The sequence below is a fragment of the Pseudidiomarina aquimaris genome (genome assembly GCF_003987395.1).
Lineage (GTDB): Bacteria > Pseudomonadota > Gammaproteobacteria > Enterobacterales > Alteromonadaceae > Pseudidiomarina > Pseudidiomarina aquimaris.
The window spans coordinates 230,687-288,357 of record NZ_PIPT01000003.1; the positions used below are offsets into that span (position 1 = coordinate 230,687).

The 57,671-nt window shown below is 50.8% G+C and carries 52 protein-coding genes (2 of these 52 running past the window's edge); 26 read left to right on the plus strand and 26 right to left on the minus strand.

Annotated elements, in window-relative coordinates; all coding sequences use genetic code 11:
• Positions 1-937 carry the 3' portion of a diguanylate cyclase gene (locus CWE21_RS05525; RefSeq protein ID WP_126833447.1) on the plus strand. Its footprint begins 443 nt before the window's first position, so 937 of the gene's 1,380 nt are visible here — the last part of the coding sequence; its start codon lies beyond the left edge, outside the window; the stop codon is at positions 935-937.
• Here the strand turns inward: CWE21_RS05525 and CWE21_RS13455 are convergent.
• A complete protein-coding gene (locus CWE21_RS13455) occupies positions 927-1,067 on the minus strand; it encodes a hypothetical protein (RefSeq protein ID WP_241970227.1) in 141 nt (46 codons plus the stop codon). The two genes, CWE21_RS05525 and CWE21_RS13455, sit on opposite strands and share 11 nt — an antisense overlap.
• A gap of 262 nt (positions 1,068-1,329) precedes the next feature.
• Here CWE21_RS13455 and CWE21_RS05535 point away from each other — a divergent pair, with 262 nt between their 5' ends.
• From CWE21_RS05535 to CWE21_RS05545, 3 genes are all read left to right on the plus strand, one after another.
• Positions 1,330-1,551 (plus strand): type II toxin-antitoxin system Phd/YefM family antitoxin, encoded by a 222-nt coding sequence (locus CWE21_RS05535; RefSeq protein WP_126833448.1) that lies wholly within the window; start codon positions 1,330-1,332, stop codon positions 1,549-1,551.
• A complete protein-coding gene (locus tag CWE21_RS05540) occupies positions 1,544-1,885 on the plus strand; it encodes a type II toxin-antitoxin system RelE/ParE family toxin (RefSeq protein WP_126833449.1) in 342 nt (113 codons plus the stop codon). Before CWE21_RS05535 ends, CWE21_RS05540 begins: the two co-directional genes overlap by 8 nt.
• A gap of 399 nt (positions 1,886-2,284) precedes the next feature.
• Positions 2,285-2,491, plus strand: coding sequence for an amidohydrolase family protein (locus CWE21_RS05545; RefSeq protein ID WP_198675065.1), 207 nt, complete (start codon positions 2,285-2,287; stop codon positions 2,489-2,491).
• Here CWE21_RS05545 and CWE21_RS05550 read toward each other — a convergent pair.
• Positions 2,488-3,384, minus strand: coding sequence for a cation diffusion facilitator family transporter (locus CWE21_RS05550; RefSeq protein WP_126833451.1), 897 nt, complete (start codon positions 3,382-3,384; stop codon positions 2,488-2,490). The two genes, CWE21_RS05545 and CWE21_RS05550, sit on opposite strands and share 4 nt — an antisense overlap.
• Positions 3,385-3,500: 116 nt before the next feature.
• Between CWE21_RS05550 and CWE21_RS05555 the strand changes: the two genes are divergently transcribed.
• The 4 genes from CWE21_RS05555 to CWE21_RS05570 all read left to right on the plus strand — a co-directional run bounded on the left by CWE21_RS05555 (position 3,501) and on the right by CWE21_RS05570 (position 6,582).
• Positions 3,501-4,205, plus strand: a complete 705-nt coding sequence (locus tag CWE21_RS05555) for an OmpW/AlkL family protein (RefSeq protein ID WP_126833452.1) — start codon at positions 3,501-3,503, stop codon at positions 4,203-4,205.
• An 11-nt stretch (positions 4,206-4,216) separates the two neighbouring features.
• Positions 4,217-4,345, plus strand: a complete 129-nt coding sequence (locus CWE21_RS05560) for a DUF3149 domain-containing protein (protein WP_126833453.1) — start codon at positions 4,217-4,219, stop codon at positions 4,343-4,345.
• Positions 4,346-4,376: 31 nt separating this feature from the next.
• Positions 4,377-4,805 carry a thiol-disulfide oxidoreductase DCC family protein gene (locus tag CWE21_RS05565; RefSeq protein ID WP_338068207.1) on the plus strand — a complete coding sequence of 143 codons (429 nt, stop codon included), beginning with the start codon at positions 4,377-4,379 and terminating at the stop codon, positions 4,803-4,805.
• 85 nt (positions 4,806-4,890) lie between these two features.
• The gene (locus CWE21_RS05570; protein ID WP_126833454.1) at positions 4,891-6,582 is read left to right on the plus strand and encodes a diguanylate cyclase; all 1,692 of its coding nucleotides are present in this window, start codon (positions 4,891-4,893) and stop codon (positions 6,580-6,582) included.
• Here the strand turns inward: CWE21_RS05570 and CWE21_RS05575 are convergent.
• The 5 genes from CWE21_RS05575 to CWE21_RS05595 are packed head-to-tail and all read right to left on the minus strand — an operon-like array spanning position 6,565 to position 11,553.
• Entirely contained in the window at positions 6,565-7,023 is a 459-nt protein-coding gene (locus tag CWE21_RS05575; RefSeq protein ID WP_126833455.1) for an EVE domain-containing protein, read from the minus strand. The genes CWE21_RS05570 and CWE21_RS05575 overlap by 18 nt on opposite strands.
• Entirely contained in the window at positions 7,020-8,204 is a 1,185-nt protein-coding gene (locus CWE21_RS05580; RefSeq protein WP_126833456.1) for an efflux RND transporter periplasmic adaptor subunit, read from the minus strand. Before CWE21_RS05580 ends, CWE21_RS05575 begins: the two co-directional genes overlap by 4 nt.
• A 27-nt stretch (positions 8,205-8,231) precedes the next feature.
• Entirely contained in the window at positions 8,232-10,586 is a 2,355-nt protein-coding gene (locus CWE21_RS05585; RefSeq protein WP_126833457.1) for an ABC transporter permease, read from the minus strand.
• On the minus strand, positions 10,580-11,275 hold the full coding sequence (locus tag CWE21_RS05590; protein WP_126833458.1) for an ABC transporter ATP-binding protein: 696 nt from the start codon (positions 11,273-11,275) through the stop codon (positions 10,580-10,582). Before CWE21_RS05590 ends, CWE21_RS05585 begins: the two co-directional genes overlap by 7 nt.
• Positions 11,276-11,304: 29 nt before the next feature.
• Positions 11,305-11,553 carry a hypothetical protein gene (locus tag CWE21_RS05595; protein ID WP_126833459.1) on the minus strand — a complete coding sequence of 83 codons (249 nt, stop codon included), beginning with the start codon at positions 11,551-11,553 and terminating at the stop codon, positions 11,305-11,307.
• Between the two features lie 112 nt (positions 11,554-11,665).
• Here CWE21_RS05595 and CWE21_RS05600 point away from each other — a divergent pair, with 112 nt between their 5' ends.
• On the plus strand, positions 11,666-12,196 hold the full coding sequence (locus tag CWE21_RS05600; protein WP_126833460.1) for a SixA phosphatase family protein: 531 nt from the start codon (positions 11,666-11,668) through the stop codon (positions 12,194-12,196).
• Between the two features lie 9 nt (positions 12,197-12,205).
• Here CWE21_RS05600 and CWE21_RS05605 read toward each other — a convergent pair whose 3' ends face one another.
• A complete protein-coding gene (locus CWE21_RS05605; RefSeq protein ID WP_126833461.1) occupies positions 12,206-15,100 on the minus strand; it encodes a ligand-binding sensor domain-containing diguanylate cyclase in 2,895 nt (964 codons plus the stop codon).
• A 55-nt stretch (positions 15,101-15,155) separates the two neighbouring features.
• Between CWE21_RS05605 and CWE21_RS05610 the strand changes: the two genes are divergently transcribed.
• Positions 15,156-16,067 carry a GGDEF domain-containing protein gene (locus CWE21_RS05610; RefSeq protein ID WP_198675066.1) on the plus strand — a complete coding sequence of 304 codons (912 nt, stop codon included), beginning with the start codon at positions 15,156-15,158 and terminating at the stop codon, positions 16,065-16,067.
• Here CWE21_RS05610 and CWE21_RS05615 read toward each other — a convergent pair.
• The 4 genes from CWE21_RS05615 to CWE21_RS05630 form a co-directional block, all read right to left on the minus strand.
• Complete coding sequence (locus tag CWE21_RS05615) at positions 16,042-17,559, minus strand: putative bifunctional diguanylate cyclase/phosphodiesterase (RefSeq protein WP_126833463.1); 1,518 nt, start codon at positions 17,557-17,559, stop codon at positions 16,042-16,044. The two genes, CWE21_RS05610 and CWE21_RS05615, sit on opposite strands and share 26 nt — an antisense overlap.
• 85 nt (positions 17,560-17,644) lie before the next feature.
• The gene (fghA, locus tag CWE21_RS05620; protein ID WP_126833464.1) at positions 17,645-18,487 is read right to left on the minus strand and encodes an S-formylglutathione hydrolase; all 843 of its coding nucleotides are present in this window, start codon (positions 18,485-18,487) and stop codon (positions 17,645-17,647) included.
• Positions 18,488-18,497: 10 nt separating this feature from the next.
• Positions 18,498-19,622 carry an S-(hydroxymethyl)glutathione dehydrogenase/class III alcohol dehydrogenase gene (locus tag CWE21_RS05625; RefSeq protein WP_126833465.1) on the minus strand — a complete coding sequence of 375 codons (1,125 nt, stop codon included), beginning with the start codon at positions 19,620-19,622 and terminating at the stop codon, positions 18,498-18,500.
• 141 nt (positions 19,623-19,763) lie between these two features.
• Entirely contained in the window at positions 19,764-22,547 is a 2,784-nt protein-coding gene (locus CWE21_RS05630) for a M16 family metallopeptidase (RefSeq protein ID WP_126833466.1), read from the minus strand.
• 177 nt (positions 22,548-22,724) lie between these two features.
• Here CWE21_RS05630 and udk point away from each other — a divergent pair, with 177 nt between their 5' ends.
• Complete coding sequence (udk, locus tag CWE21_RS05635) at positions 22,725-23,357, plus strand: uridine kinase (RefSeq protein WP_126833467.1); 633 nt, start codon at positions 22,725-22,727, stop codon at positions 23,355-23,357.
• Positions 23,358-23,383: 26 nt separating this feature from the next.
• Complete coding sequence (locus CWE21_RS05640; RefSeq protein WP_126833468.1) at positions 23,384-24,628, plus strand: NupC/NupG family nucleoside CNT transporter; 1,245 nt, start codon at positions 23,384-23,386, stop codon at positions 24,626-24,628.
• A gap of 103 nt (positions 24,629-24,731) precedes the next feature.
• Here the strand turns inward: CWE21_RS05640 and tesB are convergent, their stop codons facing one another.
• The gene (tesB, locus tag CWE21_RS05645) at positions 24,732-25,595 is read right to left on the minus strand and encodes an acyl-CoA thioesterase II (protein ID WP_126833469.1); all 864 of its coding nucleotides are present in this window, start codon (positions 25,593-25,595) and stop codon (positions 24,732-24,734) included.
• Positions 25,596-25,656: 61 nt separating this feature from the next.
• The gene (locus CWE21_RS05650; protein WP_126833470.1) at positions 25,657-26,550 is read right to left on the minus strand and encodes a sensor domain-containing diguanylate cyclase; all 894 of its coding nucleotides are present in this window, start codon (positions 26,548-26,550) and stop codon (positions 25,657-25,659) included.
• Between the two features lie 232 nt (positions 26,551-26,782).
• On the opposite strand from CWE21_RS05650, the gene acnA reads away from it, so the two are divergent.
• A complete protein-coding gene (gene acnA, locus CWE21_RS05655; RefSeq protein ID WP_126833471.1) occupies positions 26,783-29,464 on the plus strand; it encodes an aconitate hydratase AcnA in 2,682 nt (893 codons plus the stop codon).
• A gap of 179 nt (positions 29,465-29,643) precedes the next feature.
• Here the strand turns inward: acnA and CWE21_RS05660 are convergent, their stop codons facing one another.
• Both CWE21_RS05660 and CWE21_RS05665 read right to left on the minus strand, forming a co-directional pair.
• Positions 29,644-30,357 (minus strand): SDR family NAD(P)-dependent oxidoreductase, encoded by a 714-nt coding sequence (locus tag CWE21_RS05660; RefSeq protein ID WP_126833472.1) that lies wholly within the window; start codon positions 30,355-30,357, stop codon positions 29,644-29,646.
• Positions 30,354-30,764: a 2-amino-4-hydroxy-6-hydroxymethyldihydropteridine diphosphokinase gene (locus CWE21_RS05665; protein WP_126833473.1), complete on the minus strand. Its 411-nt coding sequence runs from the start codon at positions 30,762-30,764 to the stop codon at positions 30,354-30,356. Before CWE21_RS05665 ends, CWE21_RS05660 begins: the two co-directional genes overlap by 4 nt.
• Before the next feature lie 129 nt (positions 30,765-30,893).
• Here CWE21_RS05665 and CWE21_RS05670 point away from each other — a divergent pair, with 129 nt between their 5' ends.
• The 4 genes from CWE21_RS05670 to asnB all read left to right on the plus strand — a co-directional run bounded on the left by CWE21_RS05670 (position 30,894) and on the right by asnB (position 36,045).
• Positions 30,894-31,379 (plus strand): hypothetical protein, encoded by a 486-nt coding sequence (locus CWE21_RS05670; RefSeq protein ID WP_126833474.1) that lies wholly within the window; start codon positions 30,894-30,896, stop codon positions 31,377-31,379.
• Complete coding sequence (locus CWE21_RS05675) at positions 31,376-32,815, plus strand: sodium:solute symporter family protein (RefSeq protein WP_126833475.1); 1,440 nt, start codon at positions 31,376-31,378, stop codon at positions 32,813-32,815. The genes CWE21_RS05670 and CWE21_RS05675 overlap by 4 nt, the downstream gene beginning before the upstream one ends.
• A 125-nt stretch (positions 32,816-32,940) precedes the next feature.
• A complete protein-coding gene (locus CWE21_RS05680) occupies positions 32,941-34,005 on the plus strand; it encodes an aspartate/ornithine carbamoyltransferase family protein (RefSeq protein ID WP_126833476.1) in 1,065 nt (354 codons plus the stop codon).
• A gap of 24 nt (positions 34,006-34,029) precedes the next feature.
• Positions 34,030-36,045 (plus strand): asparagine synthase (glutamine-hydrolyzing), encoded by a 2,016-nt coding sequence (asnB, locus tag CWE21_RS05685; protein ID WP_126833477.1) that lies wholly within the window; start codon positions 34,030-34,032, stop codon positions 36,043-36,045.
• 36 nt (positions 36,046-36,081) lie between these two features.
• On the opposite strand, the gene CWE21_RS05690 is transcribed toward asnB, so the two are convergent.
• Positions 36,082-37,455, minus strand: coding sequence for an alkaline phosphatase (locus CWE21_RS05690; protein WP_126833478.1), 1,374 nt, complete (start codon positions 37,453-37,455; stop codon positions 36,082-36,084).
• A 197-nt stretch (positions 37,456-37,652) separates the two neighbouring features.
• Between CWE21_RS05690 and CWE21_RS05695 the strand changes: the two genes are divergently transcribed.
• Positions 37,653-38,105 carry an Hsp20 family protein gene (locus tag CWE21_RS05695; protein ID WP_126833479.1) on the plus strand — a complete coding sequence of 151 codons (453 nt, stop codon included), beginning with the start codon at positions 37,653-37,655 and terminating at the stop codon, positions 38,103-38,105.
• 20 nt (positions 38,106-38,125) lie between these two features.
• Here CWE21_RS05695 and CWE21_RS05700 read toward each other — a convergent pair whose 3' ends face one another.
• The 7 genes from CWE21_RS05700 to mfd form a co-directional block, all read right to left on the minus strand.
• Positions 38,126-38,950, minus strand: a complete 825-nt coding sequence (locus CWE21_RS05700) for a PDZ domain-containing protein (protein WP_126833480.1) — start codon at positions 38,948-38,950, stop codon at positions 38,126-38,128.
• Positions 38,947-39,339, minus strand: coding sequence for a hypothetical protein (locus tag CWE21_RS05705; protein WP_126833481.1), 393 nt, complete (start codon positions 39,337-39,339; stop codon positions 38,947-38,949). The genes CWE21_RS05700 and CWE21_RS05705 overlap by 4 nt, the downstream gene beginning before the upstream one ends.
• Entirely contained in the window at positions 39,336-39,881 is a 546-nt protein-coding gene (locus CWE21_RS05710) for an RNA polymerase sigma factor (RefSeq protein ID WP_126833482.1), read from the minus strand. The genes CWE21_RS05705 and CWE21_RS05710 overlap by 4 nt, the downstream gene beginning before the upstream one ends.
• A gap of 80 nt (positions 39,882-39,961) precedes the next feature.
• Positions 39,962-41,740 (minus strand): ExeM/NucH family extracellular endonuclease, encoded by a 1,779-nt coding sequence (locus tag CWE21_RS05715; protein ID WP_126833483.1) that lies wholly within the window; start codon positions 41,738-41,740, stop codon positions 39,962-39,964.
• Positions 41,709-42,203 carry a MarR family winged helix-turn-helix transcriptional regulator gene (locus CWE21_RS05720; RefSeq protein WP_126833484.1) on the minus strand — a complete coding sequence of 165 codons (495 nt, stop codon included), beginning with the start codon at positions 42,201-42,203 and terminating at the stop codon, positions 41,709-41,711. The genes CWE21_RS05715 and CWE21_RS05720 overlap by 32 nt, the downstream gene beginning before the upstream one ends.
• Before the next feature lie 2 nt (positions 42,204-42,205).
• The gene (locus CWE21_RS05725) at positions 42,206-43,321 is read right to left on the minus strand and encodes a CsiV family protein (RefSeq protein ID WP_126833485.1); all 1,116 of its coding nucleotides are present in this window, start codon (positions 43,319-43,321) and stop codon (positions 42,206-42,208) included.
• Positions 43,314-46,793: a transcription-repair coupling factor gene (gene mfd / locus CWE21_RS05730; RefSeq protein WP_126833486.1), complete on the minus strand. Its 3,480-nt coding sequence runs from the start codon at positions 46,791-46,793 to the stop codon at positions 43,314-43,316. The genes CWE21_RS05725 and mfd overlap by 8 nt, the downstream gene beginning before the upstream one ends.
• Before the next feature lie 117 nt (positions 46,794-46,910).
• On the opposite strand from mfd, the gene CWE21_RS05735 reads away from it, so the two are divergent.
• The 3 genes from CWE21_RS05735 to CWE21_RS05745 are packed head-to-tail and all read left to right on the plus strand — an operon-like array spanning position 46,911 to position 50,068.
• Positions 46,911-48,143 carry a lipoprotein-releasing ABC transporter permease subunit gene (locus CWE21_RS05735; protein WP_157982735.1) on the plus strand — a complete coding sequence of 411 codons (1,233 nt, stop codon included), beginning with the start codon at positions 46,911-46,913 and terminating at the stop codon, positions 48,141-48,143.
• 6 nt (positions 48,144-48,149) lie between these two features.
• Positions 48,150-48,842, plus strand: coding sequence for a lipoprotein-releasing ABC transporter ATP-binding protein LolD (gene lolD / locus CWE21_RS05740; RefSeq protein ID WP_198675074.1), 693 nt, complete (start codon positions 48,150-48,152; stop codon positions 48,840-48,842).
• The gene (locus CWE21_RS05745) at positions 48,842-50,068 is read left to right on the plus strand and encodes a lipoprotein-releasing ABC transporter permease subunit (protein WP_126833489.1); all 1,227 of its coding nucleotides are present in this window, start codon (positions 48,842-48,844) and stop codon (positions 50,066-50,068) included. The genes lolD and CWE21_RS05745 overlap by 1 nt, the downstream gene beginning before the upstream one ends.
• Here CWE21_RS05745 and CWE21_RS05750 read toward each other — a convergent pair.
• Positions 50,055-50,576 carry a DUF2062 domain-containing protein gene (locus tag CWE21_RS05750; protein WP_126833490.1) on the minus strand — a complete coding sequence of 174 codons (522 nt, stop codon included), beginning with the start codon at positions 50,574-50,576 and terminating at the stop codon, positions 50,055-50,057. The two genes, CWE21_RS05745 and CWE21_RS05750, sit on opposite strands and share 14 nt — an antisense overlap.
• Before the next feature lie 54 nt (positions 50,577-50,630).
• Between CWE21_RS05750 and CWE21_RS05755 the strand changes: the two genes are divergently transcribed.
• The 5 genes from CWE21_RS05755 to kdsB are packed head-to-tail and all read left to right on the plus strand — an operon-like array spanning position 50,631 to position 56,647.
• The gene (locus CWE21_RS05755) at positions 50,631-52,925 is read left to right on the plus strand and encodes a DNA internalization-related competence protein ComEC/Rec2 (RefSeq protein ID WP_126833491.1); all 2,295 of its coding nucleotides are present in this window, start codon (positions 50,631-50,633) and stop codon (positions 52,923-52,925) included.
• 51 nt (positions 52,926-52,976) lie between these two features.
• Positions 52,977-54,728 (plus strand): lipid A export permease/ATP-binding protein MsbA, encoded by a 1,752-nt coding sequence (gene msbA / locus CWE21_RS05760; RefSeq protein WP_126833492.1) that lies wholly within the window; start codon positions 52,977-52,979, stop codon positions 54,726-54,728.
• Positions 54,728-55,711, plus strand: a complete 984-nt coding sequence (lpxK, locus tag CWE21_RS05765; RefSeq protein WP_126833493.1) for a tetraacyldisaccharide 4'-kinase — start codon at positions 54,728-54,730, stop codon at positions 55,709-55,711. The genes msbA and lpxK overlap by 1 nt, the downstream gene beginning before the upstream one ends.
• Positions 55,701-55,898, plus strand: coding sequence for a Trm112 family protein (locus CWE21_RS05770; RefSeq protein ID WP_126833494.1), 198 nt, complete (start codon positions 55,701-55,703; stop codon positions 55,896-55,898). Before lpxK ends, CWE21_RS05770 begins: the two co-directional genes overlap by 11 nt.
• Entirely contained in the window at positions 55,895-56,647 is a 753-nt protein-coding gene (gene kdsB / locus CWE21_RS05775; RefSeq protein ID WP_126833495.1) for a 3-deoxy-manno-octulosonate cytidylyltransferase, read from the plus strand. Before CWE21_RS05770 ends, kdsB begins: the two co-directional genes overlap by 4 nt.
• Here the strand turns inward: kdsB and CWE21_RS05780 are convergent.
• Positions 56,636-57,671: the 3' portion of an efflux RND transporter permease subunit gene (locus CWE21_RS05780; protein ID WP_126833496.1), read on the minus strand. The gene runs 2,027 nt beyond the window's last position; the window shows 1,036 of its 3,063 coding nt (coding positions 2,028-3,063); its start codon lies beyond the right edge, outside the window; the stop codon is at positions 56,636-56,638. The genes kdsB and CWE21_RS05780 overlap by 12 nt on opposite strands.

Below are 57,671 nucleotides of genomic sequence, written 5' to 3' on the forward strand. Positions count from 1 at the left end.
TGCAGGTCCGGTTGATCTCGTGCAAGGCGGGCGCGGGCTGATTGCGCGTATTCCGGTATTTAATGATTACCCAACCAACCAAGATTATTGGGGCACGGTAAGCGTGGTGATTGATTACGACAACTTAATGCTCGATTCTGGTTTATTGGCTATTCCAAGTACTGAAGTCGCGCTACGAGGAGTTGATGGTGGTGGACGTAATGGCGCGATTTTTGAAGGGTCAGCAGAGCTATTTGAAGAATCTGACTACAATGGAAAACTAATTGTTCCAAACGGTGAATGGTGGGTCGCCGCCAACTTTGCTCCAACCCTTACTCCTGCACAGATTTGGTTTTTACAAGGGGTGCGCATCGGTATGATACTGCTGTATGTCCTGCTCTTCGCCATGATCATTTTGTTATGGGCATTCTATCGTCGTGAAAAGTATCGGGCTAACGAGGATGTACTGACACGGCTTGTTAATCGACGGTTTGCGCTCGATTATTTGAATCGACGACTTACGAATACGAAAAGTAAAGAGCAATTCTGTGTCATCGCAGTGGACCTGAACTATTTCAAAGAAATAAATGACAACTTTGGTCACGATAGTGGCGACCATGTACTGCGAGCGGTCGCGCACCGTCTCGAGGCCGCGGTAAGAAGTTCGGATATTGTCGCCAGAATGGGCGGCGACGAGTTTCTGGTTATCGTAAATCGTCTCAAAGACATGAGTCATATCGAGAAGATTATAGAGAAAATCAGGTCGACCGTTGAGGGCGAGGATGTGTTGATCGATGAGCTTTCGATTCGCCCATCAATCAGCATTGGCTCCGCATGTAGTACTGAGGGCGGTCTTTCAGTTGTAAAACTACTTAAACTTGCGGATGCCCGTATGTACGAGGATAAAAAGCACATCAAGTCACTACAGCAAAGCCCATTCGAGGTGCCTACTTCTTAGCACATTCGATCAAATAATCTGCTAACGCACCCATCCCAGTGCGTGGCACTTTAAGTTCGGCAATCTGGAGTGCCGCATACTGCGATAGCTTACACACCTCAAGGGCAAACACCGAAGTATTGTTAATCACAGTTCGCCTTCATCGAGAAACCACTCCGTTGCCGTCACGCCGCGCTTGGCAAACTCTGCGCGTAACGGCACCAGCCATTCATCATTCTCGTGAATAACTACGAGCTCTCTCATGCCTACCTCTTTATCTTGCGTGGATTTGTGTTACAGCGCTGTTGGCGACCACGATCAATCCGATTTGGTAATATGGAGGAGCGCGTTGGAATATCTCACAGCAACTGCTAAACTAAAACAGTCTTTAAAAAGACTTTTAAGAGGTGGTTGTGAAGACTGAAACCGTGACGTATTTAAAAGAAAATGCGAATAATCTTGAGTTGAAAGAAGAGTTGCTGGTGACGAAAAAGGGTAAGCCAGCATTTGTCATTCAATCTTATGATGATTATGAGTTTCAACAGGAAACGATTGCTCTACTCAAGCTTATCAACCTGTCAGAAAAATCGTTGCAACATCGCGAGTTGAGTCTTAGTGAAGCCTTCGATGTCTGAGTATCGTATTGTTGCTTCAGGTGTTTTTAGGCTATCTGTGCAGCGGCTCAAAGGGTTTCTGTCCCATCAGTACTCAACCGAATTAGCCGATAAGACGTTACTCGAGGTGCAGCAAAAAATCGGGCAAGCCCTGCCTAAGAATCCGCGCATAGCACCGATAAGTGAACGGCTTTTAGAGTTAGGTGTGCAACACTATCGGCAATGGCACATCGACCAACATTACATTGTTTTATATCGTCTCGACGAGAGGCGAAAAGCGGTCGAGCTGCTGCTCATCATGGATGCACGGCAAAGCCTGCGTAAGTTGTTGTTCGAAGTGAACCTTCTAAGCTAGCCTAGCTTTTCTTGTAAAAAGTCGAGGGCCGCAGAGACCGCTGCCGACATGTATTTGCGTTCTGTGTAGACCAGATGTACGGGCTCAGGTCGTACGCGGTACCATAGTTCACCAAGGAAACTAAAAGGTTGCTGAACGTCAGCTGCTTATCAAGCCGCATGGCTATGATGAGTTGATGAAGTAGCTGAAGTTATCGACGTTAGCGGAAAATATTTAACACCGGGTTTGGTGGATTCGCATGTACATTATTTGGCGAGCGATTGGTTTGACACCCGGTTCATGTTTCCATTTGTGAGCGAGTTCTACAACCTCAGTGACGCACAGAATTATTTACAAGAAAGCTCGCATAATTTTGATCGTAGTTACCTTTGTTCTAGCGTTACTACCGTTGTGCTCGTCATGTCGACGCAAAACGGCGCGAAAGCTTTGGGTTTAGAAGCAACTCTTGGCACTGTCGAGGTGGGCAAAAATGCTGACCTTGTGGTACTCGAGGAAGATCCAGGCAAGGATGTTTCAGCATTTCGCTCGATCACACACGTGATGCGGTTCGGTAAGTTGCATAGCATCGCAGACTTGAGCTATGCCAACGAAAATGCTGTCGACTAATCCAGTCGACAGGCCTCCGATTTGAACTCTAGCTCAATCGTTGTGTGGAAAATCTCAAAACGCGAGACTGCTTGATTGATGGCTTCTTTAACAGCGAGATAATGCTCCGCGTTATTGAAGTCATCTTTTAATTCAACGTGAGCCGTTAGTACGTGTGATTCACCATCGAGCGACCACAGATGCATGTGATGAATATCCGCAACCTGGTCGACGTCACGAATTGCGTCTTGTACGTCTTGGTAGAGCTTAGGGTTTGGATTCGCTTGCGAAAATAGTTTCAGTGTTTCGATCAAGTTACGAACCACATTTAACAAGATAAATGCAGTGAAGGCGATTGATAACAGTGGGTCGATGATCGGCCAGTCGACAAAAGTCATAACAATGGCGCCAATAAGCACCGCAACCCAGCCCAAAACATCCTCTAGTAAGTGCCAATTGAGCACTCGTTCGTTGAGCGTTTTCCCGCCTGAAAGCTTAAACGCGGCGTAACCGTTCACAACTACCCCGAGAATTGCTAAGTAAATCATGCCTTCGGTGTTCGGCATGACCGGATCTGTCAGTCGCGGGATGGCCTCGAATAGCACCCACGTGGAGCCAGCAATGAGCACAATTGCGTTAATCAGTGCGCCTAGCAAACTAAAACGTTTATAACCATACGTGAAGCCAGTGGTAGCTCGCTTGGCACCGAGTTTATTTAGCAGCCAGGCAAGACCTAACGAGAGGCTGTCACCGAGGTCATGCACGGCATCGGCAATAATTGCAGTACTGTTAGTAAGAATCCCGCCGATAAACTCGATGATAGTAAAGAATAAGTTTAGCCAGAAAGCGAGACCGATGCGTTGTGAAGAAGCGTCGCCATGGTGATGCTGGTGATGTCCGTGATGATGTCCCATAAGCCCCTAATCATGCGTTGTTTTTTTCATTGTAGAGGAGAAGCAAAACTTGATCGAGATCAAGGTTTTCCGCACATAACCACATAAAATATAGGGAAATAACTAAGGAGTGCTGTATGAAAACCTCAATGATCTTATCTAGCTTATTAATTGCCGGTCTTGCTGCACCAATGGCAGCGGCCGCAGACCAATTTTCGGTGAATGTTGGCGCCATCGGTGTCATGCCAAATGATGATAGCGCATCATTGCCCGTAATTGAATCTGTTGCAGGTCTCGATTCTGGTTCTACCGGTGTGACAGTCGATGAAAACACTCAGTTGGGAATCACTTTTGATTACCGGCTGAATCCGAACTGGAGTATTGAGCTCATTGCTGCCACTCCATTTAAGCACGAAATTCATGGTACCGGTGCGATTGACGGTTTGAAAATCGGCGAAACTAAACACCTTCCGCCAACCTTGCTCGCGCAATATCACTTTGATTTAGATAACGATGCGATTGATCCGTTTGTTGGTTTTGGGGTGAATTACACGACCTTCTTTGAAGAGAAAGTGAGCCCAGAGCTTGGTGGCGTTCTAACTGATTTAGCAGTAATTACTGCGAATGACGATGTTGAATTAGCGCTTTCAAATAGCTGGGGATTCGCATTCCAAGCGGGGGTGAACGTGGCACTGACTGATAACTGGGGCCTGCACTTTATGGTGAGCCGTATGGCTATTGATACCGTTGCCGACGTGCGCATCAATGGTGTTACCGCTGAGTCTGTCGCGGTCGATATTGACCCAACCGTAGCAATGTTTGGTATTCGCTATAGCTTCTAAGGAGGCATCTCATGCAATTACTCAAAGAATTTGTTTCTGATCCGGTTATCTTTTTCTCTTTCACTGGATTAGCAGTATTACTTGGTCTTTGCATTTTCTACGTCGTCTATTTTATCGCTAAAGCTAACGGCGAAGATTGATCGGAAGCATGCTGGCCTTCGTAAACAGACCATGAGTGACGAACTGTTAACGGAGGCCAGTATGGCGACCGAACTTATCTTGTTCTACGACGGTGGTTGTCCGCTGTGCGTGCATGAAATGCGGCAACTTAAAGCGTTGGACCAAAAGCGCAAGCAACGGCTGCAGTTTGAAGACATTTGGGCCCACGACTTCGCAAAGCGCTTTCCTGCGATCGATATTGAACAAGCAAATCGCATTCTGCACGGACAACGTGCTGACGGAACCCTGCTTTATGGCTTGGACGTCACCCATGCCGCATGGTCAGCTGTAGGACGCGGATGGTTAACAGCTCCGCTACGTTGGCCGGGCATTCGCTGGCTGGCAGACAGAGGCTATCTCGGCTTCGCCAAGCATCGTAACCGTATTTCCAAGTTGATAACCGGCAAGGAGCGCTGTCTACAGTGCTCGCTCGATGAGTAGTTGCGTCTAAACTGTCTACTTGTATAGCGCTTCAACATTCTATACCCTGCTTTATAACTTCCCGTTTACTTAGCAAAGGACGCTTGTGGCGCACTTTTTAGTCTTGCTGTTTCGCATCGCATGTTGCCTCGTTTTGAGCGTGGCTACGGTGCATGCTGCGCCGATCAAGATTGCCAACGACAGTCTTTATGGACTGCATGAGCGCGCTAGCATCTTGCGCGAGGCGCCGCTGAAGTGGCAACTCGATGATATTCTGGTGGCTGAGCAAAATGGCCTATTTGTGCCATTTTCGGGCATTTCATCGAGTTCCGATCGTGACCACGCTGTTTGGCTTAAGATTCAGTTGGATACAGCTGAAAACTTTGATTTCAGTGAGCCACGACGCTTTTTGTTAGCGCATGCAATTTCGCAACGTCACGCTGACTTGTACATTCAACAGGGGGAGCAGTGGCAGCACGTCGCTGCTGGGACCGCCGATGGTTACGCGACGAGCCAGCGGCTGAACTACCGTCATCCAGCTGTACGATTGACGTTTGATCGGCAACCTATCACGATTTATCTCCGCTTCTACGACCCTGCGGGTAGCACCTTTCCAATAAATCTGCTGACAGTTGGTGACTACACCGAGCATTATCTTGAGGAAAATCTGGTCTTCGGCATGGTATTTGGCGCAATTTTTGCGCTGTTGTTGTACAACCTGATTTTACTGGTGCAACTGCGTGATGGCGCCTATCTGTGGTATGTGCTTAGCATGGCTGCGGCAATATTGCTGCTTGCCGATGGTACTGGACTTGGACCGCAAATCCTCTGGCCAAATAGCAGTCACCCTTGGTGGCTTGGGCGTGTCAGTACTGCTGCGATGTGGGGAAGTGCGGTGCTCATATTTAGTATAAAGTTTCTGCGTTTGCGCGAGAACTTGCCGTTAGTCGCCACCTTATTGCAGCTCACTGTTTTACTGTTTGGTCTAGTCTATTTGGCCAATGCCTTGGGCTTCACTCGTTATGCATCGATTGTTGCAAACAGCATCGCTATGCTGATTATTCCAATCTTGCTAACTTCGGCCGTTGTTCGTTGGGCACAAGGCTTCAAGCCTGCTATTTACTTTGTCGTTGCGCAAAGCATTATGTTGTTAGCGGCATTAGCTATGGTCTTACGGCAGGTTGGCGTCTTAAATCCAGAAGACATCGTCTCGTATTGGTTTCCGCTTGCGGTCGCTTTAGAAGCTGTGTTGTTTTCGCTGGCTCTGGCACATCGTATAAGTGAGTTGAAGTTACAACGTAAAGAAGCGGTGCTGGACGCTCAACATGACAGTTTAACAGAGCTTCTGAATCGTCGTGGCATGCTCGAACGCCTGCAGCAGCGGGGTGGGAAGAGCAGTTACTGTTTGGTTTTAGTTGATTTAGATGGTTTTAAACCGATCAACGATCGTTATGGCCACCAAGCGGGCGATGAAGTGCTTGTGTGTGTGGCTAAACGCCTTAAAGCTTGTATTCGCAATGAACGTAACGATTGGGTGGTGCGCTTCGGTGGTGATGAGTTTGGGGTGGTTCTTTCGCACTCGATCGCACACCCCGACGCATTCTGTGAGCGGCTGCGACAGACGGTTGAAGCGCCAATGCAAATCAACGATGAACAAATTTCAGTGGGTGCAAGCATTGGCTTTGCTTGCAGTGACCCCGAAGAAAGTTTTGAAAGTCTTTATCGCCGCGCTGACAAAGAACTTTACACCGATAAGTCGGCACGGCGTGAACTGGCAATGTCAGTCGACGAGAGCTAAAACGGCTTGGTATTCGCTCGCTTGAAAAGGCACCACACTTAGCCGAGAACCCTTTTGCACCAATGGATTTTCTGCCATAGCGGGGAGTGTCTTCAGTTCTTTTAGTGCAAGAGGTTGTTTGAACTTACGTACGAATTGTAATCGCACTGCGCTCCAGCGTGGATTCTCGGGCATCGATTTGGGGTCGAAGTAAGCTGACTCTGGCTCGAATTGCAAAGGGTCGACAAAAGCTTCTTCCGTCACTTCAGCAAGGCCGACAATGCCAACCTTGGCGCAACTCGAATGATAGATAAATACCTGGTCACCCTTCGCCATTTCCCGCAAAAAGTTGCGCGCCTGATAGTTGCGCACACCGTCCCAGGCAATACCCTCTGAGCCGGTATCAGCAATTGTGTCGATACTGCACTCATCGGGTTCGGTTTTAACTAGCCAATACTTCATAACTGCACTTGCATGCCTTCTTCTAATTCGCCACTTGGATGGTTGACCACCTGCTCGTTAGCGTTTAAACCATTTATTATCTGTCGATAAATACCACTTTGAAAGCCTACGTTAACGGCTCTGCGCTCTAGCTCTCCCTCTTGATAGACAAACACATACCATTGCTCATCTTGTCTGAAGAGGGCGGTTATCGGTACCGCTAGGGCATCTTCTGCTTGTTCGATGACAATCTCTGCGTTGACGCGGAAGTCGTTACCGAGCTCAGGTGCAGGCGCATCGAGCTCGATAAAAACACTTACGCGCTGTTCTTCGATACCCAAAGCCGAGACGCGAGTAAAGCCTGCGGGACTCACACGGCGCACTATACCTGATTTGACTTCTTGCCCGCCCCATTGATTGATACGTGCGGTCATTCCCGGGCGCACTTTAACGGCAGCACTACTCAAAAGGTCGACCTGAACCTCGAGCTCACTCAGATCGCCCAGTTCTAAAATCGTTTCACCAGCGGTCACAATACCTTCACAGCAACGAAAACGTTGCAACACCGTGCCACTAATGGGTGCGGGTACTTCGAGAATGCGTGTTTGGTCACTGCTACGGGTGCCTTCAGCAATCTCCAGAACCAGTTTTGCATTGGTGACATCTGCTTGCGCGACAGCGACGGCAGCGGTCGCCGAGCGTAAATTTGATTGCGCCCGAAAGAGGGCGGTTTGTGCTCGCTCAAGGTCTGCAGTGGACGCGAGCCCCGCATCGTATAGACGTTTAATACGCTGCAGCTCACTGCTCGCAAGTTGCGCTTCGCTTTCGCTATTCTGTTGCAGAGCAATGGCGGCTTGTAGACGTGCCTCAGTGGCGTTAAGAGTTTGTTCTGCTTGCTCGCGACTACGTTGGTCGAGCGCGGGCGTTGGCGCTGGCTCCACCTCAAAAACCGTATCGCCTTGGGTAATTGGGTCGCCAGGCTCAAGCGAAACACGACGTAGATAGCCGGTAATCGGCGCTGAGACGGAATAGGTATTACGTAAATGCGTTCTGCCTTCGTCACTTACCGTGGCAGCTAAGGGGCCTTGATAAACGTCACTTACAACGACTTGCGGCGGCGCAGGCCGTAAACTGTAGAAGAGTGCGACGGCAACGAGTACAAAGAGCAGCCAGGGTAGTAATTTCACCAGTGGTTTTTTCATCGTCTGTAATCTCTCCTTGCCTCTCAATTACTCGGCTTTTAATGCGGCAACCAAATCAATACGTTGCAAGCGTCGTAACATAAACATGACCGCTATTGCCGCCGCGGTCAATACGCCGAGGGCCGATAGCCCAAAAAGCTGCCGGCTCACGACAAACGGAATACGAAACAGCTCGCTACTCATCAGCTCGGTCATGCCTGCCGCAAAGAGAAAACCAACAAGCCAGCCCAGCGGAATGGCAATCAGCACCACTAACAGCAGCTCGCCGAACAGAATAATTGCGACCTCGGCGTAGCTATAGCCTAGCACCCTTAAGGTAGAAAGCTCTCGCTCACGCTCTGCAAGCGCGATTCGAGCATTGTTATAGACCATCGCAAAGGTGAGTGAGCCGGCTAAAACAAAAATAATACTCATGGCGGTGAGGACGGTGTCGTCCATGTAGCTGCGTAATTTTTCTTCGGCTTCGCGTATGTGGCTGTATCCGGCAATCTGTGGCATCTCATTAAGTCGTGCGTAAAGCGCTTCTTTCTCTGTCGCATCGATAAGTAGCCAAGCGCCACTTAGCACGTCGCTTTCCAGTAAAATGCGATTCAATTCAGGGAGTGCCATATACGCACCCACGCCAATAGCTTCATTCGTGATCGCCACCAATGGGATTGCTTGGGTCATGCGGCGTTCACCGATAAACTCAACGCGCACCTGCTGATCAAGTTCGAGGCTAAGTTGCTGGGCGAGGTGGTCGGTTAAGACTAAACCGGCGTCGGGCAAACTGCGCATGCTAGCTAATTGGCGCAACTTACTGTCTGGACTGAAAGCAGAGACTGAGGTGCTGTAAACCGTGGTGCCGCTGTGCAGACGCACAGGGACACTGCGCATGCCTTCGACATAGTTGACGCCCGGTAGGGCGGCCAAACTCGCTAATGCTTGCGCATCGGTGACTTGACTAAAATGGACAATGACATCCATTTGTTGCTCCACACGGTAATTGCGGTCGAGCATAGTGCTGATGGCTTGAAACTGATAGCTGCCAAATAGCAACAGTCCGCCGGCGAGCGCGACGCCAGTAATCGAGAGCGTGCTACGTAGGGGATGCCGCACTAGGTTGCGCAAAATAATCCGCCATGCCTGATTGAGTCGCATGGTCGCAATAAAATGATTGATGCGACTTTGGTGAAAGTTAGGCGGATTAGGTGGGCGCATCGCTTGCGCCGGCGGAACCCGGATGGCTTTATAGATAGCGCGCCAAGTGCCAACGAATCCAGCGGCAAACGTCACCAGAACAGCAATAGCGAGGCTTCGCCAGTTGGTATCTACGTTGAGGTCAATGAAACTAAAATAAAGGCTGTAGAGCTCAACCATAGTGGCAGATAGCCAATGGCTCAAGAGCAGTCCTAAAATAAGCCCAACCAATACCACAAGGCTACTGAATCCCAAGTAATGCAAAAAAATAGTAGCGGGTCGGTAACCAAAGGCCTTCATGATCGCAATGATTTGTTGTTGGGTGTGAATTTGGCGCTGCATAAAAATGTTAAATAAGAACGCCGAAGTCCCGAGGAATACCAACGGCAGAAAAACCGCATTGGTGCCGAGTTGCTTAAGCTCCTCGCTTAAAAAGCGGTGCGAGATCTGCTCCTCACGGGTGTAGGCACCACGGCCACCATAGTTTTCAAAGACCTGATCGAGTCGCAATTTTAATGTGGCGCTGTCGGCCTGCGCCTCCAGCTGTATGAGGAGGCTGTTAAATGCGCCGTCCATATCAAGGGCAGCAGCTAAAGCGTCTTCGCGTAGCCAAAGTACTCCGTAGCGTTGATAGTCCGGCATGATATCTGCCGGCCCAATTTGGTAAATGTATTCTGGCGAAATGGCGATGCCAACGATCTCCAACTCAGTGCGCCGGCCATTTAGAATCGCAGTGATTGAGTCATGCAATTGCAATTTATGAGCTTCAGCGAAAGGTTGTGCGACAACCACTTGGCGACTGTTTGTTGGCAACATCCCTCGCTGCAGATGCAAGGTATTTAATAGCTGGGTCTGCTGTTCAGGCACCGACACCAGTTGTGCCTGGATCGGATCGGCAAAGCCGCTGACTTCGACCCGTGCTGCACTGCGAATACGCGCCTCGGCGACTGCCACGCCAGGCATTTCCTGCACTTGTGTTAGCAGGTTACGTGGCGCGCGAGTGAGCTCTAGGAAAACATCGGCAAAACGATGCTCATTATAAAAAGTCTGCTGTGCGTTGGTTAAGCTTTGCTTTGCGGTGGTCATGATCATGAGCACCATGACTCCTACGGCAACGACAATAGCGATGGCAAAAAGTTGGGCGCGTGCGAGCCAAACCTCGCGCAGCAATTTGGCAAGCAAGGTAGCTTGTGCGCTTACCACTGCAACTCCCGCGCTGGGCGTTGGGTTGTGTTGGTATGGATGTCGCTAATTTTGCCATCGGAAAGGCGTATTACGCGATTCGCCATGTCCGCAATAATGGCATTATGGGTGATCACCGCTGTGGTGGTGCCGAGCTCTTGATTAATTTGCTGCAAGACGTCGAGCACAAGGCCTCCAGTGTTGGAGTCGAGCGCGCCCGTTGGTTCATCACAAAGTAAAATTTCGGGGCGCTTGGCCACCGCACGAGCAATCGCTACGCGTTGTTGCTCACCCCCTGACAACTGTGCAGGGAAATGATCCATTCGGCCGCTCAACCCGACCCGCTCAAGCGCTTCTTCTGGACGCATCGGGTTGCGTGCAATATCCGTGACCATCGCCACGTTCTCGCGGGCTGTGAGGCTCGGAATTAGATTGTAAAACTGAAAAACAAAGCCAACGTGATCGCGGCGAAATCGGGTAAGCTCACGGTCGGAAGCTTGATGTAGAGCTGTATCACCATAGAAAAGTTGGCCGCTCGTCGGTGTATCAAGACCGCCCATAATGTTGAGGAGTGTCGACTTGCCCGAGCCAGAGGCGCCCAGTAGCACAACCAATTCACCGCTGACCAGTTCGAGACTCACGCCGCGTAAGGCGTGGATCTCAACTTCGCCCATATGGTAAACCTTACTAAGTGCCTCTGCTCGGAGCATAGGAGCATCCTACGTGGTCAATAGGGTTATTAAGTATTCCCCATCATCATAGCACCACCGAGGCCCAATACGCCCATACCAAAACCGATAACCATAGCAATGACCATCCAAATGAGAATGGCACGGGCCCAGTTTTGTTTGGACGGTTTGGTTGAGTTCGAGAATGCCCACACGAGTAGGGCAATAATGTTAACTACTGGAATAGCCGTTAGAAAAAGAGTCAACATCCATTCGCCTAAGCGAACGGTACTTGAGTTATCAAAGCCGTGATGATCCATGAGGGGGTCCTTTTATGCGTTATAGTTATACGTTCATCAATGGATGATTGTGTTTCGCAACACCATCTAGCAACATAGGTGGCAGGACTTAGAGTGTCAATGAGAAAAATCAATGAAATCAATGAAACAACATGTTATTGCAGTATTACTGCTCGCTAGCGCAGTCAGCGGAGGTGCTTCGGTTATGGCAAATGAGTTTACAGTTTATGTGGTTCGACACGCAGAAAAGGCGGTGGCTGAATCTGATCCACCGCTTAGTGAAAAAGGCCAGCAACGTGCACATACACTCGCGCAGATGTTGCAAAAAGCTGAACTGAAAGCAATCTATAGTACGCCGTACCAACGCACCCAGATGACCGCACAACCGCTTGCTGAGTCAGTTGGTTTGACTGTGCAAAGTTACCGTCCTGGTGATGCCGAGGGAATACTCGAAGCGCTCATGGCGCGGGGCGAAAATACCCTCATCGTGGGGCACAGTAATACGGTTCCGGCGCTGGTTCGTGGCCTAGGTGGCCAGAGTGAAAACCTTACCGAGCAAGACTATGGGGACCTATTTCAGCTGACCTTCTATGATTGTGCTGGCGAAGGTGAAGAAAAGCGTTGCCAATTGCTGCAAACACGTTTGATGGTGCCCACCAACTAAGTGGATAAGTTACTCAGTGCGAGGTGCAATTTCAGTGCGGTTACGCCCTAGGCTTTTCGCTTTATAGAGAGCTTTGTCGGCGCGACGCAATAGACTCGCTGCGGTCTCGTTTGGCTGATGCAAGGCTGCACCAAAACTGCCGGTCACCGTTAGGTCGCTGACTAAATTATGCAAGTCTGCTTGTTCCAGCGCACAACGCATGCGCTCACAAATTGCTATAAGTTGTTGTGCGTCGGTTTTCGATAGCAGAATGGCGAACTCCTCGCCGCCCCAACGTGCCACCATATCGCTCTCGCGGGCTGTCGCGGTAATGATTTGCGCAACGCGTTTTAACACCTTGTCACCGGTGGTATGCAAATAGCGGTCATTCACTTCTTTAAAGTAATCGAGGTCAAGCAAAATTAAGCCAAGTTCATCGCCGGTCGTGCGTGCCACTTTTTCACGTAAAAACTCGTCAAAGGCACGGCGGTTTGCTAGCAGCGTGAGGCTATCTTGATTGGCCAATTGTTCTAAGGACTTGGTTTGTTCGCGCACCAAGTCTTGTAAGCGTTCCTTACTACGTTTGAGTCGATAAGAGCGCAAGCGAATGATAGCGATGACTAAGAAAACACTGATAAGCGCAAGAGCGAACCAAGTGACAGGGCGCTGCCATAGCGTGGGAAGCTTGTGAAACGCAAAGGTTGCAGAGTCACTCCATTGGCCATTCGGATACGCCGTTTGCACCTGAAAAATATAGGCCCCCGGGGGCAACTCGGTGTACGCAACACTTAATTGTCCTGCTCGTGCTACGACCCACGTGTCATCATAGCCAGACAACTGAACGCGGTAGTTTATCGATTCCGGATGGTGGAAACCGAGTCCAGCAAAGCTAAATTCGACGCGACCTGTCCCCGCATCAAGATAGATGTCAGGCTTAATAGCAACATTATCGGCATAAACACGTTCGATAACCGGCCGCGGTGGGTTGTTCGCCAGTGAATTCACATTGCTTGGGAGATAATGGCCGACGCCTTGTGAGGTTGCAAACCACAGCTCACCGGCGCTATCCACGAGCATCGGTGGCCCACCGGTATTAATTTGCGAACTGGCTAAGCCATGAAACGACTCATAGAAGCTAAAGTCGAGTGGGGTTGCGGGGTCCGCGTCATAGATCGCGCGTTCAAAGTCTTCGGCATTGATGAAGTACAAGCCACGCCCTGTAGCCAGCCATAAATTGCCTTGCTGATCACGAGTGACATCGAAGAACTTAACGAAGGGTAAGCCATTATCCTCGTCAAATACCTGCCATTGCTCGGTCTGTTTGTTAAACAGGATAAGCCCGCGATCGCTCGCAACGTATAGGTGCTGGTCTGACTCGTGAAAGCCGAACATAAACTCTGCGTCGGTAGTGTCACTGAGATCAATACGTTGCACACCGTTCTCGGTAAGGACAGAAAGTCCGCGCATACTGCCGATCCAAATATCCCCCGTGAGACTTTGCTGAATGGCATAAATGATCTCATCGGGCAGCCCTTGCGCGGTGCCAATGTAGTCAGGTGGGGAGAGTTCGCCATTGCCAAGTCGTTGCGAACGGAGCACACCGCGTGATGTTGCGGCATACAAATAACCGTCATCGGCGAGTAAAACACTGCGAATATCATTGCCGGGAAAGCCATTGTTTTCGTTGTAATGGGCAATTTGTTCGCCGTCGCGCAGCACGTAGAGGCCATTGGTGAAGGTGCCAATATACAGCAGCCCATCACTGCTTTGAGCGATGGTGAGAATGCTCTCGTTGGCAACTGAACTGGATGTCTCAAAGGGCAAGATAGCTTCATTTACAATGCGCTTGATACCACCTAAGCCACCGACCAAAACCGTATTATCGTGCAATTGGTAAAGTGCGCGCACGTAATCATAACCAAGCCCATCCTCTTTGCGATGGCTGTGGAACGGTGCTTCACGGAACTGTGTTAAACCGCGATGGGTGCCCACCCATAAGGTATTTTCACGATCGACAAAGATCGACAAAATATGATTATTAGGTAAGCCATTGGCAACCGAGGTCATGATCGGTTGCTGGCTATCCAGTCGGGTCAAACCGTGCTCGTGGGTTCCGACCCAAATGTCGCCATTCGGCGCTTGATAAAGTTCAGTAACTGTACTTGGATACGTCACCGGCCATAATTGATAGCTCAAGTCGTCAATATCGAGCTGATAGACGCGAGTATCGATGCTCAGCCATAGCGTCTTTGCTGTTGCGTCATTGATGATGCCGAAATTGTAACCCGATGGCAGACCTTCTACGGTATGAAATGTTTGTTGCTCGCTATCAAAGTAAGCCGGTCCGCGGTCCGTTGCGGCCCAGATGCGGCCATTGGCGTCCTTTGCTAAGGACAAAATGGAATTACTTGGTAGGCCCTCGGTGACTGTGAACTGGGTACGCTCACCGGCGCACTCGCGCACCACACCAGTGGTTACGGTAGCGTACCAAGTGCAACGGGGGGTTGCGAATAGGGCGAAATCAACGCGATCAAAAACACGTGGCTGTGCTTGCCACTCACCGCCCGCTGGCGCTGGTTGGAAATGGCTTACACCGCCTCGTGCGCCGGTCGCTACCACGGTATTGTTATACGGATTCTCGGCAACAAACAATGCGCCGGGGTCGGGCAGTTGGGTTTCATCATTAAAAACCTCAAACTTACGGCCATTGAAGCGCACCGGCCCTTGCCAGGTAGCAATCCATAAATAGCCTTGCTGGTCTTGGCTAATATGATTAATCGAATTATGTGGCAGGCCATGACGCGTATCCCAGACGCGCATCGCGCGGTCGCTTAAAGGACGCAGCTCTTGCGCGACGCTGACAGCGCTGACCAGTAACAAAACTGGTAAAAAAAACACTGTTAACAGGCGTCGTGGTATGGGCATTGATGAGAAGTTCCGTTAAGCTTAGGTTATTAATTCCATGGTATCCGAGAGGGGCATGAAAGACGAGCGCGACCTCAGCGAACTTATCGAAATCATTCCTGACGCAGCTCTTGTTGTCAATAAAGACGGCAAGATAGTGCTGGTGAATCGATTGGCAACGACGTTATTCGGCTATGAACATGCGGACTTACACGGTGCAAGTCTGGATATATTGCTTCCCGAAAATATTCGCAGTCATCATCAAAACCACGTTGCCCACTTCTTCGATACCGAGCAAAATCGACCGATGGGGCGTGGCTTTCGCTTTCTCGGCGTACGCAAAAATGGTGACTCGTTTCACGTCGATATTATGCTGAGTCACGTTCGGGTGAAGCATGAGCCTTATGCGATCGCGTTCATCCGCGATGCAACCCAGTTCAAGCAAACCGAAGAAAAGATTCGACGCGAACTTGAGAGCGAGCGTAAGCAAGCGCTAACGGATTATTTGACGGGCTTGGCAAACCGCCGTGCGTTTTATCAGGAGCTTGACGACGATATTGCCGAATTGCGCGCAGGCTTACATACGTTCACGGTAGCGCTCATCGATCTAGATGATTTCAAGCTGATCAACGACACCTACGGCCACGATGAGGGTGACCGTGCTCTACAAACCATAGCCAATGCCATCAAAGATGCCTGTCGTGGGAGTGACTTCGTCGCACGCATCGGTGGTGATGAGTTTGCCACGATTCACCCCAGCGCGAGCCTAAGTGATGCCGAGACGATTTTGCAACGTGTGCGCGAGCGAGTTTTACTGGTGACCGAACAACATGGTTGGCAAGTCTCCTTGTCGATAGGTATTTGCCATTGTGGTACTTATTCCGACAATTGTACCGTCGATCAGATCTTACGCGTGGCGGATCAGGCCATGTACATCGGCAAGCGAAGAGGCAAAAACCGTATTAACTCTGGGCTTTTGCCGAATTAAGGTTTTTTACAAAGGACTGTAAGGCATTAAGGCTCATGGGTTTCGCATATAAATAACCTTGCACTTCTTCACAGCCGGCTTTTTCTAGGTAACGGGCTTGCTGTTGGCTTTCCACGCCTTCGGCAACAACGCGCAAATGTAAGGCTTGAGCCATTGCTAGAATTGTTTTTACCAAACGTGCGTCCTGTGCGTTCTTGACGATATCCCGCACAAAGCTTTGATCTATTTTTAACTCTTGAATCGGCAGCAGACGCAGCGTACTTAGTGACGAATAGCCTGTACCAAAGTCATCGAGCGATACTTGCACGCCTCTTTGTGAGAGCACGCTCAAGACATTTTTGACGCCTTCAAGGTTGAGTAGCGCGGAGGTTTCGGTAAGCTCTAACTCGACCACGGACCAGTGGCCCGGTAGTTCAGCTAAATTGTGCAGAAACCGTTCGGAGCCTTGGGAATTGTTAAAGTCGGCGGCAGAAACGTTAAACGATACCCGCGGAATAGACTGATAAAGCAGGTCGGCTTCGATAAGTTCGTGAATCGCAGTTTGCATGACAAAGTCGGTGATGTCGCAGATCAAGCCGTGTTGTTCCGCCAATGGAATAAAAACATCAGGGGGGATCATCCCTTCTTCTGGATGATGCCAGCGTGCGAGCACCTCGACGCCACTGATCTGCTGATCATGCAGACGAAATTGGGGCTGATAGGCAACGCTTAGCTTTTTATTGGCAATCGCCGCCTTTAAGTCGAACAGCATTTTGGTGCGTTTCGAGGCGTTTTCGCCATACTCACTTTTGTACACGCGTAGACGATTACTACCAAGTGACTTCGCTTCATCCTGTGCCATCAAGGCCGCTTCTATTAAATCCTCACTACTTTTCGCATCATGCGGAAAACGCGCAATACCAAAACAAGCTGTGAGCGCGGAGTCAGGTAACTCTGGAATTGCAATCGTCCGTATCAACTGCTGTAAATGCTGAGCTTGCGGTAAGACTTGATCCGGCCAACGTGCAGATGGAATGGCAATCGCAAACTCGTCTCCAGCGAAGCGGCTGATTAAAACTCGCTGTTGGAAATGGTCGCGTAATAAGCTCGCAACACTTTGTAGAAAGCGGTCACCGACTTGACTCCCAGCATTACTGTTGAGTTGCTTAAAGCCATCAAGATTGAGCACGATCAAGGTGAGTTGTTGCTCATGTTCGGCACAAAAAGCCAACTCGCTTTTGAGCTCGCGGTTGAACATATGGCGATTCAGGAGACGGGTGAGTGGGTCTCGCTCAGACAAGCTGCGCTCACGGACGAGGGCGTATTTAGCTAAGAAAAACAGGATAAACGCCGTGACCACCACATAAGCCCAGCCTTTAAAGGTCTGTAGTTCAGTTAATAAATTTGAGTCAGCCGCAATCGCCAGCAGAAACTGGTCGGAATAACGTATCCAAACTAAACCGAGAACCAAATAGACCGCAGCAATTAACCCTGCCGCTCGATTGGGTGACATAAAGCGCGTACTCCTTAGCTAAAGCGCACAATTTTATCATTCGCGCATATTTAACCTTAGCAAGGAGTACAAAATTTACCAGTTTTTAACGAGTTAAATAGGAATGGTGAAAACGTAAATGGTCCTCAATAAAGCTCGCTATAAAGTAGTAACTATGGTCATAGCCGTCTTGTAAGCGTAATTGTGCCAGTACGTCCTGTTTTGCAACGGTTTCCTCAAGTACTGAGAAATTAAGCTGCTCCGCGAGAAAATTATCAGCACCACCTTGGTCGACCAAGAGTGGAGGGCAGTCATGACCGTCCCGAAGCAGTGCCACTGCATCGTACTGTTGCCAGGTCGCACGATCTTCGCCAAGGTAGCCGGAGAAGGCCTTGAGGCCCCATGGGCAAGCGCTTGGGTGGGCGATGGGGGCAAAGGCAGAGACGCTAGCGAAGCGTTCTTTTTCGCGCAACGCCATAATTAAGGCACCATGTCCGCCCATGGAGTGACCACTGATACTTAACTTACCGTTGAGCGGCAGTTCGCTATGCACGACATCAAGGAGCTCCTTGGTGATGTAATCGTACATTTGGTAGTGCTTAGCCCATGGTTGCTCGGTAGCATTTACATAAAAGCCGGCCCCCTTACCAAAATCATAAGCATCATCGTCCGCGACGTCATCGCCGCGCGGACTGGTGTCAGGGATGATTAAGGCAAGACCTAACTCCGCCGCTATCCGTTGAGCGCCAGCCTTACTACTGAAGTTTTCGTCGGTACAGGTAAGTCCTGACAACCATAGCACGGCCGGAACGTGATCTCCGTCAAGCGCTTGTGGCGGCAGGAACACACTAAACTGCATGATGCAGTTTAGTGTGCTGGCTTGATGTTCATAGCGACGTTGTTCGCCATCGAAACAACGCACGCTACTGACTTGTTTTAATGTCGTCATAAGCGCCTCGTTATTTGTCGAAGTGAATGACCGAGCGAATGGATTTACCTTCGTGCATCAAATCAAACGCTTTGTTGATGTCTTCGAGTCCCATGGTATGGGTGATAAAGGTACTGAGCTCAAACTCACCGTTGAGGTAACGTTGTACGTAGTCAGGCAACTGAGTGCGACCTTTAACGCCACCAAAAGCACTGCCACGCCATACGCGCCCAGTAACCAACTGGAACGGTCGCGTCGAGATTTCTTCGCCCGCGCCGGCAACACCGATGATCACCGACTCGCCCCAGCCTTTGTGACAGCACTCAAGCGCCGAGCGCATGACTTTGACATTGCCAATACACTCGAAAGAGAAATCAACACCGCCGTCAGTCATGTCGACAATGACTTCTTGGATAGGTTTGTCGTAATCCTTCGGATTGACACAGTCCGTCGCACCCAGTTTGCGCGCAATATCAAATTTACTCTCGTTGATATCAATGGCGATAATGCGGCTGGCTTTGGCCATTACGGCACCGATAATAACGGAAAGCCCGATACCACCTAAGCCAAATACGGCCACAGTGTCGCCTTCTTGTACTTTTGCGGTATTTTTGACCGCACCCATACCGGTGGTGACGCCACAACCTAACAGGCAAACTTCTTCGAGCGGAGCATCTTTACTGATTTTCGCTAAGGCAATTTCTGGTACGACGGTATGCTCGGCAAAAGTTGAAGTTCCCATGTAGTGATAGATTGGCTTGCCATCTTTAGAAAAACGGGTCGTACCATCAGGCATTAAGCCTTGGCCTTGGGTACTTCGAATCGCTTGGCATAGGTTTGTTTTGCCTGATTTGCAGAATTTACACTCACCGCATTCGGGGGTGTAGAGAGGGATCACATGATCTCCTACTTCGACAGAAGTGACGCCTTCGCCGACCGCTTCGACAATACCGCCGCCTTCGTGGCCTAAAATAGCTGGAAAGATGCCCTCAGGATCGGCTCCTGACAAAGTGTAAGCATCGGTATGACAGACTCCCGTAGCAACGATGCGAACAAGCACCTCACCCTTCTGTGGTGGCATTAAATCAACTTCTTCAATTGACAATGGTTCGCCTGCGGCCCAAGCGACTGCTGCGCGAGTTTTAATCATTTCCATGGTTACTTCCTTCTTTCGAGATACGAATGTGTCATATGGTACATGCTACGCAACGAAAGGCCAAAGCGACCATAGTCGTAAAACAAAAAAAGCCGCTCACATGGAGCGGCTTGGTAGGTTCCCAAAAGGGGAAGGGAGAGCTTAAATTTCGTTACCGTTGCTATCAAGCTTGGTTACGGTACCCAAATCTAGCGCACGTACGTCGTCTTCGATTTGGCTCAAGTCACCAATGATGACCCAAGTAAGCGCGTCTGGACGCAAGACATCGTCGGCAGTTTGCTGCACGTTATCGAGTTCCAAGGTGCGCACGCGAGAGCCGTAGCTTTCCAGCCATTCCATGCCTTTGCCTTTCTCTAAGGTATCGACAATTGAGCTTAACAGTGACGACTTAGTTTCATAGGCGCCAGGCAACTTCGCAGTTTTGTTAGCAATGACTTTCTCTAACTCATCCGCTGTTGCTGGGTTATCACCCATATAACCATTGAATTCTTTCAAGATCTCTTGAATCGACTCTTTGGTCTTATCGGTTTGTACCGGTGCTGAAGCAAGGATCATTCCGGCTTCGTCTGCGGCAAACCAGCTTGAACGCGCACCGTACGACCAACCTTTGTCCTCGCGTAGGTTCATGTTCAAACGACTGGTGAAGCTACCACCGAGAATAGTGTTCATGACATCAATGGCGATCTCATTATCAACACCGTCTTGCGGCGCTAGGTGGCCGGCAATAATAGTTGATTGCGGAGTACCTGGTTGGTCAATCAAGAACACCCGCGCTTCTTGTTGCGGTTGCACGTCAGTGAATTGCTTCGCTGGCGCAGCGACCGCAGGCGCTTGCCATTGACCCAAATATTCTTCGAGTAACGGCTTGATTTCAGCTTCCGTGGTGGCACCGACAATGACTAAACGCGAGATATCAGGGCGCAACCAAGTGTCAGCATGGGCGACCAAGTCTTCACGGGTCAGCGACTGAATCGATGCTTCCGTACCTGAACCAGTCAATGGCACGCTGTACGCGTGGTCGTCACCAAATACGAGCTTCGGTAACACGCGATACGCCATTGCGGTTGGCTGTGCTTTTTCCTTTTTGATGTTCTCTAGCCACAAACCACGCTTGCGCTCAATCTCTTCTTCTGAGAAAGCTGGGTTCATCAAAACGTCAGCCATGATTTCTAGGCTTGGTTCAAGATTAGTCACCAAACTATCCATGCTCACCGTTGAGTTATCAAGGCTCGCGCTGGCATATAAGTTGGTACCTAAAGACTCGAGCTCTTTGCTTAACTCTAAGCTGTCACGTGAGGTAGTGCCTTCACGCAGCATGCTCATGGTGTAGCTGGCAGTGCCGACTTTGTTACCGAAATCAGCAGCATAACCACTGTCGATAACCAGACGCATCTGCACCGTTGGTACGTCATGACGCTCCGCTAAAGCGACTTCGAGACCGTTCGACAAGGTAAAGGTGGTGAGTTCTGGCAGGTCTAACTGCGGCAATTCACCCACTTCAGGTAGCTGTGAGCGATCTGCTTGCGGCTCCGCTGTAGTGTATTGCGGCTGTGGAACAACGTTTAAGACAAAGGCACCATCGCTTAACCAACGTTCTGCTGCAGCTTGTACGTCTGCAGGTTGCGCGTTTTCGATGATATCCCACGATTTTTTATAAAAACCTGGGTCGTCATGGTAAACGGTACCAGCGGCGAGAATGTCTGATTTACCACCGAAACCACCAATGCGTTCAGCGCCGCGAACGAAGCCTGCGGCATTACTAAATTTAGTACGCGCGAGTTCTTCTGCGGTAGGACCTTCGGCGATGATTTTCGCTAATTCTTCATCAATGACCGCTTCGATCTGATCCATATCAACGCCTGGTTTGGCATCGGCAATGATAAAGAATTGACCGGCTAATTGACGCTCGTATTGGAAGCCTGAAACCATGCTCGCAATTTGCTCGTCATAAACTAAACGTTGATACAAGCGTGAGTTTTTGCCGCTGGCTAAAATGTCGACTAACATGCTCAGATATTCTGAGTCGGCAGTACCCATTTCTGCGGTATTCCAAAGCTTGTAGAGGCGAGCTGCAGGAACGTTATCTTCCATGGTTGCGCGTTTTTCGCCTTCACGTTTTGCAACCCAGCTCTTCATTTTCTTCAGCGGCTTGCCGGCGTCGATGTGGCCAAAGTATTTGTTCATTTTGTCTTTGGCAGTCTCAACATCGATGTCACCTGCCAAAACAACCACAGCGTTGGCGGTGCCATAGTAGTCGTTAAACCACTGATGCACGTCTTCCAGTGACGCTGCGTTCAAGTCTTCCATTGAACCAATGACCGACCAAGAATAAGGGTGGCCTTCTGGGAAGGTTTGTTCAGCTAAATAGCCAAAGACGCGACCATAAGGCTGAGCTTCGCCTTGGCGTTTCTCGTTTTGCACCACACCACGCTGCTCATCAAGTTTCTCTTGCGTAACAGCACCGAGTAAGTGACCCATACGGTCCGATTCCATCCACAATGCCATATCGAGCGCTGGGGTAGGGACGTTTTGGAAGTAGTTGGTACGATCACTGTTGGTGGTACCATTCATGTCGGTCGCACCAGCACGTTCGAACGGACCGAAGTACTCGTCATCGTAGTTTTCAGTACCGTTGAACATCAGGTGTTCAAATAAGTGTGCAAAACCTGATTTACCCTCAGGTTCATCCTTTGAACCAACGCCATACCAAACGTTGACGGCAACGATTGGCGCTTTGCGGTCTTCGTGGACAACAACGCGTAAACCGTTATCTAGGGTAAAGCTTTCATAACTAATATTAACTTCAGGCAGGTTCTGTTGAACCACGACCGGATCATTGGCGGCAGACTGTTGTGCTGTAGCTTGGCAACCGCCTAGCAGCACAGAGGCGACAGCCATTGCTGTTAATGTTTTCGATAATCGCATGGTTTTCTTCCGTTTTGTTTTAATTAGCTTTGCCATCATAAAGTAGGGCTAGTTGAGTTGAAATCTTGTTAGCATTAAAAAATGTAACAAGATCAGACAAACTTCGACAACGCTTCCAATTAGCCAATGGATCAAGGATAATTGCGCGTTGTTGTCGGGCAAACGAAGATATTAAGTGTGGGTAAAACAACAATCATAGCTATTGCGGGGGCTTCCGCGTCAGGGAAAAGTTTATTCGCCTCGACGGTTTACCAAGAGCTGGTAGCCGAATTGGGCGGGCAGGGTATTGCGATTCTTAACGAAGACGCATACTACCGCGACCAAAGCCATTTGACGTTCGAGCAACGGCAATTAACGAACTATGACCATCCCTCGGCATTTGAGCACGAGCTACTCGGTCAACACCTCGAGCAATTAAGCGCTGGCAATGCCATTGCGATGCCACAGTACAATTACAAAACCCACACACGCACTGACGAAACAATCAAAGTGCAGCCTGGCAAAGTTATCATGGTTGAAGGGATTTTGTTGCTCCATGACCCACATTTGCGTAAGTTATTCGACATCTCGGTATTTATGGACACGCCGCTTGATGTTTGTTTGCTGCGCCGCATGATTCGAGATGTGGAGGAACGAGGTCGTACGATCCAGTCGGTCGCCGAGCAGTACGAGGAGACCGTGCGTCCTGCGTTCTTCGAGTTTATTTTGCCATCCAAACAGTTTGCTGACTTGGTGGTTACTCGCGGCGGTCAAAATGAGATTGCCATCGACCTAATAAAATCAAAAATCCGTCAATTATTGGCGGAATAAGAAACAACTAAAAAACGGTCTTTTATATGAATAGTTTTCTCGGCATCGCCATTCTTTTTGCAATTGCCATTTTGTTTTCAAATAATCGCAAAAGCATCCGCTGGCGCACTGTTGGTGGTGCTTTCGCCATTCAAGTTTTGCTCGCAGCTTTCGTACTTTACGTGCCTTTCGGGCAAGACGTTCTTTATGCTGTAGCCTCTGGCGTCTCGAAAATAATCTCGTTCACCAGCGCCGGTATCGACTTTATGTTCGGTGGTTTGGCATCGGCTGATTTTGGTTTTGTCTTTGCCATTCAAGTATTGAGCGTCATTGTCTTTTTCTCGTCGCTTATCTCAGTACTTTATTACTTAGGTATCATGAAGTGGATCATTCGGATTCTAGGCGGTGGCTTGCAGAAAATTATTGGTAGCAGTCGTCCTGAATCAATGTCTGCTGCGGCAAATATTTTTGTCGGACAAACTGAAGCGCCAATGATGGTGCGGCCATTTATTAGAAGCATGACTCGCTCAGAGCTATTTGCCGTTATGGTCGGTGGTATGTGTTCAGTGTCGGGTTCGGTGCTGGCAGGTTACGCGGGCGTCGGTGTCGAATTGAAATATCTGATTGCGGCGAGCTTTATGGCCGCGCCTGCAGGCTTAATGATGGCCAAAATCATCATGCCAGAACTCGATAAGCCGCGCGAAGACATCGAAAACATTATCGAAAAAAACAGCACGCAGAAAGCCGGTGATATCGAAGTGGAAGACCGTTCGGTGAATGTCATTGATGCTGCAGCTGCCGGAGCCTCCAGCGGTGTGCAACTGGCCATCAACGTTGGTGCAATGCTTATCGCCTTCGTTGCTTTAATTGCCCTGATTAATGGCATCTTCGGCTGGGTCGGCGGTTGGTTTGGCCATCCAGACCTATCGCTGCAAGAACTGTTCGGCTATGTGTTCCAACCGATTGCTTATGTGCTGGGTGTGAGCTGGGATGAAGCACAGTTGGCAGGTAGCTTTATCGGCCAGAAGCTGGTGATTAATGAATTTGTTGCCTACCTTGATTTCGTTAATTATCGCGAACAGTTGAGCGAGCACAGCGAAGTGATCATCACTTTCGTATTGTGTGGTTTCGCGAACTTTTCTTCGATTGCGATCTTGCTTGGTGGCTTAGGTGGCATGGCGCCAAGTCGTCGGCATGATATTGCGCGTCTCGGCTTGCGTGCGTTGTTGGCGGCAACATTAGCCAACATGATGAGCGCAGCCATCGCTGGCTTCTTTTTCACTATCTCGTAACGGGCATCGCCCGTTACGTTCCTCGATGTTTGCTGTTCGCACGCTCACTGCGTTCGCTTTTTGTTTAAACCAACAACAAACAGCGAATAGCAAACATCGCCTTTTATTTCTCGTGTTTGCGCATTACGCCTTCTTGCGCGGTGGAGGCTACTAAAACACCGTCTCGCGTGAAAAACTGACCCCGCACTAATCCTCGTGCTCCGCACGCTACCGGACTATCAATCGCATACAAAATCCAGTCATCCATGCGAAAATCCTTATGGAACCACATCGAATGATCGATGGTAGCCATCTGCATGTTTGGCTGTGCAAAGCTTGCCCCATGGGGCTGTAACGCCGTCGGCAAGAAGTTAAAGTCTGAAGCGTAAGCTAACAAATACTTGTGGATGCGTGGGTCGTTAGGCATCTCACCATTGGCCTTAATCCACACATAGCGCTTAGGTTCATCTACTTTCGGTTTGAACGGATTATTCGCCGTCACAAAGCGCATCTCAATCGGCTTTTCTGAGATAAACTTATTACGAATGCGTTCTGGAATTAAATCCGCGTGCTCGCGGTAAATATCAATATCAGAGACTAAGCCTTCTGGGCCCGGAACGTCTGGCATGGTGTCTTGATGTTCAAACCCTGGCTCATCGATTTGAAAGGATGCGGTCATATAGAAAATCGGTTTACCATATTGCACAGCCTTCACACGCCGAGTGGAGAAACTTTTGCCATCGCGGACGTTTTCTACGTCATAAACAATCGGCTTTTGCGCATCACCTGGGCGCAGGAAATAGGAGTGTAGCGAATGAACTTTGCGGTCTTCGGGAAGGGTTTCCTTTGCGGCTGAGAGCGCTTGACCAATCACCTGACCACCGAATACAGCGCCAAAACCTAAATCTTGGCTCTGGCCACGATAAATACCTTGCTCAATGGTCTCTAAACGTAATAAGTCCAACAAATCATGTAATACCTGGCTCATGGTCCTTCCTTTTCCGTGTTTTAGTGCCCTCATTATAAGCTGCTTCGTCGCAGCGACACAATTAAAGCAAGCGGATCAAAGAACTAGGTTTATCGTTTTGCTTGGCGCGGTACATGAGGGTATCAGCATGCTGCAGCAGGTTCTCGAGTTGAGGATGCGGCGCACGTGAAATGACACAGCCGATACTGGCCGTAATAACAAAGGACAACTCGCCAACTTGAATCGGATTAGCGAGCGATTCTTGGAGTTTCTCAACGATAGCCTCGGCACTCACTTCACTGCCGACATTGGCAAAAAGTGCGACAAATTCATCGCCGCCGATGCGGGCAATCGTGTCGTCGCTGCGTGTCTGACGTTGCAGGCGCAGGGCCGCCGCACGCAGGATGTCATCACCCATTGCGTGACCATATTGGTCATTCACCTCTTTAAAGTTATTTAAATCGATGTAAGCAATCGCCACGGGGGCGTCGTCTTGTAATAGCAGTTCAGCGTGCCGGTAAAAATGACCACGATTGGGCAAACCCGTGAGTAAGTCGTGATGCGCCCGATGCTGTAACTGTTCAACTAAGCGCTCTCGCTCTTGTTCAATTGCGCGTTGGGCACTGACATCGCGGGCAACGGCAATGCGAATATTATCGTCCGCTGAAAATCGGGCGGACCAAACAATATAAGCGATAGACCCATCTTTACGTAGATAGCGGTTCTCGAAATCGGTTTTCGCATCGCCTTCCATGATTTCAGCGACGATAGTGCGGGTTTTTGCTTGATCGTCTGGGTGAACAAATTCGAAAATGCTGTGGCCGACCATTTCCTGTGGTTTGTAGCCAAAAATACGCTCGCCACCAGCGCTGATGTAAATAAACTCACTTTCGGCGTTCACCACACAAATGGCGTCCATCAGCAGGTCCATGTAGTGACCCAGAGCTTCGAACATGGAGAGTTGTGGGTGAGGCACGCGGCAACCTTGTTTTAGCGTATGTACTATAAGTTATAGCACTATCTCGCAGACCTATGCAAAGCCTTGGTTAAAAGCTGAGCAAGCAACGATTTGAGAACAGGATCAGCAGCTTACTGAGTTGATCTTTGTTGCTGAAGATCCCATAGTGAACATAGCTATCATTTATGGCTTAGCTGGCAATTTATGGCTAAGCTTAAGGAATCTATCGTTCGTGGAGAAGGAGAGAGCTATGTCGAGCCACGACAGCCTGAAGACCTTAAGTACGTTAGAAGTGAATGGTAAAACATTTCACTATCATAGTTTGCCGAAAGCCGCCGAAAAGTTAGCGGCAATTGGCGATGTCGACAAACTACCGACATCGATGAAAGTTTTGCTGGAAAACATGTTGCGCAACGAAGACGGTGATACCGTCAAAGAGAGCGATATTGAAGCCATTGCACATTGGTTAAGCGAGCGCAAATCCGATAAAGAAATCCAGTACCGTCCGGCGCGTGTGTTGATGCAAGATTTTACCGGCGTTCCTGCGATTGTTGACTTAGCAGCCATGCGTGATGCAGTAGGCAAAGCGGGTCAAGACCCTGAACAGATTAACCCGTTATCGGCGGTTGATTTGGTCATTGACCACTCGGTCATGGTCGATAAGTTTGCCTCGCCTGAAGCATTTAAAGAAAACGTACGCATTGAAATGGAACGTAACTTTGAGCGTTATCAGTTCTTGCGTTGGGGTCAAAGTGCCTTCAAAAACTTCCGTGTGGTACCACCGGGTACCGGTATTTGCCATCAGGTGAATCTTGAATATTTAGCAAAAGTAGCCTGGACCAAAGAGCAAGATGGCAAGACCTATGTGATGCCGGATACCCTCGTCGGTACCGACTCGCATACCACCATGATTAATGGTCTCGGTGTATTGGGCTGGGGTGTCGGTGGTATCGAAGCCGAAGCGGCGATGCTCGGTCAACCGATTTCAATGCTCATTCCTGAAGTTGTAGGCTTCCGTATGACTGGCAAGCTTCCTGAAGGTGTTACCGCCACTGACCTCGTGCTGACGGTTACGCAAATGCTGCGCAAACAGGGCGTGGTAGGCAAGTTTGTTGAATTCTATGGCCCAGGCCTCGATAACTTGCCGTTAGCTGACCGCGCAACCATTGCCAATATGGCACCAGAGTACGGCGCGACCTGTGGTTTCTTCCCTGTAGACCAAGAAACTCTGCGTTACCTCGAGCTTTCAGGGCGTGATAAAGACACTATTGACTTGGTCGAAGCCTACAGCAAAGCGCAGGGTATGTGGCGTGAAACCGAGAAAGAGCCGGTGTTTACCGATTCACTGGAACTTGACTTAAGTACTGTGGAAGCCTCACTTGCAGGACCGAAGCGTCCGCAAGACCGGGTAGCGATGCCACAGTTAGGTTCGAACTTCGATCTCATTCTCGAGCAAGATGGCAAAGCCAACGAGAAAGACAAAAAAGTACAGGTGCCAGGTAAAGACTACGAGCTTGCACACGGTGATGTCGTGATTGCTGCGATTACCTCGTGTACCAATACCTCAAACCCAAGTGTACTCATGGCCGCTGGTTTAGTTGCCAAAAAAGCGGTCGAGAAGGGCTTGAATCGCAAGCCATGGGTGAAGTCATCATTGGCGCCCGGCTCGAAAGTTGTGACGGACTACTTGGCTAAGGCAGGCTTTACCCCATTCCTTGATAAGCTTGGCTTTAACTTAGTGGGCTATGGCTGCACAACATGTATCGGTAACTCAGGGCCATTGCCTGATGAAATCAGCGCTGCCATCAAAGAAGGTGACTTGACGGTATCGTCAGTATTGTCGGGTAACCGTAACTTTGAAGGTCGTGTTCACCCAGAAGTACAAGCCAACTGGCTGGCGTCACCGCCGCTTGTTGTCGCCTATGCCTTAGCGGGTACGACGCGTATTGATTTGAGCAAAGAGCCGCTGGGTGAAGACCAAGATGGTAACCCTGTTTACCTGAAAGATATCTGGCCAAGCAGCAAAGAAATTGCCGACGCAGTGAGCTATGTTGACGGGCAAATGTTCCGTAACGAATACGCTGAAGTCTTTGATGGCGATGAAGAATGGCAAAACATTCCAATTGGTGAAGGTAAAACCTACAACTGGAGCGACGATTCAACCTATGTGAAGAATCCTCCATACTTTACCGAAATAGATAAGCCACTGGCACCGATGAGTGATATCAAGGACGCGCGGGTACTGGCGGTGTTTGCTGATTCAATCACTACCGACCATATTTCGCCGGCTGGCTCAATTAAGCCAGACGCGCCTGCGGGTAAATATTTGCAGGCCAACGGTGTCGAAGTGAAAGACTTCAACTCGTATGGTTCACGTCGTGGTAACCATGAAGTCATGATGCGCGGTACTTTTGCCAACATTCGCATTAAGAACCAAATGCTGGATGATGTCGAAGGTGGTTACACCGTGCATGTACCTTCGGGCGAGCAAATGCCGATTTATGATGCCGCGATGAAATACCAGAAAGACAACACGCCGTTGGTGGTATTGGCAGGTAAAGAATACGGTACCGGTTCAAGCCGTGACTGGGCTGCCAAAGGTACTATCTTGCTAGGTGTGAAAGCCGTGATTGCTGAGAGTTTCGAGCGTATTCACCGTTCAAACTTAGTTGGCATGGGCGTGCTACCGCTGCAGTTTGCTGATGATCAAGGCGTGAAAGCGCATGGTCTAACTGGACACGAGCAGATCTCAATTGAAGGTATCAATGAAGATCTCAAGCCAGGGCAAATGCTCAAGGTAACCGCCAAGAAAGACGACGGTTCAGAAGTCACCTTTGAGGTGAAATGTCGCATCGATACCAACAACGAACTGCAGTACTACAAGAACGGTGGTATTTTGCATTACGTGTTACGTCAGATGTTGGCAGCCTAAGCAGCTAACTTTTAGCGAAAATGAAAACGCCAGGCACTTCTAAATGCCTGGCGTTTTTTATTGTCTGCTCGCTTGCTTGCTAATGAAATTAGCCACCGAGCTTGGTGGGCAGGGCGGGCGGCTTACGATAATCACGTGGAGGATTTTCGCGTAACTTGCGCAAGAATCGGCGACATGACTTAAATTAGCAGGGCGCGGCCGCCATCGACTTTAATGAATTCACCGGTGACAAACGGATTGTCCCGCAAAAAGCGCACGGCTTGCAGCATAGGTTGCAAGCCGCCTTCGACGTGCAGCGGGGTTTCGGCGAGTACTTTCTGACGATGCTCGCTATCGTGCTCGGGCAAAAATAAAATTGGACCCGGTTGGATACCGTTGACGCGAATCTTCGGCGCTAAAGCTTTGGCAAAGCTTTGGGTTAGGTTTGCAAGACCCGCTTTGGCAGCGCAATAAGCGATGTAGTCGGTTGAAGGGCTATCAGTATAGATATCGGTAATATTGATCACCACAGCCGAGCCCGTCTTTTCCAACTGCGGCTGTAAGCCTTTGATCAACAGGTAAGGGGCTTGAACATGAACTTCAAACACCGCTGCTAACGCGGCTGGGTCATCGTCGACCACTTCATTGGTGAAAAAGCATGAAGCATTGTTGACCAGCAAATCGAGGCGTTGTGTTTGCGTTTGTACCTTTTCTACCAAGGCCTGCACCGCAGCGCGAGAGGTGAGGTCGGCTTGCACGCCAATCGCCCCTTGTTCTTCAAGTTCGGCAACACCGTCGCGCGAGGAGTTGTAATGCGCAAAGACTAAATAACCTTCGGCGAGGAGAGATTTGGCGAGTTCAAAGCCAAAACGACGGCCTGCGCCGGTGATTAAAGCGACAGGTTGCTGGCTCATGCGATAAGCTCCTCATGGCTTAAGTTAGACTTTAATTCGTGTGCCATCTCGGCTAGATAACTTGGTACTTCTTGCCATGCTTGTCGTGCGCTTTCTGCGCTTAGCTCACCTAGAATGTCGATATCCATCGGGCGATCTTTTTCGCTACTGAGCGGGTCAGAACGGTCACGTCCGAGCTGCTCTTCAATACTGTTGAAACGCTCTTTCAACTGCTCGGCAGTCAGCTCACACTCAATGATAAACAAGGCGTTAAGAAAGTCGTGTTCGGTAACGATGGCGACCGGCTGGGTGTAGCGTGCCGACGAAAAGTGCACGCTGCCAAGCTGCGCAACACGCTGCTGCGCGCGTTCAAAATTTTTTTCGGGGGCGATGTTTGCGCCCATACTGCATAAATACCGGTGCGTCATAACCTAATTGCCTTGTGTTTGTGTGCGTTAGCATAACCTGATACGCGGCAACTCGAAAGACAGATCCCTCAAGTTGCAATGCTTTTCGCAGCTTGCTAGCCTAGAAACAAAGAGCTACAGGAAGGAAACGTGCCGAAACTCGACGGCTTTAGTATTCACATCGCTCTGTTGTTTCTGATCACGCTGCTGGCGCGACCTGCCGCTGCGCAGTCAACGCCTGATACAGAGCAAGCCCAAACGACCACCGAATATCAACTTTTCTTATCGACTGAGCGCAGCCGCGAAGGCTATTTTGTTGTGTCACTTGACCAACCGCCGCAGGCGCAGCTCACGCTGCAGCAAAGCTCCGATAAAAACTTCAACAAGATTGACGCAGAATTTGTCTGGTTCGGTGATTTTACGGATATGACCTTGACCGGATTCGGTGATGGTGACTACTTCTTCCGCCTTAAGCCTACAGCAGTTGCAACCAGCAACGTAGTGCAGTTGCAAGTGCAACACTACCCGAGCTGGCAAGCCTACGGTCTGTTTTTCACTGGCCTATTCTTGTTTTGCATACTTGTCGTCACACTTATTGGACTGCACATGCGCACGCGTCGACAGGAGGTTGCATGAGCGAAGCAAGCGGATTTGCACTATCAAGTTCATTAGGCCTGACTTTAGTGGTGCTATTCGGTATCGCTTGGATCGCCTTCGGATGGTATTTAGGCCGCGCCAATAAAACCCACGAAGATTTCGCTCTAGCAGGGCGCAACGTAGGTTTTGCGCTAGCGGCGGCGACCGCAATGGCGACCTGGGTAACAAGTAACACCACCTTAGTAGCACCGCAGCTAACCTATCAATTTGGTATATGGGGTATGGTGGGCTATTCCTTCGCCGCACTAGGCCTGATTCTCTTTGCGCCATTGGCTGCGCGTATCAAACGGCTGATGCCCAACGGCTATACCTCAGGTGACTTCATACGCTTACGTTATGGGCGAACTGCCTGGTGGGTATTTATCATTATTTCGGTAGTCTATGCGTTTGGTTGGTTGATTTCGTTAGGGATGGCGGGTGGTATTCTGCTCGAGGCCTTAAGTGGGCTTGATTACCATATTGGCATGAGCGCCATTTTGCTGATTTGCGTCGGCTATACATTATTCGGTGGTTTGCGCGCGGTCATCGCTACCGACTTTATACAAGCACTGATCATTATCGTTGGCGTGGTGCTGATTGCTTGGTTCCTTATCGACACTGTGAGTCTTGAGTCGATTCACCACGAAGTGCAAAGCAATCATCCGCAGTTACTCGATCTGCTGTTTCCTGCGGCCATCATGTTTCTTTTCAATAATATTTTCTTTGGCCTTGGCGAAATTTTTCACTCCAATGTGTGGTGGTCGCGAGCCCTTGCATTCAAAGGAAAGGTCGCATTTAAAGCGTACCTGTTAGGTGGCTTTCTATGGTTGCCAATTCCCATTGTCACCGGCTTTATCGCCTTGGCGGCACCGCAGCTAGGTATCTTCCCGCCTAGTGCCGATATGGTTGGCCCGATGGTCGCGGCTGAGGTATTGGGCAAAATCGGCGCAGTGGTCGTATTCATAGTGGTATTTTCGGCATTAGCATCTAGTCTTGATTCACTGCTCGCGGCAACTTCGGACTTAGTGACCCGTGATATTTACCACAAGTTATTAAATCCGCAGGCCAGCGATAAGCATTTATTGCGCTTTAATCGCTACAGTATTCTTGGTCTCGGTATTGTGACCTGGCTATTTTGTTTGCCACAAATTGCGACGCTAGGCGCGCTATTGAATTTTGCCGGAGCCTTTGTGGCAAGTACGATTTTCCCAGTGGTGCTGGGTCTGTATCAACGCAGATTGACCGGTACCTATGCTGCTGCAGCGATGGCGTTAGGTACACTGAGTGGCTTGATTGGCTACTTTGCGATTGGCTTTTATGTTGCGGCATTACTGTCGTGTATTGTCTCAGCAGCAATTTGCGGGCTTGGCTTACTAACCAGCCGAGCGCGCTTCGATTGGCAGCAGTTGAATGAAAAAGAGGAGCCTACCTCATGATCATGAGTCTTACTGCGTTTAGTACTCTGGTGTGGGTTTGCCTTGCACTGACTGCCTGCGCGCCACTTATTTTACTAGGGCTGTGGCTAAAAGATTTCCTTTCTAAACAATTATGGTAATCCACTATGAACGTGAATGACGTTTCGTTTGAACGCGAACGTCCAGATGTCTATGGGGATGCACATCCCAAGGCATTGTTAAGGGCGATACAAGAAGACGGTGACTTTTTGGTGAAGCTTGCCAATCAGCACATCGTGTCGGGCGATCAATTTGATCAGGACACGATGAAGCAGCTATTTCGTTTAGCTGCAAAGATTGAGAGTAATCCAAAGCGTTTTAGCTCGCCGTTGCAAAATAAGATTCTGATTAGTGCTTTTTATGAGCCGAGCACGCGCACGCGCCTGAGTTTCGAGAGCGCATGGCATCGCCTTGGCGGCGATATTATGTCGATCACCGATCGCTCAACCACTGGCATCGCTAAGGGCGAGTGCCTCGCCGATGTCGCTGAAATGTTTAATAATTATGGCGACTGCGTGGTGCTTCGTGATAACAACGAAAGTTCTTTGTTTGAGATGATGGATGCCTTGCGCATTCCTATTATCAACGCGGGTAATGGTGTTGATGAACATCCGACACAGGCGCTGTCCGACATGTACGCGATTTTCAAATGGCGTCCCACACTGCTCAATGCCGAAGAGAACGACAAGATAAAAATCGGCGTGATTGGTGTGCCTAACAAGATGCGCACGGTTCGGAGTTTTCTCAAATGTTTATCAGTTTTCCCGCATGCGGTGGATGAACTGGTGATTATTCATGATGAGGCGAGTACCGGCGAGCTCTTTGGGCAAGGTCAGCGTGAAGAACTAGAAAGTCGCGGTATCAAAATCCGCACGGTAACTGAGTTAGATCCGGTGTTACCTGAATTAGATGTGGTGTATATCAACGCTATTTCGTGGGAGGGCGATACTTTTAATACCTACGGCAGCGCCTTCCATCTGACTGCCGACTCTCCTCTAAAAGAGGATGCAATTATCTTGCACCCGCTGGCGCGGGGCGACGAGCTTGCGACAGATCTCGACCATACTTCACACAATTGGTATTTCAGCCAAGCGCGTGGGGCGGTATTTCTGCGTATGGCATTGTTAACTTGTATGGTCGAGCGCGCTGAACGCGTGATTGATGTGGTGTAATTAGAAAGCGAGGATTAAGCAAACATGTGTGGTATTGCAGGAATTTTTAATCAGCGTGCAGAGCAAACGCCCGACGCGCAAACGCTTGTAAATATGGCCGCAATTATGCACCACCGCGGTCCCGATGGATTTGGCTATCAGATCATGGACGCCACGGGTGTCGGTTTCAGCCATGCCCGCTTATCGATCATTGACTTGAATGAAGAACGTGCCCGCCAGCCTTTTGTTTCGGCAGATGGCAATTTGTTGTTGGCGCACAATGGCGAGTTTTACGATTTTAAACGAATTCGTGCTGATTTGACGGCGCAGGGTGCGCGCTTTCGCACCAAGAGTGATTCAGAAATCGTCATGCACTTGTTTCAACGTGAAGGTTTGGAAGAAACGCTGAAGCATTTGCGCGGTGAATTCGCTTTTGGCTTGTATGACAGAGAAGACGACAGCATGTACTTGGTACGTGACCGTTTTGGTATCAAGCCACTGTATTACACGGAAACCAACGAGGGCGTGGTGTTTGGCTCCGAGCTAAAAGTGCTGTTCGCACACCCTGCGGTGAAACGGGAATTTTCCTCAGAGGGGCTTTATCACCAACTGATCCAGGTGATGGTGCCCGGTTCGACGGCTTTCGAAGGCATTCGCCAGGTGGCGCCTGGGCATGTCGTTAAAGTAAAACGTCGCAATGGCAAGCTGGAGCTTGAAGAGCAGAAATATTGGGATGTTAACTTCCCACAAGAAAACGAGTATCCAGGTGATGATGTAGATGAACAGCCGTACATCGATGGCGTGCGTAAACACCTTTTAGAGGCCGTTCAGCATCGTCTAACCGCAGACGTTCCAGTTGGTTGTTATCTCTCCGGAGGTATCGACTCGTGCGCCATTCTCGGGCTTTCGGCTGCAGCGACACAAACTTCAGTGAAAGCCTTCACCATTGGCTTTGACTCCGATGAATATGATGAGACACCGATTGCGCAAGAAATGGCAGAAGCAACCGGTGCTGATCATCATATTATGCGCCTCAATGCTGACGACTTGTATGACCATTTTGTCAAAACCATTTGGCACACTGAGCGCACCATCTATAACACGCTGGGTGTGGCGAAATACCTGATGAGTCAGCAGGTCAACGAGGTCAATTACAAAGTGGTATTGACCGGCGAAGGCTCAGACGAATTGTTTGCTGGGTATCCGGCATTTCGCAAAGACATGTTCTTACACGGGCTAGACCACTTGCCTGATAGTGAGCGCGCCGCGTGGCAGGAACTACTCGAGAAAAATAACAAGCTGTTTAAGGGCGCCATGCTCGCCCGCGAAGAGTTTGTTAGCCCTGCATTTAACGCAAAAATGGGCTTCACGCCGAGTTGCGTACAACCTTGGTTGTCGTGTGCCAATGTGGCATTGCCACTCATTGCTGAACATCGTCGGGGTGAAGTCGAAGACTATGATCCAGGCAAAGCAATTGCCGATACGCTCGACGCAACCATGTTGAAAGGGCGGCATCCGCTCGACAGAGCCCAATATGTGTGGATTAAAACCATGCTCGAAGGGCAAATTTTGACCTGGGGTGGCGACCGTGTGGATATGGCCAACTCGATGGAAGCGCGTCCGGCGTTTCTTGACCATCACTTGGCCGAATATGCCTTCACCGTGCCACCGCATTTGCGCATCAAAGGTAATAAAGAGAAGTACGTGCTACGTGAAGCGATGAAAGGTTTATTACCAGAAACGCTCTACAAACGTGAGAAGTTTGCCTTTATGGCGCCGCCGGCCCATACCGATCCGAAAAAGTGGCAAGCGGTACTGAAGCTAGCCGAGCAGTTTTTGTCGCGTGAAGCGGTTGAAGAGGCCGGTCTGTTGGATTTTGCTGAAGTCGAACGTACGTTTGCCAAGCACGAATCAGATGCGGTGAGTATTGACGAGAAAGTGCAGCTCGATGCAGTGATTAACCATATGCTTGGGGTGCAGATTTTGCATCATCATTTCGTCAAAACAGATGTGCCGGAGATGGCAGCACAGCGTGCCAAAGAGTTGGGCTGGCACGCTTAACGATAGTTGTTTATCTAGGTCTACTGCAGATCGTGCTTAGCGCACGATTTGCAGCAAGACCTTAGCAATGTCGGTGTTGTCTTTGTAGCCACGCAATTGCTCAGCATACGGACCTGATGCCATAATCGGCACATCGACCGCGGTATGGCCGCTGGTGGTCCAACCGGTTCGCGTTAGCTCACTAATTAGCTTCACCAAAGCTTGCTGAATGCGCTTTTCATGATCCCGACGATCTTCACTACCACTCATCTCTAAGCCCAAGAACTGTTGCCATTGCGCTTCACTAAGTGGCAAGTTTAAGCGTGGCTCAAGGTAGTCACGCCACTGGTCACGCGACCGCTCGAGCAGTCCTCCAACCAGAACTTCTAGGGAATTTTCGATTGCCATCACGCGCTCAGAGTACCACGCGTATTCGCCACCTTGGCCAAGCGTTAAGCCACCGGTAGAGTGATCAGCGGTCACCACAATCAGAGTATTTGGATGCTCTGCCTGAAAGTCTTTAGCCACTTGCAGAGCGGCGGCAAAGTCGGCGACTTCATGCACGGCGCAGGCGATATCGTTGGCGTGGCCACACCAATCAATTTTCGAGCCTTCGATCATCAGGGCGAAAGGTTGCTGCGTTTGCGCTTGTTGCGCGCTTAGTAGGCGTAATGCGTTTTCAGTTAACTGCGCGAGGCGTGGCTGATCGTCGATAGCATAGGGCAGAGCTACGGGCGCGAAAAGTCCGAGCACAGGTAGCTGCTGTGTGTTTTCTAAGGTTTGGTAATCATTAACGATGGTCATGCCGTCAGCCTGCAGCTCTGGCAGCCAGTTTTTATCGTCACGCTTGAAGTAGCTCATGCCACCGCCAAGTAATACGTCGAAGCTCCATAGCTCGTTGTCAGCGCCAAATTTGGTGCTGGCAAAAGAGTCGGCTATTTCGTTGTACATGCGACGCGATGGATGATGAGTGAAAAACGACGCTGGCGTGGCATGGGTGACCTGCGATGTTGATACCGCACCGGTTAACCAGCCGTGTTCACGGGCTTTTTCCATCAAGGTTTGTTGTGGATGCTGATCGGCATCAACGCCAATAGCGCCGTTGTAGCTTTTAACTCCGGTCGCCAATGCGGTTGCGCTTGCGGCCGAATCAGTGACCCAGGTGTCATCGTCTGGGTAGGTCGTCGCGGCACCGACGAGCATGTCATCGAATGGCGTTTCAATCGGTTCTTGGCCGAGCGTGCTATGGGCATAGCGATACGCTGAAATGAACTCAAAACCAGTGCCGTCGCCGATCAAATAGATGATGTTAGGTGCGCGATCGCTAGTGACCTTGGCAATTTCTTCGGGGGCGCTAGTTTCGGTAGGTGTTTGGCTGCACGCAGCGAGTGCCAAACTTAAGACACTGAGGACAAAAGTACGACGAAACATTGAGGGACTCCATATTGAAAACGAAACGCCCGCATAGTAGCACAGCCATCGTGACAAGAGTATGAAGCTGCGGTAAACCCTAATTTTTTTCAGGTAAAGCCTTGAAATAGGTGTAGCCGCTCCCATTTTATAGGTGTACGCGATGTCTCTGAGAGAGTCGCGACATTAACTAAACATTGCTTCTTAGGAGAATGATTATGGCTACTATCGATTTATCACCACTTTACCGCAGCAGTATTGGTTTCGACCGTATGGCCCGCTTGCTTGATTCAGCAATGCGCGCAGACGGCAACGCAGCTGGCGGCTACCCCCCGTACAATATTGAAGTCATTGGCGAGAACCGTTATGCAATCACCCTCGCGGTGGCAGGTTTCGCGGATGACGAACTGAGCATTGAAGTTGAAAACGGTATTTTGAAGATTCAAGGGCGGAAAGAGGAAGACACCCAAGAACGTCAGTATCTGCACAAAGGGATTGGCTTCCGTAGCTTCGAGCGCAAATTCAATTTGGCTGACCATGTGGAAGTCAAAGGCGCCAAAATGGAAAACGGCCTGTTAACGATTGGTTTAGAGAAAATCATTCCTGAAGCCAACAAACCACGCAAAATTGAAATTGGCAAGTCGCTAAACTTGCTCGAAGACGGCGCATAAAAGCGCAGCGTGAGGGCGACCTAGTCGCCCTCACACTCTTGTTTGATCTCCCGCCACACAACTGGTTCCCAGTATTCTTCTTTGAAAGTACTGAGGCGTTTCTCACGGACAAACTTCGCCGCTAAGTAATAGGTGGTGTCGGCTTTGATATCTAATTCAATCGCTTTAGCTTGTTGAATTCCCTTCTTACGACGCACCCACGGATCTGAAATAAGTTCGTGCAGTTCGATCACGTGTGTTCCCGGTGAAAGCTTAATAATTGAACGTCGCGGTGGCGGGTTTTCGCCGTCAATTTCGGCAAAGTAGGCAGGATACAGATCCCGCGCTTGTGGCGGCGTGGCGAAAACGCTTATCCGTCCACAAGCGTTGCTGTCCGCAATGTTAACCTGCTCATTACCGATATCGACTTCGAGACGCCAGCCAGGAATAACGGTTGCCACGACAGTACCGGCAAGGGTTTGCGTTTGTTCACCACGAGCGACGATTGCAGTAATTTCACTGCCATGCTCGAGGCCTTCAAGGTAAGCGATGATCTCTGCGAGGGCTTGGCTGGAGAACTTAAGTTCGTCAACCTGCAGGAGTCGATCACCGGTACGCACCCCCATCGCTGCAGCGACCGAGCCTATGCGGACTGACATAATCTCGCCACTTGGATGAATCACCGCACCCCAGTCAAAGTAACTGCGTGCCGGCTCTTCCATACTTACCGTGGTCTCTTTTCCTGCAGCTTTTGCAGCGGCAATTGCTGCCGCACGGGCATTCTCGCGTGCTTCGTTTTCTTGTGCAGGCACAGCGACACTCACGAGAGCAAGGGTTAAACTGAGCGTTGTCAGAACAAATCTCATGATGAAGTCTCCTGGCCGGTTAATGCGGCGCGACGTTGCCATAATGCTTCGATTTCGGCGGCATCAGCGCCATCTAAATAGGCTCGCTGTAATTGCCGATCCAATGCATCCAAGCTGTAATTTCCCGCTAACAGCATCGGACTGGGCGTTGTTTCAGGTTGTAGGGTCGCCTGCGGTTGCAACACCATCAGCCACGCTACTGCAGCTGCGATACCCACCGGAGCTAGCCATAAGGGCCAACGTTTCTTTGCTGCGCCATGGGCGGGGCCCAGCCGCTCGGCAAGCTCATTCCAAGCTACTGCTTGGTCAGGCTTGGCGATCGCTCGTAAGCGCTGCTCAAGTACTTGCTCAGTAGGGCTTAATTTATTTTTGGTCGGGTGCTGCTTCATACCTGACTCCTCTCTCTTAACTTCTTTAGCGCACGGTGGTAACGCTGCCGAATCACCACGGCGGTGGTGTCAAACATATCGGCTAATTCGTCGTGTTGATAGCCTTCAACCAAGTACAACCAGATGAGCTGGTACTCATGGTCATCCAACTGGGCCAATAGCTGTTCAATATTATCTAATTGTGTCAGCCAATCGCTTTGGCTCAACCAGTCTTGCGCGTCGAGCTCGGCGTGTGTTTCGGTTTCGTTAGCGGTGTGTTGCGGTCGACGAAAATGAGATAACGCTGTATTGACCGCAAGCTGTTTTAACCAACCACCTAAGGCATTTGGTTCCCGTAACTGTTGCAGCTTCTGGAACGCTTGTATGAACACATCTTGGGTTAGATCGCGGGCTAGCTCTTGCTCCCGACACATCCCGACGAGTAGACGTTGCACCGCTGGCTGATAGGTCTCGAAGAGCACGCGTTGGCTATCACGACGGCCTTGTTTGGCTCCGTCAATGACATCCTTTGCTAATTGTTGTCCGAATCCGTGCCCGTGCATAACGTTCCTGTTGCAACTTGTTCACTACTAAGATGCAACAGGAGGTGTGGGTGTGACAAGGTCTTGTTGATTTTGTCAGATTAAAACTGCAAGTCCACGATGACAGGGTCATGATCGGAAGAGCGATAGGCATTCGGCGCGTACCAATTGGGCTGTTGTTGGTAACTCTCGTAGCCTAGGGCGGTGGGCTCATCGGCATTAATCAGCCAATGTTGTTGCATGAGTACACGGCCATGCAGCGCATCAGATACGAGGATGTGGTCAAGACTGCCGGCCTGCGCATCGTAAACATAGGAATAGCCTTGCGGCTCGAAATGCTCAATACGGTTATGGTAGCCGGCCGCAGCGAGCAATTGCAGAGGATCTTCTTTGGCGTAGGCATTAAAGTCACCTAACAACACCTGCGCGGGTGTTTGCGCAAGGCTTGGCTCGCTCTTCATATACTCCACTAAGAGGCGTGCCGACTCCGTACGCACGGGGTTCCAACACGCTTGGCCATCGCCTTGGTTGGCATTGGGGTTGCCAGCATCACGTGGACAAGAGCCTTTGGATTTAAAGTGGTTTACGGCGACGACAAAACTCTCGGCGCTGTGTGGCGTTTGAAAGCGTTGAATAATCGGGTAACGACTGCGATTGCTAAACGGTCCCTCGGTCACGGTAAGCGCTGGCCCTACTGGTGTCAGGCGGTCGGCACGGTAAATAAGTCCGTTGGTAATCGAAGCTCCACCAAAGGTGCCGTCGGCTGCTTGCACAAAGCGCCAATTGTGGTTGGTGGTGGTGCGCAAGCGATTCACGAGGCGCACAATTGCACTGGCATCATCGTAGCCGTCGTTTTCAAGCTCCATCAAACCGACCACATCTGCATCTAGAGCGACTAGGGCAGTAACGATTTTTGCTTCTTGGCGGAGAAAGTCTGCACGTGATTCAGCGCCGCGGTCGGTGGGGAATTCTTGACTCGGTCCGTTGCCATTGAAGTAATTTAAGACGTTAAAAGTGGCAATACGCACGGTGCGCTCGTCGCTGCTACGGTCAGGCGCTGCCGGTCGCGGATTACGCTGGTTAAAGGCCAATGCTGTCGTTGGCTGTAAGCGGTAACGACCGTTGTATTCACTTAAAATACCAGTCATGGGCTGCACGGTGTCACCACTGCGCAAAGTATTGTTAGCGCTAAGCTGCGGTGCTGGGTAGGGCACTTGGGAGGGTTGCGGAGCTTTATTGTCATCAATGGCGAGGCGCTGAAGCTCGTAACTTGCCGCAAGTTGTTGCGCTTCGACCCCAGGTGCGACGACCTGCGTCGGAGTATAAAGTCGCTCAGGCGCAACATCAAAACTACCGTGGCGAGCCAATAGATAAGTACCGTTTACCACTAACTCTTGTGGCAAATGCACGCGCTGGCCTTCGAGTGCTTCAAAGTCGGCAATGCTTGCCACGGGGAGTTGTAGCTCTTTGGCAGGGGGTAACTCACTGTTGCCGCATTCGACGACTCTCGCTACGACGTCAAGCTGGGTGAGTTGTTGTTCTTCACTAACGACACCTGCGACCGCGACGCGCGTACCCACGGCAACAGCAGGTGACCAGCGTACGAAGATACCGGCACTGTCATCTTGTAAGAAAAAGCCACCGAGTTCGTTCTCTGCTTGCCAACTGGCGGTTACGACGCCGGAGATGCTGACCACTTCGCCAAGTAACGGCGATGCCATACCATCACCCTGTACTGCGGCGATACTGTGCTGTGCAGTATCACAAGCGCTCGCAATCGTTTGTGCGCTGTTGCCAGAGTTGCTGCAGGCGGCAAGGCTTAGGCCAACTAAGCCGGCGAAGATGAGTTTAGGCGTCGTTTTTAAAATGCTGTTGCGCATAGGTTCCTACTTCAAGTACATCGGCTGCATCGAGCCGTTCAGCGTCCATCATTGCGGCAATTCGCTGCATCGATGATAACAATTGTGATTGTTCCCAGTCGGCGAGTGCTTGGAACTTGCGAATAAAATCTTCTTGTAATGGCTTAGGTGCCGCGGCTAAGCGTTCAGCACCTCGCGGAGTCAACGAGAGCACCACACGACGTCGATCTTGAGTGCTGCGCTCACGGTGAATTAGCTCACGATGTTCAAGGCGGTCAATGACATTACTTACCGTGGCCGGACTCAAGGTGATGTTCTGTGCCACGGCACTTGCGGTGATACCATCTGGCGCCGCTGCAACCTCACGCAGAATAAGTAATTGCGGCGCCGTGAGGCCCGTGAGTTTATTGAGCTGCTTGGAGTACAGATCGGTAGCACGGATAACTTTACGCAGTGCTAATAACAGTTCTTCGTATTTTTCCATAACTAATAGCGTCTAGCTGACAGATCCGTGCGGCGTATTTGGACAGCAATACCTAGTTTCGGATGATCAAAATAATGCGTTTCGTGACTAATGACGCGGCGTAATTGTTCAAGTTTAAAGCTACGCAGAAACTCGCCATCGGAGCGCGGCTGAAGGGCGCGTTCGGCTTGTGCATCAAGTCCTGCTGGGCGCCAGTTTACGCTATGCGGTTCGCGCAATTCAAGTTCACTGGCGATATGTAAGTAGTTGCCAACCAGATAAATATGCACGGTGCCATCAAGCTCCCACACCGCTGGAGCATCTGCCTCACGGACTAGTAAAGGCGGAGGTGCAAGCGGTTCATCCTCAGCGCGGGCGTTAAATTGTAATTGCCCTTGTTGTTGCTGGTTAAGCAAGCGTTCAAGCCGTTCCGCAAGTGGCAAGGCTTCAGGTTCAGTCATTGCTTCACTATACAAATAGCCCGATGGCGCAAAGCGCTGGCCGAAGTTTTCGCCGCCGAACAAGCGGACCTTAAATTGCTCATCGAGGCCAAACACCGGCTGATACCAACTCATGTGCAACAGTGGTGTGCCTACCCCACGCCGAATGATTTGCTGACGCATCTCGGTGAGTTCTAACTGTTCAGCAGGCGCAATAAACGGTTGGTTTGCCACCGTCACATCACCGCCTGAGCCATCAATGACCCGCTCAGGAGCACGTGAAAAAGTTGCGAGCATACGTTCGCGACGCTGCCAGTTCTGCGGTAACAGCGGGTCGAGTTCATAGGTGTTTACACACCATAAATCTGTACTGGCAAAGCTCGGTTTTAACGGTGGTGGCGCACAACGCGGCAGGCCAGCGAGGGCTGCTGTAATGTCAGGTACGTAATAATCAACTAAGGGCTCATAAGCCCCGGTCGCAGCACTAGGTGCTTGCCATGGAAACTGCTCGATAGCCATGTCAGCATCGCTGTGCTTAAACACCAGCACCTCAATTTCGAACCACCGCCAAAGATCTTGCGGTACATTCGGTAGCTCTGCCGCGGTCGCTGTGGGTACGGTAGCGGTCAGCCCGAATGCTGCAAACATAAGGGTTGTTAAACAACGACTGAAAAGTTGAGACTTACCTACTTTACGCATTTTTGTCACTTTTCTCGGCTAACTCATTTACCACAGACTCTACCAGTTTCATGCGCTCTTGAGTATCGCTGATTTTGGCAAGAATACGTAAACGCGTAGGGCCTTCAAGTTTGTAATCCTGCGGATAAGTTTGAATCAGTTCAATCAAATAGCTCGGGTTGACCTTGGTATCCTCAGCAAATTCGAGGCTAATGCCTTGCGGGCCGCCATCGATTTTGCGGATGCCCAACTGACCGGCGCGATTGCGTAATTCAGTGATGCGCACAAGGTTCTTGGCGGCGTCCGGTAATAAGCCAAAGCGGTCGATCATTTCGACCTGTAACGCCCGCAGTTCTTCACTGTTATCGGCGCTGGCAATACGCTTATACATGCTTAAACGCAAGGTAACGTCGGCGATGTAACTTTCTGGCAAGAGTGCTGGCACGCGCAGGTCAACTTCACTTTGACTCCTTAGCAGAGAATCGAGCGCCGGCTCTTTGCCTTCTTGTAGGGCGGTTACCGCCTGTTCCAACATATCCATATAGAGCGTGAAGCCGATGGTTTCGATTTGTCCACTTTGCTCGTCGCCAAGTAGCTCACCGGCACCGCGAATTTCGAGATCATGCGTTGCGAGCATAAAGCCGGCGCCGAGGTCCTCAAGTTGGGCAATTGCTTCTAAGCGCTTTAATGCATCTTTAGTCATGCGCTTCGGATGTGGTGTCAGCAAATATGCGTAAGCCTGGTGATGTGAACGCCCGACACGACCACGTAGCTGGTGCATTTGCGCCAAGCCAAGATGGTCAGCACGGTCCATGATGATGGTATTCGCGGTGGGTACATCAATACCGGTCTCGACGATGGTCGTACACACCAACACGTTAAATCGCTGGTGGTAGAAATCTGACATGATGCGCTCAAGCTCACGCTCACGCATTTGGCCGTGCGCAATGGTAATACGCGCTTCGGGGACGAGCTCGGTTAAATCACGCGCAGTTTTCTCAATGGTCTCGACGTTATTGTGTAAAAAGTACACCTGGCCGCCACGCAGGATCTCACGCAAGATCGCTTCGCGAATGGTCGGCGCATCGTATTCTCGTACGAAGGTTTTGACCGCGAGGCGCTTCGCTGGCGGTGTGGCGATAATCGATAAATCGCGGACTCCGTTCATCGCCATGTTAAGCGTGCGCGGAATGGGCGTCGCCGTTAAGGTCAAGATATCAACGTCGGCGCGTAAGCGTTTAATAGCCTCTTTTTGGCGCACGCCAAAACGATGTTCTTCATCGACAATCAATAGACCTAAGTCGCTAAATTTGATGCTGCCTTGCAAGAGTTTATGTGTACCGATAACAATATCGACTTTGCCAGCTTCGACGTCGGCAAGGATGGCCTGCGTCTGCTTAGCTGTTTTAAACCGCGATAACACCTCGATACGCACTGGCCAATCGGCAAAGCGGTCTTTGAAGTTCTCAAAGTGTTGCTGCGCGAGCAGGGTGGTCGGTACCAACACGGCGACTTGCTTGTTGTCGTTAACGGCAACAAAGGCCGCGCGCATCGCCACTTCGGTTTTACCGAAGCCGACGTCACCGCAGACGAGGCGGTCCATGGCTCGGGTTGACTGCATGTCGTCAAGTACAGCGCTGATGGCTTGTTGCTGATCATCGGTTTCTTCGAACGGAAAGCTATTGGCGAAACGCTGGTATTCGGCGTGCTCAAGCTGATACTGGTAGCCAGGCTTTGCTTCGCGCTGGGCATAAACGTCGAGTAATTCGGCCGCGACATCACGTATTTTCTCGGCTGCTCGGCGTTTGGCTTTCTCCCAGGTATCGCTGCCAAGCTTATGTAGTGGCGCATACGCTTCTTCGCCGCCACTGTAGCGTTGCAGCACGTGTAAGGACGCAACAGGCACATAGAGTTTGCTGTTATTTGCGTACTCGATGGTGACAAATTCTGTGGTCATGCCGCCGGCTTCGATGGTTTGTAAGCCTTGATAGCGGCCAACGCCGTGGTCGATGTGCACGAGCGGTTGGCCAATGCGAAGTTCCGCCAAATTGCGGACCATTTGTTCGCTGGTGACCGTTGTTTTTTGATCGCGGCGGCGGCGTTGCGCAATACGGTTGCCGAGTAACTCAGTCTCGGTAATGACTGCGAGTTTTTCATCATCGAGCACAAAGGAATTGACCAACGGCGCCACAGTAATCGCCGAACGTGCTTCATGGTTGTGCATGTCACGCAAATGCTTGAGTTCTGCGAGGTCAAGCTGCAGCGGTGCTAATAGGTCACGTAATGACTCGCGGCGACCCGCCGTTTCGGTGGCAAATACCACGCGATAGCCGGCACTGAAGAGTTCGTTAAGCTTTTTCCGCAAGGTTTGTAGCGGATCTTTTAGCTGATGATTGAGCGCCACTTCACCAATGGTTTGCGTGGCAAAGGTCTGTAGCCCCGGCTGTGGCTTATCATCGGGGACAAAGGCTCGAATCCGTGGCAGTTGCTTAAATTGGCCATGGAGTTGGTCCACCGCCATAAATACCTGCTGCGGTGGCAGCAACGGTCGTAAGCGATCATAACGACGCTGCTCGTAACGCTGCTCAATGTCGCGCCAGAGCTGGTCAAGACTGCCTTGAATATCACCAAAGGTGACCAACAAAGCATCTTCAGGTAAATAGTCGAAGAGCGTCGCTGTCGCTTCAAAAAACAGCGGCAAATAATATTCTACGCCACCGGGTAGTTGACCTTGTGAGACTTGATAATAAACCGAGTCACGCTCATTCGAGGCTTCGAATTGCTCGCGGTAGCGGGCGCGAAAGCCCTCTATAGCGGTGGGCGTGGTCGGGAATTCATGGGCTGGCAGTAAGTCGATGGCGTCGACTTCTTCCGCGGAAAGTTGCGTGTCTGGATCGAAAGTTCGAATCGAATCCACTTCGTCGTCAAAGAAGTCAATGCGAAACGGCGAGCTGCTGCCCATCGGGAAGAGATCGAGCAACGAACCACGCGCACAAAACTCACCGTGCTCCATGACCTGGTTTACATGACGGTAACCGGCACGCTCTAAACGCTGGCGTAATTTATGGCCATCGAGTTGTTGACCCTTGCTAACCTGTAACGCTTGGCCGCTGACATAGTCAACAGGAGCAATGCGTTGAAGGAGCGTATTGAGCGACACAATGAGCGCACCGCTTTGCATCGTCGGCAGGGCTGCCAACACACTCAAGCGTTCAGAGATAATATCCTGATGCGGCGAAAAACTGTCATAAGGCAAGGTTTCCCAATCAGGGAACACCATCACCTGATCGCCTTTGCGACTCAGGTACTGCATCTCATGTTCTAAGCGGTGGGCTTGCGGCGCATCAGGCGTCACAATCAGCACCGGCTTATCATGTTGGTCGATCAGTTCAGCAAGTGCGAGCGCTACGCTACTGCCGGCGAGCCCTTGCCAAGTGATATCTGTGCGTGCCGAAGGTGGTTTAGGGGGCGTTAGGATCGATGCCTTGCTCATAGGTCCTGCTTTGGTTACATCTCAAGTGGCTGAAAGTATACCTGAAACTCTGACTTGGATCAGTGCGCAGATTTCTTTATGCTTGCAGCGCTACCTTCACTATCAACTAGAGAACACATGTACCAGCCGTTAACGCTCTTTTTAGGCCTTCGCTATAGCCGTGCTCGTCATGGTCAGCGCTTTACGCGTTTTATTCAACGGGTATCGCTGGTCGGTATTGTCGTGGGCGTCGCGGCCTTGATCGTGGTGGGCTCCGTAATGAACGGCTTTGAAGGCGAACTGAAACAGCGGATTTTGACTGTTGTGCCGCAACTTGAAATTCGTGACGAGCAAGGCCTCAGCGATTGGCAGCAAGTAGCGGACGCGTTGCCGGTACAGCAGGGGCAGCAGGCACTGCTACCTGAGGTGACAACTGCGGGTGTGCTGCAAGGGCCACAGCAACTACAAGCGGTGCAAGTGCAAGGGATTTTTCCAAATGCAGCAGGTGCGGCAGTGCAGTTAGAGCCGCTACAAACGCATTTGAATGCTGGCCAGTTAGCGCTGGTAGAAGGCCAGTTCAATGTCGTTCTCGGTTATGCCTTGGCGCAGCAACTGAATGTGTGGCCTGGACAGCAGTTACGTTTGATTGCCGCTGGTGGCGGGATTTATACACCGCTTGGTTTATTGCCAGCACAGCGCTTAGTCACAGTGAGTGGCATCGTGCGTATGCAATCCGAAGCAGATAAGCATTTACTGGTGATGCATGGCGCCGATCTCGCACGGATTTTGCGGATGGCGCCGGAACAGGTATCTGGGTTACGCTATTACTTTGCTGACCCATTTCAAGCTTTAGATGCCGTCACTGAGCTTGAACCTCGTCTCGACGTGGGCTTAGAGTTGATGAGCTGGCGTGACAGCTATGGACATTTATTTGACGCCGTGAGCATGGAAAAGCGCATGGTCAACCTCATGCTAGGGTTAATTATCGCAGTCGCTGCGTTTAATATCATTTCGTCGTTAATGATGGTAGTGCAGGACAAGCGCTCTGACATCGCAGTATTACAAACCATGGGGTTAGCACCGTTTCGCGTGCGCCGCATGGTGGTGTTGCAAGGCCTCGTCACTGGCACCTTAGGCAGCCTTGTTGGCTTACTATTAGGGCTTATCGTGGCACTGAATATGAATGGGTTATTACAGGCGTTGGGGCTGGATTTAAGCTTCGCTGGGCCGGCAGGCTTGCCCGTCATCGTCGATACCACGCAAGTGGCTGGTACCGTACTTGCAGCACTACTACTAACTTTTTTGGCAACGCTGTTTCCTGCCTGGCAAGCAAGCCGCATGTTGCCCGCACAAGCATTGCGTTATGAGTGAGGAATGATGGCACAGGAACTTCTTCGTTGTGAGCATGTAAGCAAGAGCTACTGGGACGGCAACCATGATTTACAGGTGTTGCAAGACGTCAACTTGAGTTTGAACGACGGTGAGCTGTTGGCGATTGTGGGTAGTTCGGGGTCAGGAAAAAGCACCTTGCTACATTGCATGGGCGGGCTCGACCAACCAAGCAGCGGCACGATTCTTTTTCGTGGCCAAGATATTGCCAAGTGGTCGCCGCGTGCGCTGGCTGATTGGCGTAATCAACAGCTCGGTTTTATCTATCAATTTCATCACTTGTTACCGGAATTTACCGCGCTTGAAAATGTCGCGATGCCACTGTTAATTCAAGGCCAGTCAGCGCAACAGGCAAGGGTGCGAGCAACAGAGCTCCTAGAGCGTGTGGGCCTAGCACAGCGTGGGACGCACCGCCCGGCGGAACTCTCAGGTGGCGAACGGCAGCGGGTCGCGATTGCGCGAGCGTTGGCCAATAAACCTGCGTTGATTTTGGCGGATGAGCCGACCGGCAATCTCGATGATGAAAGTGCTCAACAGGTACTGCAATTGATGCGTGAGCTAAATGCTGAAATGCAGACCTGTTTTGTCATCGTCACCCATGATCAACAGCTAGCCGCTAGCCTGCCGCGCCAAGTGGTGTTGCAACAAGGCGAGTTACAGCCACAGCAGGTGGTGAGTTGATGCTGGCACAATGGCGCTTGGCATGGTTATTAGCACGACGTTTTCGGCGTGGCCGCGAGCGCAGTCGCTTTTTATCGTTTATTTCGGCTTCGTCAACGTTTGGGATAGCTCTCGGCTGTATGGTTTTTATTGTCGGCCTAAGCGTCATGAATGGTTTTGGCGAAGTGCTCGAAGAGCGATTTCTTAAACTAGTTCCGCATGTAGAGTTTCGCGCCGTGGAAGGCGCGCTCGAATACCCTGAGATGATTTTTGATTTGGCTGCGCAGCACCCAGAAGTGACTGCTGCACGGGCCAGTATCCGCACCCAGGCTTTAGTGCAGCAGGGGCGTGAATTTGTCGGCGTACAAGTCAATGGTATTGCGCCTGAGCAAACGCAAGCGATTGCTGAGTATATGCCTGCGACAGCATGGCAAGCGTTGCAACAGCCGAAGTCAGTGGTGTTGGGGACAGGCTTGGCGGAAAAGCTAGGTGTGAGCGAGGGTGACAATGTGCGCTTTGTGGTGGCATCAGAACGCGGCTTCCAAGCACCCAAGCGAGTGAATTTAGAAGTGGTCGGGCTATTTCGTTTTGGTGGTCAGGTCGACCACCAACTGGCCTACGTAAACTTGGCTACGGCGCGCAGCTTAATAGGCTTAGAGCGTGGCGTAACGGGCGTAGAGCTTGAGGTTACTGACTTATTTGCTGCCGAGCGAATTGCCAATGAAATCGGCTATCAGTTGCGTGACTACGTCTACCTTGATCACTGGATGCGCGCTCAGGGCCACCTTTATCGCGATATTCAAATGGTGCGAGTGGTGATGTACCTCGTGTTGATTTTGGTCTTGGCGGTCGCTTGCTTCAATATAGTTTCTACACTCGTGATGACGGTACAAGAAAAGCGTCGCCATATCGGTATTCTGCGTACCATGGGCTTGCGACGTGGCAGTCTAGTTAAAGTGTTTATGCTACAGGGTATCCAAAATGGCGCGGTAGGTGCGTGTTTTGGTGTACTGGCAGGGATCGTCTTGAGTCTCAGCCTGCCAACGTTGCTGGCAGCGCTAGAATCACTAAGTGGCAGCACGCTGCTCGCTAGCGACGTCTATTTTGTCGATCGCATCCCGGTTTTAATTCAAACCGTCGATATCGTGTTGGTTGCGGCAGTGGCTTTTATCTTGAGTCTGCTCGCCACGCTCTATCCTGCTTGGCAGGCGGCTCGCATTGAGGTGGTTGACGCTATTTCTTCTTAAAGCGATGGGCGCGTGCTTGCCATGCGCTCACCACCGACTGCCGCCACAGAAGTCGTATAACGAAGTAACCGATAAAACTGGCGAGCGTGCCCAGCACTAAACAGCCAAGCAAAAACGCGGGTCCTAAGGTGGTAATGCTGTCAGCAAGCCATTGCCAAGAGAGTTCAAAGTGGAACGGTTGCGACGGGGCACCAATAATCCAAGTGCCAACCACATAGCAGAAATAAAACAGTGGCGGCATGGTAATTGGGTTGGAAACCCAAACCAGCGCTACCGATAACGGTAGATTTACACGAAACGGAATAGCGAGTGCGGCGGCCAGAACCATTTGAAAGGGCACAGGAATAAACGCGCAAAACAAGCCAATGGCAAAGGCGCCAGAGGCGGAACGGCGATTTAAGTGCCAGAGGTTGGCATCGTGCAGCAGTTTTCCGAAGATTTTTAAACTGCGGCTACTTTTGATGGCCTCATGGTTTGGCATGATGCGTTGAAAAAACTTTCTCGGCATAGTTCGCTGGCTCGTTCCATTAAAGTTAAATTGCGAAAATAAGGTACAACATCCATGGATAGGTGGTTGTGCGCATTCCTCGGCGGTTTCGCCTTAAGTTTCTTTTTCCATCACCCAGCCGATGTTGTGCAGCTGACGCTACTTGCGATCTTGGCCAGCTTTTGCATCGTGCTTAACTATTGTACACGGCTTCCTAGCTTTTTTTTAGGGGGCGTATTGTGCGGGATTCTTTGGGGCGCTGGCAACGCTTATTTGCTGACTAGCAGGCATGTTGCGGCGGATTGGTTTGCGCAAGATGTCACGCTTACGTTACAAGTGAGTGAGGTGACAGCGACGTCGCCAGCGTCGTGGCGGGTTGCCGCACATGTGATCAGTAGCCCTACCGACTTGTCAAAACCAGCTCCCCAACAGTTACGCCTGTATTGGTACGAGCCGCATGCCGATGGACCACAACGCATGCCGCGACAAGGTGAGCACTGGCGCATGGTGACGCGCTTGAAAGCGCCACAAGGTACACGGAATCAGGGCAGCATGCGCTATCACCGCCATCTACTGGGGCAGAACATTCAGGCCCTCGGTACCATTCGTCGTGGCGAATTGCTTGGCGGCACGCCCACTGTCCGCCAGCGCTTGGTCAGTGAATTACAACGCGCACTTACCGATGTGCCGTTAGCTGGTGTGTTGCTGGCGCTCCTGGTTGGCGAGCGCTTCGCCTTAAGCAACGATGACTGGCAGGTTGTGCAGCGCACGGGACTCGCACACCTGTTGGCCATTTCAGGTATGCATCTATCCTTGGTCACAGGGTTCGCTTTCGCACTGGCTTGGCAACTATTGGCTCGAACTCAGCGCAAGCGTGGGCGACGCGAACAGTTGAACTTGTGGTCGCTCACACCGTGGTTGGCACTGCCGTTGGGACTTCTGTACGCATGGTTGGCTGGCTTTGCCATTGCCACCTTACGTGCATTGTTAATGTTATTAGTGATTTGGTGGCATAAAGCTTACGCCTGCCGCGTAAGTTCTTGGCGCGTATTGCTACGAGCTGTGGTGGTGGTTATTTTGCTGCAACCCATGGCGCCGCTGAGTCTGGGATTTTGGCTTTCAGTGGGCGCTGTGCTGAGTATTTTGTGGATGAGCTGGCGCTGGCCAACCTACCGAGGACGATGGGCCAAGTTACGTGCGCTTTGGCGTTTTGAATGGCTGATCACCTTGCTGTTTGTGCCGGTCATGGCCGCTAGCTTCGGCGGCGTTGCAAGCGCTGCGGCGTTAACGAATTTGCTCGTGGTGCCCTTGGTGAGCTTTTGGGTATTGCCGATGGGCTTGGTAGGGCTCGGCTTTGCGGTTCTCGCACAGACCGCTTGGGCACAGTGGTGGTTCGCCCTCGCCATTTGGCCATTAGCGCAATTGTGGCCGGCGCTCAGCAACTTAGCGGCGCAACCGTGGCAATGGTTACCAGCAGTGAACTTACCACCTTGGCCCTGGTTAGCTGTGGGTGTGACACTGCTGGTGTTGCCGCTGCGGTGGCGTTGGCGTTTGCTCGCTTGCACCGCGCTTAGTTTTGCCTTTCTGGTGACTCAGGCAATGCCACCAAGTGCCACCTACCAATTACACGTATTAGACGTCGAACAAGGCAGTGCCATGGTGCTAGAACGGCAAGGGCATGCGCTGCTGATTGATACCGGCGCAAGCTGGGAAGGGCATGGCTCGATGGCCGAGCGCGTCATCATGCCATTTCTTGATGGGCGTCGCTTGCGGCCTGAAATTGGTTTTATCACTCACACCGATCGTGATCACGAAGGGGGTTATGCAACCGTAGCTGCCGCTTACCCGCAACTGCGCTGGTATGGCGGGCATAAAGGCGCACCTTGCTTGGCTGGGCAGCAGGGCAATTGGCGCGGTGTCTCCTGGCAGGTTCTACATCCTCGCCAAGCAAGCGAACGCGGCAACCATAGTAACAACAGCTCCTGCGTACTGTTGCTCAAGCTAGGGCAGGTCAAAGTATTGGTTACTGGTGATATTGAGAAGCGCTCAGAGCGACAATTATTGGCTGAATTGGCACCCTTACAAGCGGATATTTTACTGGTGCCGCACCATGGCAGTAAAAGTTCTTCTGAAAGTTATTTCGTCCGGCATGTACAGCCTGCCGCCGCGCTACTGAGTCGCGGACGCAACTCAGCCTATGGCCACCCCCATGAACAGGTTGTGTCCACCTATAAAAATTTAAAAATCGCACTTGTCGACACGGCGCGAGGCGGGCAGATAACCTTGCACAGCGACGGTGTAACATGGTGGTTAGAACAACCCTTTTCAGCGGCACTAGGTTATTGGTTTGATGCGGAAACTAGCCAGTAAGCGCAGAAAACGGTTAGAATGAGGCTATGATTTGCCACTAGAAGCTATTGCATGAGTGCAGAGACAGTAAAACAAAAGACTTTTCGCCGTTTACTTGGCTACATTAAGCCTTATCGTGCGGCCTTTATTTTTTCTATTTTTGGCATGATTGGCTATGCCGCCGTCGACACCTTCTTTCTCTCCCAAATTCAAACGCTTATTGATGACGGTTTAACCCAAAGCGACCCTAAAATATTACTCTATGGTGCGATCTTCGTGCCGGTGATTTTCATCCTGCGCGGGTTGTTTAATTTTATCTCGACCTACTTTCTTAATTGGGTGGGTTTTCGCGTGGTGACGTCGTTGCGACAGCAACTCTTTGACCATTTAGTGAAGCTACCTGTGGCTTTTCACGATCGGCATTCGACCGGTGATTTATTATCGAAACTGACTTACACCACCCAGCAGGTGGCGGAAGCTAGCAGCCGTGCGGTGATTGTATTGATCCGCGAGGGCGCTTATGTGATTGGCCTGCTGGCCTTGATGTTTTATCACAGTTGGTTGCTATCGTTGGTGTTTTTATTGATTGGTCCGATTATTGCCAAAATTGTCTCGGTGGTATCAAAACGCTTCCGTAAAGTCTCCAACCGTATTCAAAACGCGATGGGTGATGTCACCACGACCGCGGAGCAAATGCTCAACGGCCACAAAGTAGTGGTCATGTACGAAGGACAGAAACGCGAGTCAAAGCGCTTCGATAAAGTGACCGATTTCACCCGCAATCAGCATATGAAACTGGTTAACGCGCAAACGCTGAGTACCTCGGTGATTCAGTTGATTGCTTCATTCAGTTTGTCGATGGTGCTCGTGCTTGCAAGCTATCCAGAGATGCTCGAGCAATTGACCGCGGGGGCATTTACTACCATGCTGACTGCGATGATCATGCTGTTACGCCCATTGAAGCAGCTGACCACCGTCAACAGCGACTTCCAACGGGGTATCGCCGCGGCGCAGAGTATTTTCAGTATTCTCGACGAAAAAGCAGAAGATGACTCAGGTAAAAAACAGCTCGACCGAGCGCAAGGCGATATTCGCTTTGAGCATGTCACCTTTAGCTATGATGACACCGAGTCGCCGGCATTGAGCGATGTCAGCTTTCATGTTGAACCGGGCAAGACACTAGCTCTCGTGGGGCGTTCCGGTAGTGGTAAATCGACCATCTCGAATCTGCTTGCGCGTTTTTACACGCCGCAAGAGGGCGTTATCAAGCTCGATGGTGTCGACATCTATGACTATAAATTAAAGTCGTTGCGGCGCCAGTTTGCCCTTGTGTCGCAACATGTGACCTTGTTCAATGACAGCATCGCCAACAATATCGCTTACGGTGCGCATGGCGAGATTTCGCCTGAACGCCTACGCGAAGTGGCCGAGTTAGCCTATGTCACCGAGTTTACCGATAACCTTCCTAATGGCCTCGACACCATGGTCGGCGAAAATGGTGTGATGCTGTCAGGTGGTCAACGTCAACGCATCGCGATTGCGCGAGCGTTGTTGCGAGACGCACCTATTTTGATTTTGGATGAAGCCACCTCGGCGCTGGATACCGAATCAGAGCGACATATCCAAACCGCTTTGCAAACCTTACAAAAAAATCGCACCTCGATCGTGATAGCACATCGCTTGTCGACGATTGAGAAAGCGGATGAGATTCTCGTTTTGGAAGACGGTGGTGTGGTGGAACGTGGTAGCCATCAAGCACTGTTAGAGCAAGAGGGTGCCTACTACCAACTGTACAGCCTGCAATTTAGCGGCGAGCTTGGCTAATGGCTCTTACCGACGCTTGGTACCGACGACGCGTTACTTGGTGGCTGTGGCTCTTGTTGCCGCTGCACGGGTTGTTCGTGCTGGTCAGTCGTTGGCGTCGTAAAGCAGTGCTGGCGAACCCGCCGAAGCCGTTACCGGTGCCGGTCATTGTGGTTGGCAATATTACTGTCGGTGGCACCGGGAAAACCCCTGTCACCCTGGCGTTAGTGCAGCACTTGCAGGCACAAGGCGAAAAACCTGCGATTATCTCGCGGGGCTATGGCGGCAAGGGACCTTTTCCACTGACCGTAACCTCAACGACCGCCGCGCAAGCCTGCGGCGATGAACCCTTACTTCTCGCGCGGCGAGCACAAGTTCCAGTCGTGGTAGCGCCGAATCGAGTTGCTGCGGCACTGCAAGCCTTAGCTCAAGCGCCAGAAACCACTGTCATTATTAGTGACGATGGTCTCCAACATTACCGCTTATCACGGCAGTTTGAGATTGCCGTCATCGATGCTAAGCGCGGGCTCGGTAATGGTTGGTGTCTACCGATTGGCCCGTTGCGCGAGAGTCCTGAGCGTCTGCAAAGTGTCGATGCAGTGATTGTGAATGGCGAAGCACCACAACTTGACGGATTCACCATGCAGTTGCACAGCCAAGGTTGGCGCCGCGTGCATGATGACAGCCGCTGTGAACAGTTACCCGAAGGGCGTACTCTCGCACTCGCGGGTATCGGCAATCCACAGCGTTTTTTTGATACCGTGCAAGAGGTAGAAACGCGCAGCATGACCTGCAAGGCCTATCCAGACCACTACGCCTTCACGGCAAACGACGCAAAAGAATTGCGTGACTACGACGTCATTTTAATGACTGAGAAAGATGCGATGAAATGGCGCTCATTTGCTAGCGAACATTGCTATTATTTACCCGTAGCAGCACAGTTGCCAGATACTTTCTGGCAGCAGCTTGATGCTGCGCTTGAGAGGTTTCACCATGGCACTTGATGAACGCACGCTCGCACTCCTTGCCTGCCCGTTATGTAAAGGTAGGCTGGTTTGGAACGCTGCGACCGCAGAGCTAATTTGTCGCGGCGATCGCTTGGCTTATCCGGTGCGAGACGATATTCCTTTTTTACTTCGTAGCGAAGCGCGTGAGCTAAGCGCTGCTGATTTGGAGCAACTGCCGAAATGAGTTTCACCGTAATTATTCCAGCACGATATGCCTCAACCCGATTACCGGGTAAGCCCCTCGCCATGATTGGCAATAAGTCGATGATCCAGCGGGTTTACGAACGCGCGGCTGCGGCGGGTGCCGCAGAAGTGATTGTCGCCACGGATGATCAGCGCATCGTCGACGCTGTTGAGGCTTTTGGTGGCCGTGCCATGCTGACCGCAAGTCACCATCAATCGGGAACGGAACGTATTGCCGAAGTCATTGATTACTTAGCTATCGCGGACGATCAAGTCGTGGTAAATGTGCAGGGGGATGAGCCCTTTATTCCGCCGGAAATTATTCGCCAAGTTGCCGATAACTTAATGAATCAACGCGCGGCACAAATGGCTACTTTAGCGGTGCCGATTAGCAATTTAGAAGAAGTGAAAAATCCGAATGCGGTGAAAGTTGTTACGGATGCGAACGGCTATGCATTGTATTTTTCGCGGGCGCCTATCCCTTACGAACGGGATGCTTTGAGCCATGACAAAATCGGTGAGCAGGCAGCCTATATGCGCCATATCGGTATTTACGCTTATCGCGCCGGTTTTGTCTGGCGTTATGTGGAGTGGGAGCCGAGTCCGTTAGAAGCCATTGAGTCGCTCGAGCAGTTGCGTGTGTTATGGTACGGCGAACGTATTCACGTCGCCGAGGCGATTGCCAATCCGCCGGCTGGCATTGATACGCCAGCCGACTTGGATCGCGCAAACCGCGAGTTACTTGACTAAGCCGATACGGTCGACCATCCCTCTGGCGCGTGCTTTCAGCGCGTGCCAGCGTTCGCGCCACCACAGCAAGCGAGCGTATACGTAGGGCACTAGGAACAGACTGGTCAGTGTCGACAATAGTAAACCACCAATAATCGAGATCGCCATCGGTGCGTACGGCGGGCCGTCGCCACCGATTTGCGTCGTACCAAACGCCAACGGCACTAAGCCCAAGACGGTGGTTGCCACGGTCATCAGGATCGGTCGTAAACGACTCACACTGCCTTCAATCACAGCCTCTTCCAAGCTATGACCTGCGGCGAGCAGCTGATTGATACGGTCGACCAAGACGATGCCGTTGTTCACCACGATTCCCATCAGGATCAGAATACCTATCATCGCCATCACGTCCATGCTTTGGCCAGTGAGCATCAGTGCCCAGAACACGCCGACGATAGAGAACAGTAACGAGGTGATCACTGAGGTAGGTAACAGCACCGACTCAAACAACGCTGCCATAACAATGTAAATCATCACCACTGCAAGCAACGTGTTGACCAGCATGACGTTCTCGGCTTCTTGCTGACGCTGGAAGCTACCATCAAGCGACCAAGTATAACCATCCGGTAGGGTAACTTGATTGAGCAGCGTGGTGATTTGTTCCCGCGCTTGGTCAAGCGTCAGTTCGTCGCTATTCAAGTTGGCTTGGATAGCCAACGAGGTGCGGCGGTCGAGGCGGCGAATGGCGCCGAGGCGCGGTTCAATGCGAAAATCAGCCACTGCAGCTAATGGCACTGTACGGCCATCGACTTGACTAATGGGTAGGTTCTGCAAGGCTTCGAGTGAGGTTTCCAAGTCTTTGTCAAAGGCAATACGCAAGGGGACTTCGCCATTCAGGTCACCGCGGAACGAGCGTAACCGATTGCCGCGCAATGCCGTTGCTAATTGCTGTGCCACGGCGGCGGAGCTTAGACCAAGATTATGTGCACGCTCTCGATCAATGGTCACTAAATACTCAAACTGCCCGGCATCGGTTTCGCTACGC

What these genes read in the sequence shown, in the direction of transcription:
- CWE21_RS05540 (WP_126833449.1), top strand. Translation starts at nt 1,544, where the DNA reads ATGTCTGAGTATCGTATTGTTGCTTCAGGTGTTTTTAGGCTATCTGTG.
- CWE21_RS05545 (WP_198675065.1), top strand. Translation starts at nt 2,285, where the DNA reads ATGTCGACGCAAAACGGCGCGAAAGCTTTGGGTTTAGAAGCAACTCTT.
- CWE21_RS05550 (WP_126833451.1), bottom strand. Translation starts at nt 3,384, where the DNA reads ATGGGACATCATCACGGACATCACCAGCATCACCATGGCGACGCTTCT.
- CWE21_RS05555 (WP_126833452.1), top strand. Translation starts at nt 3,501, where the DNA reads ATGAAAACCTCAATGATCTTATCTAGCTTATTAATTGCCGGTCTTGCT.
- CWE21_RS05560 (WP_126833453.1), top strand. Translation starts at nt 4,217, where the DNA reads ATGCAATTACTCAAAGAATTTGTTTCTGATCCGGTTATCTTTTTCTCT.
- CWE21_RS05565 (WP_338068207.1), top strand. Translation starts at nt 4,377, where the DNA reads ATGAGTGACGAACTGTTAACGGAGGCCAGTATGGCGACCGAACTTATC.
- CWE21_RS05575 (WP_126833455.1), bottom strand. Translation starts at nt 7,023, where the DNA reads ATGAAGTATTGGCTAGTTAAAACCGAACCCGATGAGTGCAGTATCGAC.
- CWE21_RS05580 (WP_126833456.1), bottom strand. Translation starts at nt 8,204, where the DNA reads ATGAAAAAACCACTGGTGAAATTACTACCCTGGCTGCTCTTTGTACTC.
- CWE21_RS05590 (WP_126833458.1), bottom strand. Translation starts at nt 11,275, where the DNA reads ATGCTCCGAGCAGAGGCACTTAGTAAGGTTTACCATATGGGCGAAGTT.
- CWE21_RS05595 (WP_126833459.1), bottom strand. Translation starts at nt 11,553, where the DNA reads ATGGATCATCACGGCTTTGATAACTCAAGTACCGTTCGCTTAGGCGAA.
- CWE21_RS05600 (WP_126833460.1), top strand. Translation starts at nt 11,666, where the DNA reads ATGAAATCAATGAAACAACATGTTATTGCAGTATTACTGCTCGCTAGC.
- CWE21_RS05605 (WP_126833461.1), bottom strand. Translation starts at nt 15,100, where the DNA reads ATGCCCATACCACGACGCCTGTTAACAGTGTTTTTTTTACCAGTTTTG.
- CWE21_RS05610 (WP_198675066.1), top strand. Translation starts at nt 15,156, where the DNA reads ATGAAAGACGAGCGCGACCTCAGCGAACTTATCGAAATCATTCCTGAC.
- CWE21_RS05615 (WP_126833463.1), bottom strand. Translation starts at nt 17,559, where the DNA reads ATGTCACCCAATCGAGCGGCAGGGTTAATTGCTGCGGTCTATTTGGTT.
- fghA (WP_126833464.1), bottom strand. Translation starts at nt 18,487, where the DNA reads ATGACGACATTAAAACAAGTCAGTAGCGTGCGTTGTTTCGATGGCGAA.
- CWE21_RS05625 (WP_126833465.1), bottom strand. Translation starts at nt 19,622, where the DNA reads ATGGAAATGATTAAAACTCGCGCAGCAGTCGCTTGGGCCGCAGGCGAA.
- CWE21_RS05630 (WP_126833466.1), bottom strand. Translation starts at nt 22,547, where the DNA reads ATGCGATTATCGAAAACATTAACAGCAATGGCTGTCGCCTCTGTGCTG.
- CWE21_RS05640 (WP_126833468.1), top strand. Translation starts at nt 23,384, where the DNA reads ATGAATAGTTTTCTCGGCATCGCCATTCTTTTTGCAATTGCCATTTTG.
- tesB (WP_126833469.1), bottom strand. Translation starts at nt 25,595, where the DNA reads ATGAGCCAGGTATTACATGATTTGTTGGACTTATTACGTTTAGAGACC.
- acnA (WP_126833471.1), top strand. Translation starts at nt 26,783, where the DNA reads ATGTCGAGCCACGACAGCCTGAAGACCTTAAGTACGTTAGAAGTGAAT.
- CWE21_RS05660 (WP_126833472.1), bottom strand. Translation starts at nt 30,357, where the DNA reads ATGAGCCAGCAACCTGTCGCTTTAATCACCGGCGCAGGCCGTCGTTTT.
- CWE21_RS05665 (WP_126833473.1), bottom strand. Translation starts at nt 30,764, where the DNA reads ATGACGCACCGGTATTTATGCAGTATGGGCGCAAACATCGCCCCCGAA.
- CWE21_RS05675 (WP_126833475.1), top strand. Translation starts at nt 31,376, where the DNA reads ATGAGCGAAGCAAGCGGATTTGCACTATCAAGTTCATTAGGCCTGACT.
- CWE21_RS05680 (WP_126833476.1), top strand. Translation starts at nt 32,941, where the DNA reads ATGAACGTGAATGACGTTTCGTTTGAACGCGAACGTCCAGATGTCTAT.
- asnB (WP_126833477.1), top strand. Translation starts at nt 34,030, where the DNA reads ATGTGTGGTATTGCAGGAATTTTTAATCAGCGTGCAGAGCAAACGCCC.
- CWE21_RS05690 (WP_126833478.1), bottom strand. Translation starts at nt 37,455, where the DNA reads ATGTTTCGTCGTACTTTTGTCCTCAGTGTCTTAAGTTTGGCACTCGCT.
- CWE21_RS05695 (WP_126833479.1), top strand. Translation starts at nt 37,653, where the DNA reads ATGGCTACTATCGATTTATCACCACTTTACCGCAGCAGTATTGGTTTC.
- CWE21_RS05700 (WP_126833480.1), bottom strand. Translation starts at nt 38,950, where the DNA reads ATGAGATTTGTTCTGACAACGCTCAGTTTAACCCTTGCTCTCGTGAGT.
- CWE21_RS05705 (WP_126833481.1), bottom strand. Translation starts at nt 39,339, where the DNA reads ATGAAGCAGCACCCGACCAAAAATAAATTAAGCCCTACTGAGCAAGTA.
- CWE21_RS05710 (WP_126833482.1), bottom strand. Translation starts at nt 39,881, where the DNA reads ATGCACGGGCACGGATTCGGACAACAATTAGCAAAGGATGTCATTGAC.
- CWE21_RS05715 (WP_126833483.1), bottom strand. Translation starts at nt 41,740, where the DNA reads ATGCGCAACAGCATTTTAAAAACGACGCCTAAACTCATCTTCGCCGGC.
- CWE21_RS05720 (WP_126833484.1), bottom strand. Translation starts at nt 42,203, where the DNA reads ATGGAAAAATACGAAGAACTGTTATTAGCACTGCGTAAAGTTATCCGT.
- CWE21_RS05725 (WP_126833485.1), bottom strand. Translation starts at nt 43,321, where the DNA reads ATGCGTAAAGTAGGTAAGTCTCAACTTTTCAGTCGTTGTTTAACAACC.
- mfd (WP_126833486.1), bottom strand. Translation starts at nt 46,793, where the DNA reads ATGAGCAAGGCATCGATCCTAACGCCCCCTAAACCACCTTCGGCACGC.
- CWE21_RS05735 (WP_157982735.1), top strand. Translation starts at nt 46,911, where the DNA reads ATGTACCAGCCGTTAACGCTCTTTTTAGGCCTTCGCTATAGCCGTGCT.
- lolD (WP_198675074.1), top strand. Translation starts at nt 48,150, where the DNA reads ATGGCACAGGAACTTCTTCGTTGTGAGCATGTAAGCAAGAGCTACTGG.
- CWE21_RS05745 (WP_126833489.1), top strand. Translation starts at nt 48,842, where the DNA reads ATGCTGGCACAATGGCGCTTGGCATGGTTATTAGCACGACGTTTTCGG.
- CWE21_RS05750 (WP_126833490.1), bottom strand. Translation starts at nt 50,576, where the DNA reads ATGCCGAGAAAGTTTTTTCAACGCATCATGCCAAACCATGAGGCCATC.
- CWE21_RS05755 (WP_126833491.1), top strand. Translation starts at nt 50,631, where the DNA reads ATGGATAGGTGGTTGTGCGCATTCCTCGGCGGTTTCGCCTTAAGTTTC.
- msbA (WP_126833492.1), top strand. Translation starts at nt 52,977, where the DNA reads ATGAGTGCAGAGACAGTAAAACAAAAGACTTTTCGCCGTTTACTTGGC.
- lpxK (WP_126833493.1), top strand. Translation starts at nt 54,728, where the DNA reads ATGGCTCTTACCGACGCTTGGTACCGACGACGCGTTACTTGGTGGCTG.
- CWE21_RS05770 (WP_126833494.1), top strand. Translation starts at nt 55,701, where the DNA reads ATGGCACTTGATGAACGCACGCTCGCACTCCTTGCCTGCCCGTTATGT.
- kdsB (WP_126833495.1), top strand. Translation starts at nt 55,895, where the DNA reads ATGAGTTTCACCGTAATTATTCCAGCACGATATGCCTCAACCCGATTA.